This window comes from Paenibacillus anseongensis (assembly GCF_009757995.1).
Taxonomy (GTDB): domain Bacteria; phylum Bacillota; class Bacilli; order Paenibacillales; family NBRC-103111; genus Paenibacillus_E; species Paenibacillus_E chondroitinus.
Map to the genome: position 1 here is coordinate 57,672 of NZ_WSEM01000009.1, position 57,671 is coordinate 115,342.

Sequence of the window (57,671 nt, forward strand, 5' to 3'; positions counted from 1 at the left end):
CGGAAAACGTACTCGTTCCCGAGATCGCCGCAGTTTTCATATACGCCCATGCCTTCGTAGGTGAAACCTGTCTCTTTGTCGGTAATATCGTAAGAGCCGTCTGCGTGAATGCTAACCGCTATATGCGCATTAGCCATGCCGGAATCTGTCGCGTTTAACGGACTGTTTGCTGCCTCAGCTTGCGCTGTAGGTTCGTTAACCCAGGCCCACGTCTTGAGGCCTAACGCCGGAACCTGCTGCGCTTCGAAAGTCAGCGCGATTCTGCGTCCCATATAAGGCTGCCGGAATTTATCCTTCGGCAATTCGTAGCCAAAGTGCACGCCCAGATCCTCCGCATTGGCTGAAATAGCCTGGCCTTGGTCGTCCAGCAGCACGCCATTGTCCAAGTTCAATGGCAGTTGGGCCAGCCTCTCCGCAATGGCCGGCGGGTTCGGGCCTTCCTTGAAGTAGGATTTGGCGACGATCAGTTCAATACGGACAGTGCCCGTACGTTCCCAGCCAGTCATGTTGTAGATCGTAACAGGCAGGCTGTCTTTCGGCCAGGAAGCTACACTGGCTGTATCGATTTGTCCTGCCAACACCTGTAAGCTTTCGTCGATGATGGTCTCTGTCAAGTGCTTGCTCTTGTCGAAGCGCGTGATCATCTCTCGATGAACCTCGTCCACGCTGCATCCGCAGATGCTGTCATGCGGATGGTTCTGCATCAGCGTCTTCCATGCATGGGTGAGCAGCTGATGCGGGTAGGCTTTACCGGCTGCCAGATGAGCTAGCGTCGCCAGAGGCTCAGCGCCCTTCTCTAGCAGCGTCTGTCCAAGCTGGTTCAGCTGCTTGAGATAGACACGGGCCGATGCGGTATTGACCAGCGTGCCCCAGCCGTCGGTATGCTGACTGCGCAGCTCGCCTTGGATGGTTACCATGTCATCGGGCAGCTGCTTTTTGAGCGCATCGATATATTGCTCGAAACTAGAGTGAATGAAATCCACATCAGGGTAGAGTGCTTTGGCGGTGTCGATAGCTTCGCTAAGATCGCGTTGGATCGGCTGATGGTCACAGCCGTTCATGAACAGCAGCTCCGATGTAGACGCGTACTTCTGTGCATCGCCCAGTCGCTTGTCCCAGAACGCCTTAGCTGCTTCGGTTTCGACCGGAACCTCGTTGCCGTTGCTGTACCAGTTAGCGAACAGGATTCCGATAACTTTGGAGCCGTCCGGGGCCGACCAATACATCTCGGAATAGGGAGATTCATAACCGGAGCCGTGCGCGTCGATGACAACATTGTCGAAACCGGTTGGTTTTACACCGCGTCCGAACACAGCCGTATCAATGTCCGCTTGTTTGAGCAATTGTGGCGCTTGGCCCATGTTGCCAAAGGAATCAGGAAAGTATCCCAGTTTGGAGATGACGCCGTATTTGGCCGCATCCTGATGTCCGATCAGCAAATTTCGCACATTCGCTTCCGAACTGGTCAGGAATTCATCCTGCAGGACATACCAAGGGCCAATAATGATGCGGCCAGCTTTGATGTAGGCTTCCAATTGCTCTCTTTTTTCAGGATGAACCTGCAGATAGTCTTCGATAATAATCGTTTGTCCGTCCAGATGGAAATAACGGTACTCAGGGTCACGCTCCAGCGTGTCTAGCAGATCGTTCATCAGTTCGGTCAATAGATAGTGATGGCGCTCGTACGGCATATACCACTCTCGATCCCAGTGACTGTGTGAGATCAGATGAGCTGATTTTTTAGTCATAGAATGAAAACCCTCCTTTTATAAAGTAAAAATGGTGACCAAGTATCCGTGATTTTTATTTTACTTCGTAGACAGATTCACACATATCGTCGGGAATGACAATATGTATGATTTGCTCATGATAATTCCTTGCCTATCAAGGCTTAGAGGGGCTGAAGAATGACAATGCAGATTTCACATATTTACGAAAACCCGCGGTTTTTCTACACTTTAGAAGACGGATGTAAGCGTTAGCAGCAACCAACATACGAAGAAAGGAGAGGATAGAGGTAATGAGTACAATGAGTCAACAGACAGCAAGAAACACGAAGGTGTCAAGCAGCAGTTCACTGCTTTTGAGAATGAAGAAAAACTGGGAACTGTACTTATTTATCGCCCCGGCCTTTTTGTATTTCCTGATCTTCCAATACGGACCGATGTACGGGATTCAAATTGCCTTTAAAAATTTCACGCCATCCAAGGGGATCTTCGGGAGTGACTGGGTAGGATTCGCACATTTTGAGCGGTTTTTTCATTCCTATTACTTCTGGGATTTATTGTGGAATACGTTTAGCCTCAGTCTTTATGAGCTGGCGATCGGATTTCCGCTTCCCATTATATTGGCTCTTGCTTTTAATGAAGTGAAAAATGGTTTTTTCAAGAAAGGTGTCCAAACGATTACGTATGCACCGCATTTTATTTCTGTCGTGGTCATGGCGGGGATGGTGATTACCTTCCTGTCTCCATCAAGCGGAATCATCGTGAAGTTGATAGAGCTGTTCGGTATTCATGCTCCGGCTTTCTTGACGGACCCGGGCTGGTTCAAGACGGTGTATGTCTTCTCGGGGGTGTGGCAGAACACAGGTTGGGGGACGATTATCTACCTGGCGGCGCTGTCCGGCGTAGACCCGCAGCTGCATGAAGCGGCCATTGTGGATGGAGCGAGCCGGTTCAAACGCGTTCTTCATATTAATCTTCCGACAATTGTGCCGACGATTACCATTTTATTGATTTTGAATGTGGGCAATATTCTGGGCGTGGGTTATGAAAAAGTATTGTTGCTGCAAAACCCGCTGAACATAAATTCGTCCGACGTGATATCTACATTTGTCTATCGTACGGGGCTTGTCAGCGCGCAATACAGCTTCTCCACAGCCGTAGGCCTGTTCAACTCGCTGGTTAACGCGATTCTGCTGATTACTGTTAACAAAATTGCCAAGCGCACAAGTCAAACGAGCTTGTGGTAGACAAGAAGAAGGGAGGAGTCATCTATGGCTGTTGCCACTGCAGTTAAGGAGACGAAGGGTGACCGGATTTTTCTCATCATGAACTATGTGTTTTTAAGCTTGGCTTTGATCGTGGTGTTATACCCTGTGTTGTATATTATTAGCGCTTCGATGAGCGATCCCAAGTATGTAAGCACCGGTGAGATGTGGCTGTTTCCAAAGGGGCTTAATTTTAAAGGATATGGGCTTGTGTTCGATAATATAAAAATTTGGAACGGCTATGGCAATACACTTTTGTATACCTTTATCGGTACCTTGCTGAACCTGGTTGTAACGCTGCCTGCCGCCTATGCGCTTAGCCGGACGGACTTTGTCGGTCGCAAGTTTTTCATGGGGATGTTCCTGGTCACCATGTTCTTCAATGGCGGTCTCATTCCGACTTATTTATTGGTGAAAAACCTGGGACTGATGAACTCCATCGGAGCACTCATCTTGCCGGTAGCTGCTTCGGTGTGGAATATCATTGTTGCTCGCACGTTTTTCGAGTCCAGCATTCCCAAGGAGCTTCATGAGGCTGCTTATATGGATGGCTGTACGAACTTTAAGCTATTCGGGCTTATTATCATACCGTTATCTGCGCCAATTATTGCGGTGATGGCCCTGTTTTATGGCGTAAGCCATTGGAACAGTTATTTCCCTGCGTTAATTTACTTGAATGACGAGACGAAATATCCACTGCAAATGGTGCTTCGCCAAATTCTCGTCCTGCAAGAAATGACGGCGGAGACCACTGGCGCTGCGATTAGCGGCGATATGGCTATCGCGATGAATAACAAAGCAGAGATTGCTGCACTTGTAAAATATGTAGTGATCATCGTGTCCACCTTGCCGATTGTTGTGGTGTATCCTTTCTTGCAGCGTTATTTCGTACAAGGTGTCATGATCGGTTCCGTCAAAGGCTAGTTGCAATTTACCCCATATACCTAGGAGGCAATAAGTATGAAAATTACAAGACATCCTAATAACCCGATTGTCGTTCCGGGAGGCTACGAATGGCGCAAAGTGACGGTGTTCAATCCGGCTGTTATCATTGACAATGACAAATTCTACATGGTTGAGCGTACGGCGGGTTCCTTGACTCCGTGCAAAAACTTCCTGGGCCTTTTGGAAAGCGAAGACGGCGTGAATTTCACCCATGTGAAGGATGAACCTGTTCTGACGCCTGATGAGCTCGGATTCCCTTACGGAAGCGTTCAGGACCCGCGTGTTGTCAAAATTGACGGCACGTTCTACATGAACTATGCGCTGCGTCCGTGCGCCATGAATTACTACCCGACGAATCGCGGTGTTCCGGAGAGATCGTTCCCATCGTATCCAGACGGTTGGGGAGAGCAGGAAGTCCACTGGCGGACGCGCTCTTCCATCGCCAAGTCGACCAATTTGATCGACTGGGAATTTGTGGCTGACACGACTCCGCTGGAGATCAATGATCGCGACAACATTTTGTTCCCGGAGAAAATTAATGGCAAGTTCGTTATGCTGCGCCGTCCTGAGGAATATATAGGAGAAGAATACGGCACGGAAAAGGCAGCCATGTGGATTACGTATTCGGAAGACTTGATTCATTGGGAAGAGCCGAAGCTGCTGGCCAAAGGCGAGAATCCCGCATGGGAATCACGGAAAATCGGAGGCTCCACGCCGCCGGTAAGAACGGATAAGGGCTGGCTGGTGCTCTACCATGGTGTCGATGACGAGATTGTCTATCGCATGGGGGCGCTGCTGCTGGATCTGGAAAACCCGGAGAAAGTGATTGCCCGCACGAACAACTTCATCATGGAGCCGGAGACGTATTATGAGAAATTCGGTTACCAAATTCCGAATGTGATCTTCCCTACGGGGAATGTCGTGAAGGATGGACTGCTTTATATTTACTACGGGGTGACGGACACGGCTATTGCTTTGGCCACCGTGCCTCTGGACGAGCTGGTAGAGTATATACTTAACGAGCCTCAATAAATTTTAAAAAAACCAAGGAGCTAAGCGGCCTGTTTTCGCTTAGTTCTTTGGTTTTTTTATTTACTTTCCTAGTAAGATAGGCTGCCCTCGGTCATTTCATGACTTTAGGGCAGCCTTGTGTTGGGAGCAGGTTACTCCTGCTCTTTTTTGGCATATAGTTTTCGATATTGTCCCGGCGTATAGCCCGTTTCTTTCTTGAATTTACGGATAAAATTCGGTGCGTCCAAGTAGCCGACCTGCTCAATGATATCCTTTAGTGGTGCAGTTGTATGGACCAGCAGCCGAATGACCTCTTCCATTCTTCTTTGCCAAATATATTGCGTAAAGTTATGGCCTATTTTCTCTTTGAAGGTGCGGCTCAAATAGGAGATCGAAATGGAATATTTGAGAGCCACATGCTCGAGGCTGAGCGTGTAGTCAGCGAATTTCTGATCCACATATGCGACGATATCTTCAATTAAAGAAGGCTGCTCCGTTTCCGTATTCCGTTCGACCTGTTGGCAGATGCTGACGGCAAGGGAAGTTAATCGGTCTTCAAGCTCCTCCAGCGTTTCGAAAACGGAGAAGTTGTGAATGCCGGCGAACACTTCGCTGACCCCCAGCTCATGGGCTGTTTTCAGCAAGGAGTTCAACAGATCGAAGCAGATGCAGCGCAGTAATGCGGCAGGGACGGCGGCTTCCTTGATCTCAGCGATCAGATCAATAATTACCTGATTGGCTACCGTTTCGTTACCCTGCTTCAAGCTTTGCTCCAGCTTGAGCATCGACTTCTTCGGCAGCCAGTAGGCTTCGGACGAAGTCGAAGCAATCATATCCTGCAGCTGCTCAAAGTAAGTCACTCGTCCGTTAGAGCCCAGGATCCGATTATCGATCGCCGTAGCTGCTTCGATGAATGATTGGTTGATCGAGGCGAGGTCTGGATACGGCATTCCTACGCCGATGTACGGCATAATTTGAATGCTGTTGTTCATCATGATCTTAATCGCCTCGACAACATCCTCGATCCGCTTCTGGGCGGGCTCTTGAGCTTCCGCAGGGACGGAGACGAGCAAGGCCAGCTGGTCTTTTGCTGAAAATTCTACGCCGTAAACACGGGCTTGAAGACTCGGAAATTCCAATTCGTTGAACATTTCCTGCAGATGCTGCCGAATGTTCGAGGATTCCCCGCCCTCAAGATTGTCATCCCACGCGAGGATGAGGGAGACATACAATCCTTGCCCGTGCGGGTATTCCAGTCCGGCGCTCGCCACCATGCGTTCAATTTCCGGATCATCCGGCTTGCCGTGCTTGAACAACATCAGCAGGCACTGGTTGCGGACGAATGGCTCCTGGGTGTCGATGCGTGCGCTGTAATCATGAAGCGTTTGCTTAATCCAGTCCCATTCGTTCCGGGTCATGTCGTAATTGGAGCTCTTCATCTTGGTGAATTCGATCAAATCCCTAATTGGGTGGTACTGCCGCTTCGCTAAGATCACGGCTACGATAATGCCGAATAAAACGGTGATACAAAACACCAGGAGGAATAAGGTCTGGATATGGACCACTTTACTGAAAAATTGATGGCTTGGGATCGCAGTTACATAATTCCAATTGTTTTCCTTGGATCTTACCGAAACTACGGAATGCTCTACGCCATCGAGCTTCATGTTATGTATGCCGGGTTCTAGAGAGGCCAAGGACCCAACGGCCTGTTCCGGGAGTGCGTTTCCATGATTATTGGAAGTAAGCAGCTGTCCGTTCTGGTTGAAAATGTAGCTGCTGCCTGAAAAATTGTTGAGTATCATGTCCATAACGCCGGTCAGCTTCTCCTCACTGACCATATAAACGACTGTGGCCGTGGGATAGAGATCGTTCGGCTTGATCGGGAAAAGCATCGTCAGCATGGAGTCATTCCGCGAGTTAACGGTTACATTCTCGGCCGGGCGAATCATGGGCTGCTTGATTTTATTCAAATCACTATAGATCTGGTCGCTGGTCCAATTGCTATAGTGGTACCAGTCTCCAAATGCTACATGCACATTCGTTAAACCGCGATAGGAGTAAATATTCTCATCGTTATGGAAGTACAGAAACAAATCTTCCAGAATGCTGCTGTTCACTTTGTAATTGCCCAAGGTGTCGATAGCTTCCATCTCATAGTACGGATGATGCACCATGTAGGAGCTGAGCTGCTTGTCATAAGCAATGCGGCTTGTAATTTGCTGCAGTTCACTCATTCGTTCATCAATCGATAATTTGACTTGAATGAGTTGGTTGACGTTCGTCTGTTCAATTTCTCTGCGCAAATCATTGATTGCGTTTTCATAGATGAAAATCGTAACACCGGTCAAGGGAATGAGGAACATCAGTATGTAAGATAAGGCATATTTAAGTAGCAATTTTGATTTAAAGCTGTTCCAAGACATTCGGAAGCTGGACACAACGGATGACTTTAAGGATGATTTCGACATGAATGCGCTTCCTCTCCATACTAGACTAACATAGATCAACTAGAGGGTTTTAATTGTTTGCATCTCCTCATTATGGCTGAAAAATAAGCCGGTGTAAAGGAAGGAGAGACGACCTTTCTAGTAGGATATAAGTTTTTGTGGGACACGACTGACCCAAAAATAAAAAAAACAGCAGCGGCCATGGACGAAAACTAAGTCCTAGACTGCTGCTGTTTTTCTGATGAGAGTGAGAGAACAAGATCACCGTATCGCCTATTGAAGTAGTTGAGCCGCAAAATCCGGGTCTTCTATGAGCGGTCGGCCGATTGCAATCATATCAGCCAATTGATCTTGAATGATATGGTCTGCAAGACTGCGACTATTAATTAATCCGACAGCAATAACCGGTATTTTCAAATGTTGTTTAATAATGGCTGCATGGGGAACCTGATAAGCAGGATATATATGATTCGGTTGCGCAGAGACTAGACCACCCGTTGAAACGTGGACAGCATCAAGCTCTGATTCCAGTGGCTGTAACATTCGGGCTATGTCCTCAGGAAACAATCCACCTTTTACATAATCTGTGGCGGAAACCCGAACGGTAATCGGATAATTCTTGCCGACTTCTCCTCTGATAACCGTAAGTACATCCTTTAAGAACCGTGACCTGTTTTCAGGACTGCCTCCATAGGAGTCGATACGTTGGTTCGACAACGGTGATAGAAATTGATGGATCAAGAAACCGTGAGCAGCATGGATTTCAATTCCATCAAATCCGGCCATAACGCTACGTTTTGCAGCTAAACGATATTGTTCAGCAATTTGTTGGATATCAGCCAGTGAGATAGCTTCTGGTAACCCATAATTTTCATCATAGGCGATTGAACTTGGGGCCATTAGCTTTTTTGTAACCAACGGTGATGATTTTCTTCCCCCATGCGACAATTGTATAAATATGGGTGTTTGCTTAGCATGAACAGCCTCTGTTATTTTTTTTAGTGATTCAATGTGATGATCGGTGAAAATACCGATGTCGTTATTAAAAAGTCGCCCGCTGTCCGATACCGCTGTCGATTCCACGATGACTAATGAAACATGGTTAGCTCTGCGGCTATAAAATTCAATATGATGATTTGTAGCAAAGCCTTCCGGAGTTCCCGCATATTGCTGCAATGGTGCCATAATGAGTCTATTTTTTAAGTTTATTCCGCCAATTTGGATGGGTATATTCATTGTCATTTCTTCATCTCCCACGGTTTATTAATGACATTTTACTTTAGAAAATATATAATTCACATATAATAATCAAGGTATATTCATTATTTTAACTTAAATATTTATTTGTTTGATCATATACTCTTTATAAAATGAGGTGTTTCTTTTCATGGACCATATCGATTCCAAGATTTTGTCATTCATGCATGAAAACGCGAGGATCCCCATATCTGAAATAAGCCGAATGATTACAATGTCACAGCCTGCAGTCACAGAACGACTCCGGAAGCTTGAGGATCAAGGGATCATAACAGGCTACCGCACAGAGCTTTCCCCGCAGAAACTCGGTAAACTTACAACTTCTTTTGTTTTATTCCGAACCAATAGATGTAAGGATTTTCTAGCATTCAGCGAAAATTCTCCGGAAATTATTGATCTTTACAGAATCAGTGGCGAGTATAACTATTTGATGAAAGTATTAACGGAATCAACTTCATCTCTTGCCCAATTCCTGGATACCTGCAATGCTTTTGGATTTAGTATGCCTCTAATTGTTCTCGCTACGGAATTTGAAGACAGAAGTCTAATTGCATCGATACAAACATTGGAGTGAACATGCCGTCACGAAGACTCTATTCCTAAATTTACAAAGGGAATAGAGTCTTTCTTTTTTAAAAAAACAATGCCGATTATGACCGTTCTCATCAATAAGATGCCCGTTCTGACAACAGTGAATAACGAATTGTGTAAACATCGGTAACATCGGCAACAATTTCTTAAAGCATCTATAACTATCAGCAAACAATTGCTGGCTACAATAAGTGAAGTAAGGTGAACAAAAAGGCAGATAAGAGAGGAGATTCCAAGTGATAACGAAAGAAGCCGCTGCTTATGACAACAAGCCTATTCCAAAATCGCGGGAGCGTATCATCGTCAAGTCGCGTTCTCGGAGAAAAACCATAGAAGCGTGGACGGGATTGTGTTATGCCCTTCCGGCGCTGGCACTGTTATTGTTGTTTCGATATTGGCCGCTTCTGTTCGGCATGTGGATGAGTTTGTGGAAGTGGGGTTATGTGCCGGAGCGATTCGTAGGATTCGATAATTATATTCGTATTTTTACAGAAGACCTCGTTGTGCAAGACCCAACCGTCGGTTTACAGCTGGGCCCTGTCGGACAAGGCTTCATGGTTACCGTTTTTTACGCCATAGGCACGATTCCCTTGTCATTGCTGCTTTCATTTTTTGTTGCCTATGTCCTGTTTCATATAACAAAAGGCAGAACCTTGTTGCGCGTCCTTTTCTTCCTTCCGTATATCACTTCACAGGTTGCGGCGGCAATTGTATTTAAATGGATTTTCCATCCAAGCGTGGGCCTCGCGAATTGGGCTGTAAACAAGATGGGTGGAATGCCGCAGCAATGGCTGACAGATCCGGATCCTATTCTAATGAAGCTGATTCAGTCGCTTGGCGGGCACTGGCCATCTTCGATCCCAACGGCATTCGCAGGTCCGACTTGGGCGCTTGGTGTCATCATGTTGTTCACGATATGGGGCAGTCTGGGCTTTCAAATTGTTGTGTTCTTATCAGGGTTGACGCAAATTCCACATGATCTGACGGAGTCGGCCCGAATTGATGGGGCTAGGACGTGGCATACGATCCGTCATATTACGCTGCCACTGCTGTCGCCGACTTGGTTTTTACTCATCATTGTCTCTGTGATTGGCGCTTTCGAATCGTTTAACGCGTTTTATGTGTTCTCTGGTGGAGAAGGTGGGCCATTAGGTTCCACGATGTCACTGCCCTTGTATATTTTCAGAAGCTTCTATGTGTACGGTCAAGTTGGTTACGCATCGGCCGTCTCGATGGTATTATTCGTACTCTTGCTTGGATTAACTTGGCTGCAGCTGCGTTACGGCGAGAAAAAGGTTCATTATATGCATTAATGCAGGATGGAGGATGAAAAGAATGTTTGGCTCAGTAGGATCAAGCCGCTCTTCCCGAATAACATGGTTAATCGTGTGGATTTGCACGGTATTGTTAGCCTGCTGTGTGGTGTTCCCATTCGTATGGATGATTCTGACTTCGCTAAAAAGTGCGGAGGAAATTAATCGCATGCCGCCAACGTGGCTGCCGGATGTCTGGCACCTCAAGAACTATGCGGAAGCATGGTTAAAACCGGAATCCACCTTTCAGCGCTATTTTGTCAATACGGTGATCATCGCTGGTGTGGGCACGGCACTTCAATTACTCGTGTGTGTGCCGATTGCTTTTGCCATTACCCACTTTACATTTCGCGGTCGCAATCTCATCTTTATGCTCGTGGTGATCACCATGCTCATTCCCTTTGATGTGACCTTGGTTCCTAACTTCGTAACGATGCGGCATATACCTTTTGCCGGCGGTAACGATTGGGCGGGGAACGGGGGGCAAGGCTTCTATGACAGTTATATGGGCATGATGCTGCCGTTTTTGGCGGAGGCTTTTACCATATTTTTGTTAAGACAAGCTTTTCTATCTGTGCAAAAAGAGTACTGGGAAGCTGCTCAAGTGGACGGCATGTCGAGCGCTCGATATCTGTGGTCCGTACTGCTGCCACTCGTGCTGCCCTCCTTAATTACGACGGCATTACTTGCCTTTATTGGAAAATGGAACGGTGTCCTATGGCCATTGTTGATTACATCTAGTGAAGCGCTCAGGCCACTGCAAGTAGGTTTATTGTATTTCGTTAGTGAAGAAGGGCCAAATTATCATCATTTAATGGCGGCGGCTACTTTTACAATCGCTCCTATTGTCGTGCTGTACTTGGTCGCGCAGCATTGGTTTCATCAAGGGATTACTTCAGCTGGGCTCAAAGGATAAGCCAAAGCCCCAACACTTTAGAATTTTAAAAAACAACAAAGAAACACACTGGAGGAACATCAGATGGATTGGCTGCATGAGATTGAAGTCATCTTATTCGACTTGGATGGCACGCTTTATCAGGATGGCACGTTTTACAAACGGTATTTGGAATTGTTGTTTCAAGAGGGAGATTATGCGGCAAGTTTGGATGAGATTCTGGAAGAAATGGAGCGTTTGCTTGCAGGCCGGGATACAAGCCGTATAGGGGACTGGTATCATCCGAGCACGGATACTTGGACACGGGTAACTCCTGGGGATGTATCGGAATTATCACAGCAAAATTGGAACACGCCAGCTATTTATGCCGGCGACGCATGGAGCTTGGTTAGCATGTTTACCGTCAAGCACGGGATCGGCGAAGCCAAACGTCAGGAAGCTTTTCAGCAGGTGCGCAAGGAAATGCTTCAGGGCTCGTCGAGTTTCGAACGCCATGCAGGGTTATATGAGGCTATACGTCAGTTGAGTGGAGTTCGCTCGAAGCTGCTGCTCACGAATTCGCCGGAAAATACAGGTCGTGAATTTATTGCTGCACTCGGCGCAGGCGAATTGTTTACAGATATTAAGTACGGAGCGGGGAAACCGGCTGGCTTGGAACATTTCATGAGTGAGCTGATGGAACGAGAGGGGCTGCGGCCTGAACAAATTCTCTCGATCGGTGATCATGCTTGGAACGATTTGTACCCGGTGCGTAAGTTAGGTGGTCGCACAGCGTGGATATCCGCGTACTCATCGTCGGACCCGTCGCCGTGGGATGTACGACTGACAACGCTGGATGAGCTAGCATCCCTTTTAATGGATATTCAAGATAGCAAACTTAAACACGATTAAAGGAGGTAATGTGTATGAATCAGCAGCATCAGTTGGAGGAACGCATAACGTTTTATGGTGGGTTGACCACAATTGGCGGAGTTCATATCTTGTACAGCTGCGGAGACACGGGGATTGTATTTGATCTTGGTATGGCTCGCGCCTTCTTCAAAGGCGAAGTCAGCGTCCGTTCCGACTTTGGGATCCGAAGCAGCCTGCTGACACGGATGGCGCCGCCTGTATTGGGATTATACGATCCTGCTTTCCTGGGCGATGTTGGGGAAGCTGAACTTGCGCAAGTGTGGGGCAAAGACCACTTTCCTCAGGTAAATAACCTGCATGGTTTTGTAAGTCACATCCATCAAGATCATATGGCTTTGCTTCCTTCCTTGCGCGAAGGACTTCCTGTCTGGATGCATCGTGACGCTTATGCGGTGTATGAAGGTGTTGTAGCTGCAGGTGAGTATGAAGGCACGAAAGCAGATATTCGTCTCATTGAGGACGGACAGATCGTCGACTTTGGCTCTTTCCGCATGGAGTTCATCGAAGTGGATCATGATAGTCCAGGGGTTACGGGCTTCATTATTCACGGACCGCAGCACAAAATCGCATTCACGGCTGATTGGCGCCGCCATGGTCGGAATTCGCATCGCTTGGATCGGTTCATTGAACGCTGCCAAAGCGCTGGAGTTGATCTGCTCATTACCGAAGGCACAAGGATGCGTCCGGACACGTTGTTCCGCAAGCCGAAGGATCGGCTTGAAGTTGAAGTGGCTGTCGAGTGCCGCCGTGCGATGGAAGACACGGAGGGGTTGGTGTATGTTAACATTCTCGCTCGCAACGTGGAGCGTGTCGCTGATTTAATTATCCGCACCAAAGAAGCGGGCCGTCAGCTTGTGATGGACGAAAGTACAGCCGTTCTTTGGAAGGAGGCGTCCACGAGACTATCGGTGCTAGCCGGGCATCCAGCGCTTGATGTCGATCAGGATGTCATTCGACTTATGAGCACGCCGCAATGGTCCAAGGGGCCGCACCCATCCAAGGAGGTTGATCTTCCTTATGCGCCTATAACGTTGAATGAAATTACGGCCAATAAATCGTCGTATGCCGTCTATCTTACTTATCCGAACACACCACTTATAGCGGAAATGGAAACCTTCGGCTCACGCGCTTCGGCATCGATTTATGTTCATGCTGACGGTAATCCGTTGACCCCATCGGACGAAACGCTGCTGAAGTGGCTCACGGAATTTGGCGTTCAGTATCGCTATTGTGCAACAGGAGGCCATGCCTCCCCGCAGGAGATATCCGAATTAACTACGCGGATTTCCCCGAAATTAGTTGTTCCTTTGCACAGCTTACACCCGACATTGTTTAACAGCGGTGGCATAAGGAAGTATTGTCCGGCTCCTGGAGAAAGCTTTGAGCTTTCGGAACTCGTTGGTAAATAGATGCTTCATGCAACATACAAATCGAGGGAGTGATAACCATGAATTTGACGAAACGTTTTCCCGCTTGGAAAGCTTCGATGGCGAGCCTTTTGCTTCTCGCAACCATCGGTTGCGGAACACCGCAGCAAGCAGCGCCGGCCAGCACGCAAACGGATAAAAAAGAGGAATCTAAAGTAGCGCAAGGGATTGAGCTTGGGAAGAACGGGCCGATTACGATCGATTTCTGGCATATTCAAGCAACAATCTATGGCGATGCAATTAAAGAGATGGTCGCAGCTTTTAATAAAGAGTATGAAGGTAAAATTATTGTCAAAGAAGTGTTCCAGGGTTCGTATGACGATTTGAATAAAAAAGTGCGCGCTGCCCTGCAAGGCGGGGGCCTTCCGGCCGTAGCCATGTCCTATGAGAGCGATACGCTGGAATATATGAAAGCAGACAAAATTGTAGCGCTCGACGACTACATCAACGATCCGGTTAACGGATTGAAAAAGGCAGAGCTTGATGACATCATGCCAGGCGTATTGGCTCGTCAGCGAATCCCGGAATACAATGGGAAAACGATGAGCTGGCCGCACGGCAACTCCTCCATGGGCGTGTATTACAACATAGATCTGCTTAAGAAAGCAGGTTATGAGAAGCCGGCAGCCACCTGGCAGGAATTTGAAAAGATGGCGCTGGACATTACGGAGAAAACAGGTGTTCCTGCGCTGGTTATGGGGAACGCCAATAATGGTGGAACGTTCCGCACTTGGCTGCGCACATACGGCATTGATCCGATTAATCTCGATCAAAGCGGTGTGAACTACGATAATCCACAGGCATTGGAATTGGCTGGAATCATCAAAAATTTGGTGGATAAGAAAGCGATTCTGTTCGCACAGGACACGGAGCAGGAGTTTACGAACGGAAGAGCTGTGATGGAAATCGGTACGACAGCTCGTACAAGCTCCAAACTTGATTTGGTGAAAGATAAGTTCAAATGGGGCATTACGCTAATCCCGCAGGGGAAAAGTGGAAGCAAAGTGACGGAATTATACGGCGGCAATCAAGTCCTGTTCAAAACAACGCCAGAGAAACAGCTCGCAGGTTGGTTATTTATGAAGTATTTCGCTGAATCTAAAGCGCAATCGATTTATGCTGCCAAAACAGGTTATTTCCCAGCAACGCTATCCGCACAGAATACGGATTTATTGAAGAAAAATTACACAGATAACCCGCAGAAGAAGCAGGCTTTCGATGAAGTGTTCCCTTTTGCGCGAATCGATGTATCCAGTGCTGCGCGTAACAAGATGGATACGGCGGTTGGAGAAGCTTTGCAAGCGATGACTGCCGGTAAATTATCTCCGGCCGATGCGCTGAAGAAGGCGCAAGCTGATTCCACGAAAGCGCTCAAAGAATTCAAATAAGCTCAAAAACAATAGGTAATAGGCTTCCTGCGTAAGCGCCATTAGGGCTTATGGGGAAGCCTTGTTTTACTAACGTCAGGGGAGGTTACAGGTGTGAACTCAGTCCGTCGAAGAAATGAAATTATTATGGATGTGCGGCGTACCGGCAGCGTTTCTGTCGATGAATTAATGTTGGCCTATGGAGTCTCGGTGGAAACAATTCGCCGGGATTTACGTATTTTGGACGAAAAAGGCATTGTTCGCAGAACGTACGGCGGTGCGGTGAAAAGAGAGCAGACAACGTGGGACATGCCGTATTATGATCGCATGCAGCTGAATCTGGAACGTAAGGAGGCCATTGCTCGCGAAGCGGTACTCTTATTGGAGGATGGCGATAGTGTTTTCGTAGATGGCAATACGACCGGGCTTGTGCTATCGCGCTTGATTCCCGCTGATAAAAACCTGACGATCGTGACGAACTCGGCGATGGTTGCCTTGAATCTTGTTCAGAAGAAAGGAAAGCTGAGTGTCTATCTGGTCGGTGGCGAGGTGGGCGAAGATGGGATGACATTTGGCTATAAGCTGCACTGCGAGCTTCGTCAATATCGCTTCGACAAAGCGCTGTTTTCCTGCATGGGGTTTGGTACACAAGGCATTTATTATTCCAAATGGGAGCCTCTGCAAATTGCGCAGATGATGGTCGAGCAGAGTAATCACCTTATTCTCATGGCGGATTCTTCCAAAGCCAACCGCAGCGGATTTCTGTTTGGGATGGAGCTTAATCGGATTCAGACGTTAGTGACAGATGAAGGGACGCCGCACGATATGCGCGAGAGTCTGCGGGAAACGGTCCGTAACTTGATCGTTACCAGCGGTGATGATCAGAGTGAAAGGTAGAGGACTCCAGTTCACATTGAGTGGGCACGAATACAAAAGTTTCGTAAATACGTCCAACTCAAAAAGGACCGCCAGGCAATTAAGCCTGACGGTCCTTTCTTATTATTCGTATACTTCTAGCTCAAATAAGGAGTAGCCGTATTGCGTATTGCGTTGTGTGCCAGCAACTTTCACGTAACGTGCGTCAACAGGGGAGAAGAGAATGTTGTCTTTACCGCCGTCTCCGTACGTTGTCGAGGATACTGTTGTCCAGTTCTCGCCGTTCGTGGACACTTCAATGGTGTAAGCCTTCGCTGAAGCATTCTCCCAGTTCAGAAGAACGCGACCGATCTTGTAGGATTGCCCAAGATCAACGCAGATCCATTGCGAATCGCTGAATGGCGATTCCCAACGTGTGCTTTTGTTTCCATCCACAGCGAACTGCGCACTTTGAAGCGGCGTTTCGGAAGTGGTGACTTGTTTGTTAAGCGCAAGATTAGCTGCAGGAATAATAGCTTGCACAACTGTATCGTCGTCATAGCCAGTTGACCGCACCTTCACTTCGTAAGGGCGAGCTTCTGTGAACAAAGCAGCGTTAAGCGTAATTTTGCCTGCGGAGACTTTGTATTGATCAGCGCGAAGGGTAACGCCGCTCAGTTCAACTGCATTGATTGCGTTTCTCCAAGCGCTATTGTCCTCAAACGTGATGTCGATGGTTTGACCAAGAATGTTATCAGTCGTATCCGCCGATAATGCAGGTCCTGCAAGTGGAGCTTGATTCCCGGCATACACTTCGAATTCCCATAACGAGAAGCCGTATGGTGTTCCACGTTTGATTCCGTTCATCTTCACATATCTTGCACTCACTGGAGCAAATGTAAGATCGTCAACGTCCCCGTTGCCATTTTCTGTAGCGTATACCGTTGTCCATGTTTGTCCATCCAGGGAGACATCGATGGTGTAAGCTTTACCGTAAGCATTTTCCCAAGTTAGGACAACGTGATTAATCGTTTTTGGAGCTCCTAGATCAACGCTCATCCATTGGTTGTCTTCAAAAGCAGACTCCCAGCGGCGATCGAATCGGCCGTCGACGGCATCTGCGCTGGAACGGTGGTAGTCCGGCGATGAAGCGGTCGGTCTGTCGTAAGCGAGATTTAACGGATTAGGATTCGTCGGATTCGTTGGATTTGTAGGATTTGTTCCATGGCCTTGATCTGGGTCCGGATCTGTATTCGGATTCCCCGGAATGTCTTTCGCTGCGACGGTTTGCTGTACGGATGCTTCCGTGTACCCTTTCGCTTGAACCGAAATTCGATACGTTTTTGCATCTTTGAAAAGCGAAGCGTCTAAAGTGATTTTGCCTGCAGACAATGTGATTTGGCCGGAGCCAACCACTGTATCGTCAACTTTGACAGATTCAATCGTGCCTCTCCATGTAGCATCATCGTCGAAAGTGATGTCGATCGGCTGACCGACTTTCGCATCCGTTGTATCAGCTGACAATTCCGGCGCGCTTGGCAAGCTGGAAGCATTGCCGTACACTTCGAATTCCAAAAGCGAGAACCCGTAGGCTGTCGTCCGCTCGGTTCCATTCACTTTCACGTATCTTGCCTGTGTCGGCAAGAATCCGATATCGTTGATGCCTGGTTTGCCTGTTGTTGTCGCATAAACCGTTTTCCAGTCCTTACCGTCTGAAGAGACTTCAACCGTGTAGCTCTTGCCGGCCGCATTCTCCCAGTTCAGAAGCACACGGGAAATAGTGTTATCTGCGCCGAGGTCAACCGTTAGGTACTGCGGATCGCTGAAATCGGACTCCCATCTCGTAGCGGTGTTTCCGTCAACGGCATTTTTGCCGGGTTGTTTTGGATTCGCCGAGGTGAGTGTCGGTTTGCGCAAAGCAAGGTTGACGTTTGAGTTCGTCACAATCGTTTGCTGAACCGCTGTATTGGCAAAACCTTTAGCCTCAACGGAAATGTCGTAGCTGCCGGCTTCAGGGAACAAGGCGCCGTTCAGCGTGATTTTACCTGGTGAAACAACGTATTGTGTCGCAGATGCCGCCACGCCATTCACTTTCACGCCAAGGACTGCGTTTCTCCAATCTGCAAAGTCATCAAAGCCGATGTCGATCGACTGGCCTGCACGGTTCATGGTCGTATCCGCCGTCAGCTTCGGAGCGTCAAGATCGCCTGCCGGCGTACCGAACACTTCCATCTCCCATAGGGAGTAACCGTAGTTTGTTGTCCGCTCTGTGCCTTCTACTTTGACATATCGAGCATTCACGGCTGGGAATTTAATGTCGTCGATGCCTTCATGACCACGTGTGGTCGTGTATACCGTTTGCCAAGTTTGGCCGTCTACAGAAGTTTGAACGGTATAGCTTTTACCAGCTGCATTCTCCCAGTTCAAGCGGATATGACTGATTTTATACTCCGAGTTCAGGTTGACACCGATAAACTGCGGATCGCTGAAATCGGATTCCCAACGCGTGTCCGTCTTGCCGTCAACCGCGTAGGAGCCAGGGTTTTTCGCTTTATCCGACGTAAAGGTCGGTTTGTTCAGCGCTAGATTGACCGTTGAGTTCGTGATGACGACTTGCTGTGCGCTCGTATCCGGGTAGCCAGCAGATTGAACGGTAATCGTGTAGCTGCCTTCCACTGGGAACGTGTCGCTGTTCAAGGTGATTTTGCCGCCTTGCACACTATATTGCTTGGCATCAAGGGCTGCTCCATTGACAAGAACGGAGGAGATGGACTCGCGCCATTTCAGATGGTCGGCAAACGTAATGTCGATCGGTTGTCCAATCGTGTTTTGCGTTGTATCTGCCGCAAGCTGTGGAGGTGTGTTGCCATCCAAATCCGTCACTTTCGTCGGATCTACTTTCACAAGTGATTTCGGTCCAACTTTTGCGGAGCCAGTTACGCCGGCTGCATTGTGGAATGTCACCGTAACCGCTTCGTTCTTCGGATTCCAGATCAGTGCGGAGTATACCGAATCTTTCTTATAGATGGAAGCTCCTGTCCAGCCGCTTGCCCAAATGTCATTGGTGCGTGTTCCGAGAGTCGCCATGTTGTGAACGAACCAGTACGTGTTGAAAATTTCATTCTTTTGCGTATTCTCGGTCGTAAATTTATTAAGTACCGTTTGCGGCTCGCTTAAGGATTCGATTGGCCAAACGATGTGCTGCCATGCGTTTTCCGGGCCTTTGTTATCCTTGACAAGACCGTTATACAGGTCTGCAGCTTTCGCAGGATCGAATCCGTAGCTTGTCAGGTACTCGCCAGTCGGCAACCAGTGAATGCCGTAAATGTTGACAGGGTCGCCGCTGAAAAACGTTCCGAAGTTGTACGCGCTGCCGTACACTTGGCCAACGGATTTGTGAGCAAATCCAGGCAGCCAGTTGTCGTTGTCATAGTTGAACCAATATTGTTCAACAGCTTTCAATTCAGTCGTGAAACCGTAGACGGAGATATCACGGAACTCCTTGTTGCCGGACATCAGGCTCCACATGTATTCGCCAACCCAGCCGAACAATGACTCGCCGGCAGCTTCCTGATTGTTCCCGTTGTTGTTATCCCCGTAACCGCCGGCCCATGAATGGCCCTCGTACGGATCGAAGTTGCGCAGGAACGGATACATCGGATCGCTTTTCGACGGATTTGCATAGTCACGGATAAGGTGCTCGACCATCTCGCCGTAATTGTTTTTGAAGTCCTGATCGTAAGTGGCAAGTACAGCCGAAGCGAAGACGTAATAACCATAAGTAAAATGATGATCCGTCAGGCCAGTGTTAGCGCCGAATTCGCTGTTTTTGTAATACATCGTACCCCAAGTCGGGTCGTAGTACATGAAGTAATCCGGCTCTCCCTTGGTGTAGGTGTACCAGTCCGTCAAGATCGTTCTGAGACGCTCCAAGAACACGTTTTTGTACGCTTGGTCTCCGATTTGATCGGCGATCAGGACGCCCATTGCCAGTGGATGAAGCACTTTACCTTGCCAATAAGCATCACCTGACATGATGTTCTTGGAGGTTGCTTCGTCCAAATAGCTCAGCTGCTTAAGCAGTGTTTCACGTGAGTAAGTCGGATCTCCAGGCTCTGTAAATTGAGGAACCATACCGTTAAAACGGTCAACTGTGGTAAATGAATTCCCCTCATGAAGCTTCAATGTGCCACGAATGGACTCATAAGACAGTGAAGTCAGCGGAGAAGACGTTTGCTTCCATTGATGCGGGAGCAGGGCCATCAGCGTCGTTGGCTCCATGTCCGCACGCTTCTGATCAATTTCGACGTCGAAGCGGGTTGTGACTTCGGAGGTGTTTTCATCGAAGCCCGGAGTTACCGTTGTATTTTTAATGAAGGCATAGCCGTGTTTATAAAAATAGTTCAAGTCACTTGCAGCCGGCATAGAGGCTAGAGACAGGTAGTTCTGTCCGCTGCCGAGTCGAACTTTGATCTTGTTGCCGACTTTCATGAAGACGGAGCCTTGCGGTGCGAACAAGCCGTAGTGACGAGTCACGGGTTTGGATTGCGGTGAGCCATCCACGTTGTTAACGGTAAAACCGATGTGGTCTGCCGTCAACGTAGTGCCTTCACCTAAGAGAACCGGATTGCCGTTGTCGTCATAGAAGGTTGTGGAAACAGGGAAGTTCAATTCCGGTGTCGTTGGATCGCTGAATTCCGAGTACAGGTACGGCGAGCCTTTGACGAACGTCGTTTTCATTTTCTCCGTGTCGTTGTCGCTTAGCTGAACGGTTGCAGACCAGTCGCCATAGCCGGCTACTTTGTTCTTGATGTGCGATGGCGAGATGTTGCCTGCGTTCAAGTAGAAGTCAGGTGCGCCATCGGCTGCCTGCGAGTTGCCTGTGTCATTCACCCAACCCGCACCCGGGTTCAGGATACCGAGACCCATCGTCGTATATTTGGATTTGAGCGGAAGCGTGATAAGGCTGTCACTCAAGTTTTTAATAAGAACGGACTGCCACCAATCATTAGAAGGAATCGGACCTTTCACGTCATCTGTTTTATTAACAGGAGGACGGGGCTGCGGCATGTTGATATCGCTGCTCAAATAACTGCCTTTGCCTACTTCAACGGTCGATGCGGTAGGAAGGGAAGGAATGCTATAAGCCGGCTTTGGATCGCCTTCCACATAATCATACACGCTGAAATTGAACAGGGAGTAGCCGTAGCTCGTCGTGCGGGAGATCCCTTTCATACGAACGTAACGTCCACTGGCATAAACCTGCGTATCCATCCAGCCGTCTTGACCATTAATTTCACGGTAAATCGTTGTCCAGTTCTGGGCATTGTCGGAAACTTGCAGATCGTAGATACGACCGGCGGCATTTTCCCAGTTCAAGCGGATGCGGCCGATGTCATGTTTGCTGCCAAGGTCAACATAAATCCACTCATCGCTCGTGCTCGCAGAAGACCATCTTGTTGTCGCGTTGCCATCCACCGCATATTCAGGCAATAAAAGAGGCTTATCTTTGTCAGGCGCAGCGGTTGAAGAAGCCGTAACCGGTTTATTCAAAGCGACATCTTCGCCAAGTACGACAGGGAGCGGGTTGCTGCCGCCTGTGCCGTATACTTCAAACTCGTAGAGGGAAACGCCGTAGCCTCCGCTGCGCTCAAGTGACAGCATGCGGACGTAACGTCCTTCACCGGATAGGGCGATGGTGTCAACGCCGCCGTCTCCTTTGGTATCCGTGTAGATGTCTTTCCAGTTCGTTTCGTCGTCAGACACTTGGATCTTGTACGACTTCGAGTAGGCATTTTCCCAGCGGAGGACAGCTTTGTCGATCTTGGCTTTGGAACCAAGGTCAACATAGATCCACTGCTCGCCGGCGCTGAACGCACTTCCCCAACGGGAGTCGGTATTGCCGTCAAACGCTTTGTCCGCCGTTAAGCCACCTTCGGTTGACGAGGCGTAGGCTGCACCTTCATAAGTCAGAAGGTGGGACGTTTCGCCATTCGCAGCCGATGCTGGGGCGGGCATACCGCTCCAGGACCCAAGAAGCACAGAAAGAGCGAGCGCTGATGATGCGGTTTGGGTCAATTTCTTGCGTATTCTTTTCTTGGGTGAACTCATTCCTTCATATTCCTCCTTTTTTCGACCGATAGGGCTTACTAGCTTGAATGTTGTGAACTGACAAAAAGAAACAACATTCTTCATTATTTTGGAAATTTAATTTCCAACGCGATTATATCTTCTGTCGAATCCTGTTTACAATAAGCGGAAATTCCTAGTCAATTTTTGGGATTAGGCCTGTATGCCTATGTGAAAAAAATGAATCTAGGTCATTTTTTGTCCGCCGGTCGAATAAAAAAGGGTTCGTCTATCATGATGTCAGGTTTAGACTCAATCAGGAAGCGCTCCTGTATGTTCATTCATTTAAAAAATTAATTGGTCATAGGGACCTAAGCTTATATGACCAACGTAATAGGTCTCAAAATGTTTTCTTAATAAAATATTTACAATTGATTCGGATTTAAAACAAATACTGTTTTATTCACTAGAATTAGTGAGCAGGCAGAGGACATATTTACATATTATTCAAAGTGAGATAACACTTACTTGATTATGTCTTGTTACGATGACCATATAAATAAGTCAAATTATTTTACTAATTACTGGCTTTCGCTAATAAATGAGAGGAGGAACCACCACATTGTCACTGAAATCATGGAAAACGAATATTGCCGGTTATTTGCTGCTGGCGCCGTCCCTGCTGGTTATTGCTATTTTCGTCCTTATCCCTGTCCTCTATAGCGCAGGTTTGAGTTTGTACTCATGGGACATGCTGCGCCCGACGCCAACCTTTGTAGGCGTGGATAATTACCAGAGGTTGTTTACCAACGAAGAGTTTTATCATTCATTGAAGATCACCTTTCTTTTTGCAGCTATGACGGTGCCGTTATCGATGTTGATCGCATTGATTTTTGCTTTGCTACTTGATCAGGGTTCCAAAAAGCTGATGATCACGTACCGATCGATGTTTTTCGCTCCTATGGTTACTTCCACCGTCGCAATCTCGGTCGTTTGGATGTTCATATTCCATCCGGATTATGGCCTGGCGAACGCGATAATAGAAAGTTTTGGTTTCAAACCGCTCCGTTGGCTTAATGATACGAACACATCTCTGATGTCGCTAGCGATCATGTCGATTTGGAAGACGCTGGGCTACAATGTCATTATTTTGTTAGCCGGTTTACAGAATACGGATTCCAGCGTGCTGGAGGCAGCGAAAGTTGATGGTGCAAATAAGTGGCAAATAGTTACGAGAATCCGCATACCGCTGTTGACTCCATCGCTCTTTCTATTATTAATTCTGCTAACGATTGAGCAATTCCAGACATTTACTCAAGTCAACGTTATGACAAAAGGCGGTCCTGCAAAGAGTACGGAGTTAGTGGTGGTGCAGCTTTATCACTATGCCTTTGAGCTGTTCCAAATGGGATACGCTTCGGCGATTTCGATGGTCATTTTTGCGATTGTTTTGCTGCTTGTTGTTCTGCAAATGATCGTGGTCGGCCGAAAGGTACACTATCAATAAAATCCGTTATTTTAGAAAGGTATGAGGCAAGATGCGTATATCCAAGCCAGTTACAGTCGGACAAAAAGCAACACTGAAACCCGTGGGTGGGAAAACGACGACAGCAAGACGCGCTGAAAGATTCCGTTCGCTAAGCAAACTGCCGATGGATCTATGGTTGAAGCATGTGGTACTGCTGGCAGGTGGGTTATTTATGATGCTGCCCTTCATTTGGATGTTTCTATCTTCTGTCAAATCAACGGAAGAAATTTTCTCAGGAAGCTTATTCGCTTTGCCAAAGATATGGCACTGGGAGCATTATGGGCAAGCCTGGAAAAAGGCTCCTTTCGACCGCTTTTTTATAAACAGTTTGGTGATGTCTGCCGGTATTGTAGCGGGTCAACTGATGACCAGCTCGATGGCTGCGTATGTCTTCTCCTGGGTTCCAATCCGTGGAAGAAAACTGTTGTTTCTTCTGGTTGTCTCTTCAACGATCGTCCCGTTCGAATCTACGATGATTCCATCCTATTTGGTCATTAAGGAACTGGGGTGGATCAACAGCTATGCTGGACTTATCGTGCCAAGCACAGCGAGTGTGTTCGGGATATTTTTACTGAGGCAGTTTTTTCTAACCATTCCCAAAGACTTGATGGATGCTTCACGGATCGACGGGTGCGGGCACTTTCGAACCTTGATACAGATCGTTCTTCCGATGTCCAAAACGGTGCTGGCAACACTCAGTCTCTTTGCCTTCTTGCATGCCTGGAACAGCTACCTGTGGCCTTTACTCATCACGAATACGGCGAATATGCGAACCGTGCAAGTTGGGCTGCGCTATATGATTGATGCGGAACAGGGAACGGATTGGCCAAGTTTGATGGCGGCATCGACGTTTATCATCCTGCCGGTTCTGCTGTTCTTCCTGGTCAGCCAAAAATATTTTGTCAGGGGGGTGATGAACGCCGGTGTGAAATAAGATTTGCAAGAGGATGACGATAAACCAAATTCAAATAAAAAAACAAGATAGGTGGAGGAACCATTTTATGAAAAAAACCATGATTGTCTTGCTCTCGTTATCCGTGTTGGGATTGACGGCGTGTGGAGCAGCTAACCAACCGGCTGGGAATACTGACGCAGGGAAAACGGCGGAAAAGCCGAGTCAAACGACTCAAGCTGAACAAAAACCGGTTACACTGAGTGTATGGACAACCAATAAAGACTTACTCGCCGACCAAGTCAAAGCTTTTGAAGCGAAATATCCTACGATTAAAATTAAAGCTGAATTCATGGGTGGCTATGATGAAATGGCTCAAAAAGTCATGGCTGCTGTTGTATCCAACACTTTGCCCAATGTGGTTCAGCTAGGCCAACGGCATGGCATTCCGCAAATGGCTGACAGCGGGAAGCTGATTCCGATTGAACAGTTCATGAGTGAGCAGGAGAAAACGGACGTATATCCCGCCTTTTGGGATCGATTCCGATATAAGGACAAGCTTTGGACTATCCCGTACAACAGCAGTACGCCTATGCTCTATTACAACAAAACACTGTTCGACCAAGCGGGTCTGAAGGCGCCAAACACATGGGATGAGCTTGTAAAAGCAGCGCAAACGTTGACCAAAGATACAAATGGCGACGGTAAAGTGGATGTATGGGGCTTTAATACAGCGGCTGATTCTCCTTGGTATGTTCAACCGATGACGTGGAATCGCGGAGGAAGTATCGTGGATAAGGCGGGGAAAGTTACGGTAAACAGCAAGGAAGCGGTAGAGGTGTTGAAATCGTTCCAGGACTTGGTTCATGTGCAAAAAGCCATGGCGCCAAATCAGCATAACACGGCGGAACAGGATTTCAGTGCCGGTAAATTGGCGATGATTTATAAATCCGGTTCTGCTTTGGCGGGCACTCAAAAAGAAGTGGGTCAAAAGTTTGAAATCGGTGTAGCTTACCTTCCGATGATCAAGGACCGCAACGTGCCGATTGGCGGAAACAGCTTGGGGATTTTTAAGTCCGATCCAGATGTGGAAAAAGCGTCCTGGACATTCGTCTCCTTTTTGACGAATACGGAAAATGCGGCAGCGACCAGCATCTCGACGGGGTATGCGCCAATTAAAAAATCGGCAACAGAAACAGAAGCTTTCAAGAAGAAAATGAGCGAAGATCCGAACTTTAAAATTATTATGGATCAAAATCAATTCTTGCGCGGTCAAGGCATCCATCCGGCGGATTCGCTGATTTGGTCGGGGCTCGTTACAGCGCTTGAAACCGTGGAAGGCGACGCCAAGGCTGATCCGCAAAAAGTGCTCGACAAGCTGCAAGCCGACGTAGACAGCTTTATGAAAAGCTACAAATAACAGAGAGTGAGGAGTGTTCACAATGTTCATGAATTTAGCCCACCGAGGTGCTTCGGAATATGCGCCTGAAAATACATTAGCTGCTTTCTACAAGGGGCTTGAGCAAGGCGCGAACGGGATTGAAACAGACTTGAAACAATCGAAAGACGGCGTCATTATTTTATTTCACGATAATGAGTTAGACCGTACGACGGACGGTCATGGTCTTCCGTCATCCTATACGTGGAAAGAGCTTCAGGAGTTGGATGCCGGCTCATGGTTCTCCCCCGCCTACGCGGGAGAGAGACTCGTCTCCTTTGAGCAATTTCTTCATTATTTTGGTAGAAAAAAGGCTTTGTTTGCCTTAGAATTAAAGGATCCTAACATCGAGCAGCCTGTTTTGGAGCTGATTAGAAAGTATGATGTACAGCATCAATCGACGATAACTTCCTTTCGATATGAGAATTTGCAAGCTGCACGAGCTGTCGACCCCTCGATCCGACTCGGACATTTAATCCGTAAGATTGATGAGGAAGCAATTGCCCGTTTGAAAGAAATTGGCGCTGTGCAAATTTGCCCTTGCGCGGATGGGCTTGAGCAAGAGGATGTACGGCTTGCGAAGGCACATGGTTTTGAAGTCAGAGCGTGGGGCGCTTTTACCCCTGAATTGATGAATCATGCTCTGCAATGCGGCGTTGACGGTATGACCATCAACTTCCCGGATCAGTTAACAGCAGCAATCAGCAGCGCATCGGCGAACAATTAGAGAAGCATGGAGGAATCGGCTTGAAAGAAGATTACAACAGTTTTCGTTGGATGAAACTTCAGAATAAAAAGAAGGTGCTTGAGCTCCTCCATCAGGAAAAGCTGATTTCACGCATCGACATTGCGCGAAGGGCTAACCTGCAGAAGATGACCGTTACGAATATTGTGAATGAGCTGCTGGCCGAAGAACTTGTCATAGAAGAAGATGTTTTAGCTATTTCCGGGGTCGGGCGCAAGCCCGTCCTTCTTCGTTTAAATCGAGAAAAGCTGTATGCCGTCGGTATTGAGGTAACCAAAAGTTATATCATTGGTTTAGTGATGAGCTATAACCGGGAGATCGTTTATCAAGAGAAGGTGTATCTCGTGGGCACATCGGCTAGTGATGTTACGCCTTGCCAAGGGGATGCCTTAACGAAACGTCTTGAAAAGCTGATTGATGCATTGCTGGAGCGGGTTCCAGCTTTCGCTCGCAATCTGGGGATTTGTGTGGGTATCCAGGGCATTATTGATTCGCAAAAAGGGGAGGTCGTTCATTCACCGTATCTGGGTTGGTTTCAGTTCGGGATTAAAGAGCATCTCACGCGGCGATATGCGATTCCTGTGTATATTGACAATAATGTGCGCGCTTTTGCCCGGGGAGAAGTATGGATGAGGACCGAAGAGCAGCTGCGGCATGCCCTGTGTATTTACTTGGATGAAGGCATCGGCTCTGCACTGGTGATGAATGGCGAGATTTATACAGGTGATGGTTATTATGCAGGCGAAATTGGACATATGAAGATTGGTTGGGGCGGTCCCTTATGTTTTTGCGGGCAGCGGGGATGTCTGGAAGCCTATGTTTCCGTCCAAAAGATCAGGGAGGAGCTCGGCAGGCCCGTAGGAACTTTCACCGATATCATGCAGCTGCTGGAAGAAGGTCATCCGCAAGCGAAGATGTTATTCGAGCAGGTGGGACGACACCTCGGGTTCATGCTTGGCAATACGCTTAATTTGCTTAATCCTACGGTGATCATTCTTGGTGGAGAGCTCGTTACGGCAGCCGGTTGGTTTAAAGAATCCATGGTCCAAGCCATTGAAGAAATAACGATTCGTCCAACTCGCGATACGCCAATTATTTATAGTGATTATAATCAAAATAATTGCAGCATGGGAGCTGCTGCGCTCGTTTTTCACCATTGGATATTTCATAGTGGGTGAAGTAATGATATAGCAATTGTTCGAATAAGTTTCTACTAGGCTTCAAATTTCAAAGGAGTGATAGAATGGAAACTTTCGACATTGTTATGATCGGCAGCGGGCACAATGCTTTAATAACGGCTGCCTACTTAACTCGTGCTGGTCGCAGCGTACTAGTTTTAGAGAAAAACGATCGCCCGGGCGGCTTCGTGCGGACCGAGGAACTCACCCTGCCAGGATTCAAGCATGATGTGTATGCGGCGGCGCATCCTCTTTTTACAACAGGGCCGGCTTATGCTGAGCTGAGGGAGGATTTGGAAGCTCGCGGGTTACGATATGTGAATACGGACTTGCCGACTGGAGTTTCTATGGAGGATGGGCGCACGGCCGTATTGTCACGCTCCTTCGAGGAGCTTATCGCAGAGGTGGAGCGTTTGGCTCCTGGAGACGGCGCTGCTCTGGGCGGCATCTTCGAACAGTTAAACCCGCACGTCAACGACGTGTTCGGTTTATTCAGCATGGATCTTTCCAGCCAGGAGGCTGCGCCTATCCTGAAACGGCTGCTCCATGATGAGAATAGTTCAGGCTATTCAGCGTTTGCCGGGCAGTTGTTCGGGACAGCCCGACAGGCGGTGAATTCGCTGAAATCTCCAGTGACGCGGGCCATGCTGGCCTCATGGGTCACCCATCTGGGCCGCACGCCGGATGAAGTCGGAAGCGGCATTTGGGTTCCACTCACGGCCATGGCCTTGATGGGCGGCGGTATGCCAACCCCGGCAGGGGGCAGCGAGCAATTGGTTCAGGCGTTGGTACAGTTGATCAAGGATCAAGGCGGAGAGATTGTAACGGACACGCTGGCCGAGCGTATCATAGTAGAGAATGGCCGAGCTGTCGGCGTGCGAACCGCGGAAGGCAGGACATACATAGCGAAGCAAGCGATTGTGGCATCGACTACGCCGGATCAACTCTATCTCTCGCTGCTGGCTGAGAGTGATGCACCTCCGGCGCTGCGCAGCCAAGCGAAGCAATTTCGGTACGGCCGCGGATGCGTACAGATTCATCTGGCCCTTAGCGAGCCGCCGCGTTGGCCGGATGCCCGCTTTGATCGTGTAGGACAGCCTCATCTGACAGATGGGCTGGATGGATTTACGTTAGCGATTGCCCAGGGGATGGCTGATCTGCTTCCGGCGAAACCAACCTTTACCGTCGATTGTTCCACGAATCTTGATCCAACGCGCGCGCCTGCTGGCAAAGCGATCATGCGGATTCAAGTGCTTGAAGTGCCGACTCGTCCACGAGGGGATGCCGCCGGCCTGATCGATGTTGGAGATGGCAGCTGGACACAGGACCTCACGGAGCGTTTTACAGAACGTGTATTGCAGGTTGTTAGCAAGCACATTCCGAATATACCGAGCGCGATCATTGGCAAATATGTTGTAACACCAGACGTTATCGCCCGATTCAATCCGAACGCCGGCCCGGGAGATCCATACGGCGGCGCGCACGATCTGGCGCAAAGCTATCTGCTCCGTCCTTTGCCGGGACAGCCAAGCCACCAGACGGTGATTCCGAATGTGTATATGCTTGGTGCTGCGACTTGGCCAGGCCATGGGGTGAATGGAGGCTCGGGTTATATCGTAGCTCAGCAGCTATTAGCTCGGTTATAATTTTACATAGAAAGGAGCTGCCTGTTGGCAGCTCCTTTGTGTTTTTGGGGAACTCAAGCCCCCTTATTTGCTTTTACGTTCCGTCAAGAAATACAGGAAAGCAATGAAAGTCAGTGCCACCCCGATGCATGCACTCGATACCCAGCCGCCATGCGCATAGGCTAAACCGCCTAAAAATGAGCCCACCGCTCCGCCGATGAAGAAAATGGCCATGAATAATCCATTGAATCTTCCTCTGGCTTCATTCCCCAGTGAAAAAATAATTCGCTGGCTGGCCACCAGATTGCCGGAAACCGCCATATCAAGGGTAACTGCGACGACGAAAAGCAGGATGAGCGAAAAAAGTGAACCGTTGTGAAACACGACAATAAGCAGAAAGGACAAGATCGCAGTTACAATTGCGCCTATGGTAATCACTTTGGTAAGGCCTTTGTCCGCCAATCTTCCGGCAATAGGAGCAGCGATAGCTCCCGCCACACCAACAAGGGCGAATAAAGCGATGCCTTGTTGGGACATACCATATTCATCCGCCAATCGGAGAGGTACGGTCGTCCAAAAGAGGCTGAACGATCCGAAGAGGCAGGCTTGGTAAAAAGCGCGTCGTCTCAAAATCGGGTTCTTTTTGAACAGTTCAATTAATGAAGCCACGAGCTGCGTGTACGTTAAGGTGCTTTCGGGGCTCCTTTTTGGCAGCACTCTAGCCAGTGAAAGAGCTAGAAGAGCCATGACGACGGCGGATAACACGAAAATGGTGCGCCAGCCCCAAATGCCGGCGATCAGGCTGGAAATCGGCCTTGCGAGCATGATGCCGAGTAAAAGGCCGCTCATGACGTTGCCGACGACTCGGCCGCGCTGCTGGTCGCTAGATAAATATGCGGCAAGTGGGACAAGGATTTGCGCAACCACGGATCCGGATCCGATCAGCAAGGCGGCTGTCAGGAACAGGACGGATTCCGAGGAAACCGCGGCCAGGATCAAGGCAAGAACTACGATGGCAAGAGATGTCACGATCAATCGGCGATTCTCTATTTTGTCACTCAGCGGAACGATGAACAACAAGCCGGCTACGTAGCCGATTTGCGTTAAAGTTACGATCAACCCGGCTGCTCCTGAAGGCAGACCAAGTGCTGCGCTGATGGGACCCACAAGGGTTTGGGAATAATAAAGGTTGGCTACAATAAGGCCGCATGCGGCTGCCAGAACAACCATCATTGTTGTGGAGATCTCGTTTTGCGGTTTTGAAATGGACTTGCTCATAGGAAAATGTTCCCCCTCTACAACAATGAATTTGCATTAAGTGAACGTTTCGTCTACTTAATAGGTATCACTATATACTGAACGAAGCGTTTTGTAAATACGCTAAATTTCATATATACTGATGGCAAAGGATAGAAAGGGGTCAGTTGAATGGCTCAAAAAGGTCGACCGAGAGATGTAAAGCTTCAACATGTGATATTGACTGTAGCTTATGAGCTGCTATTGGAAGGTGGATTTGAAGAAGTAACCATCGATAAAATTGCTGAAAAAGCAGGCGTGAGCAAGGCAACCATCTATAAATGGTGGCCAAATAAAGCCGCTGTCGTGGCTGAAGGTTTTTTTGAAGCTGCGGCCAGCCGCCTGCCTGTCCCGGATACAGGCTCTGTTCTGAAAGACATTACGCAACATGCCGTAAATTTATCTTTGTTCATGGAAAGCAAAGAAGGTAGAGTGATCTCGGAGTTAATCGGCCAAGGACAGATGGACTCTGCATTAATTCAGGTTTTCCGAGAATACTATGTAAAGCCTCGACGTTCAGAGTCCGCTATGATTCTGAGAAGAGGGATTGACCGTGATGAGTTAGGAGAAGAACTGGATGTAGAGTCCAGCATCGATTTGATCTATGGACCCTTGTTTTACCGCTTGTTAGTTAGCGGGGAGCCATTAACAGAGGATAAAGTGAAGCAAATGATTTATACCGTTTTCAATGGATTGATTTCCACGGGCAAGGCAAAGATAAATGTATTGGATTTATAGATTATGGATAATTCCAAAGTCTGAACAAAACGAAAGACGCCGGGGAAGGTGCCCGGCGTCTTATCTTGTTAATTCAAGTATGAGTGCGCTCTCCGTTATCCTTAACCTTGAGCTGCATCCGTGTTCATGTAGTTGATTGCCCACATATGGCCGTCCAAGTCCTCGAAGGCCCAATGATACATGAATCCATAATCCTCAGGTTCTTCGTACGATTTCCCACCCAAGGAAACCGCAATATTCACGATTTCATCCACCTTTTCTCGGCTCTCGAAGGCCAATGCGATCGTCATTTGCGCATACTTTTCCGTATCAACGGTTTCCTTCTGCGTGAGCGACTTTAAAATTTCTTTGGTGAGCAGCATGACCTGCAGGTTCTCGCCGATCACGATGGCTACCGAATTCTCATTCTCGGGGAATTGCGGGTTGAGCTCGAATCCGAGTCCTGTGAAGAAAGCCTTCGATTGTTCTACGTTGTTTACGGGCAGATTGAAGCTCGTGAATGTGGACACTAATGCCATTTTTAAACACCTCATCGTCAAATTGGATTGTTGTCATGAGAGCCTTCGTTTATTTAGTAAACCCAGTATATCAATGAACTTCTCAACATACCAGAGTTACACATAAGCTAGATTCTGTTTGTCGATCTTAATGAACTTCCTATCGACTTCACTCCGTCGCCCGAGGATGAAGCTGTAGCCTAGTCTGACTGCTAATGCGATCCTCCCCTAATTGACGGGAACTACGGTCCGTTATTTTGCCGTAAAAGCACACTTTCCACGAGGAAGTGGAACTGTGGGGCGCTATTTTGCTGATTTCTGCTGTGTAACGTGGTATCGCGGACAATTAAGACCCTGTAGTTCCGCTCGGACAGGATACAGCCCGTTTTTCTCGAAATAGGGGACTCCAGTTCCCTTTAGAGTGGTGATGGGGGCAAAACTGCCGATGTGCATGCAAGCTAACTGGAGTGTCGTGGAAAAACTTTCCTGAAAGTTTTTATATGGAGCTTTATGTGGTTCGTGCCTTTCTGCGAACAGTGGCGCGCGATGTGACATTTTCTGCACTTAAAAAAAGACTGAAAAAATGTATACGCTTTAATTTTAAAGTGTGATAGTTTACATAACATAGGAGAAATAAAATTTCAGAAAAGTATTTACAAATTGAAATAAAACTCATTATAATGAGGATTATAAGTCAGCTTTATTAACATAAAATTGAGATATCGAAAAAACTGTTGAGGATGTTGCCTATGTTAAAAGGTGGATTAGTGAGCATAGAAGCTGCTATGGCAAGCTTGACGCCGAGTGAGCGCAAAGTTGCACAGTATATTTTGGAACATCCGCAAGAGGTTGTTAGCCTTTCGGTACAGAAATTGGCGGAGTTCGCCGGTGTTAGTGAAGCGACAATTATACGGCTTTCCCGCTCGCTTCATTTTAAAGGGTTTCAGGAACTTAAGATGCGAGTCGCCGGGGATTTGTCGCAGACGTCATTACCGACAGAAGCTTATCAGGAAATTAATGCGAACAGTTCAGTAGGGGAACTCATTAAATCAGTCACAACAAACAATATTGTTTCAATTCAAGATACACTAACCGTTCTTTCGCCAGAAAGTGTAGAGAAAGCTATACAAACGCTAAGCGCTGCGAGGAAAATTGGTGTGTTTGGTGTAGGCGCCTCAGGGGTCATTGCGGAGGATTTCAAGCAAAAGCTTTCACGGATTAACCGGTGGTGCGAGATTGGTACGGGGTTCGATGCCCAAGCTACGATTGCGGCCAACTTGCTTCCGGGTGATGTGGTTTTTGGTATTTCCTACACGGGTCAAACGGAAGATATGATTCGTTCACTCGCTGTAGCCAAGAAAAATGGCGCAGTTGTCATTACATTGACTAGATTCGGAGCTAATCCGGTGGCGGAGCTCGCTGATATCCAGCTGTTTATTAGTACCTTGGAGAAAAGTATTCGCAGCGGAGCGATGGCATCAAGAATTGCTCAGCTGAATGTCATAGATATTTTGTATGTAGGAATCGCGGGTTGTCACTACGAGGAAAGTGTGAAATCGCTGGATATGACTCGGCAAGCAGTTAGTGTGGGGAAACGTATCGGATAACGGTTTGGTCCTCTTGTGGTTTTGGAGGTTAAACATAGATATGAAAAATTAAAGGGAGGCTTTTTTATGAAACGTTTATTCAGTGGGGCAGTTTTAACGATGGTCGCAGCATCCTCCATGCTTGTAGCATGCAGCAGTAACACCGCAACGCCAAGTGCAACTTCCGGTACAGCAAGTACTGCACCAACAACAACAACAGCAGCGCCACAGGATAAAGTAAAGCTGACAATGGGTAGCTGGCGTACAGAAGATACAGAAGCTTACGCAAAGATCATTGCAGAGTTCAAAAAGAAAAACCCGAACATTGATATCGAGTTTAAACCGACCAAGAATACAGAGTATAACACAGCTCTGAATACAGCTCTACAAAGTGGGAATGGTCCTGATATTATTCATCTTCGTCCTTATGCGGCAGGTGCAGCTTTGGCGGATGCGGGCTACTTGGAGCCGTTGACGAATGTTAAAGGCATGGATGTTTTCTCGAAAGACACCTTGCTCGCTGCTACGGGATCCGACGGGAAAGTATACGGGGTTCCAACTGTTTTCAGCTCAACGCAAGTGTTCTACAACAAGAAAATCTTCCAAAAATATAATCTTCAAGAACCTAAGACATGGGATGAGCTTGTAAAAACAGCAGATACATTGAAGAAAAATAAAGTAACGCCATTCGCGTTTGGTTCTAAAGAAGGCTGGATTCTTTCGCTGACGGAAGGAACGCTTGGACCTTCTGTTTACGGCACGGATTTCATGAAGAAAATTCTTAGCGGTGCTGCGAACTTCAAAAGTCCGGAATATGTGGCTTCCATTAAAATGATGAAAGATTTAACGCCTTATTTCCCGGATAACTATGTAGGAATCGGCATGGACGACATGAGAAATATGTTTGTTACGGAGCAAGCAGCCATGATGGTAATGGGAGATTGGGAATATGCCGTTATGAAAAAAACGAATCCTGATCTACAAATGGATGTATTCCCGGTTCCGCCAGTGAAGGCAGATGGCAAGCAAACGGTAACGACTTGGGTGGACGGTTCATTCTCCGTTAATGCCAAATCCGCTCATAAACAGGAAGCTCTGAAGTTCATGGAGTTTTTGACGTCCAAAGAGTTTGGAGCACTTGCTGTGAATGAATTGCAGAAACCAAGCACGATTCCAGGTGTGCCGGCAAATGATCCATTGGTAGCTAAAATTGCCAAAAATGCCGATTCGATCTCCACACCATATGCTGCAGTCGTTTACTTTAATGCAGGTAACCCGACAACGAAAGCGACATTGGAAAACTCCATCCAAGGAATGTATTTGAACAAATTAACACCGGAGCAAGTGACAGAGGAAGTTCAAAAGAGTGCAGATTCCTGGTTTAAACCAAAGAAATAAGTAAAGTAAAGGTGTGGGGGACATGAATAACTTGGCCAAAACGTCCGGGTGGAAAAAGGGAGCAGTTCATCTGTTCCCGGTCCCTGCCCTTGCAGTGTATATCCTGTTCGTTATTTACCCGATTCTATCCGCGTTTGGTTACAGCTTTTTTGATTGGAAAGGCCTCGTTCGCGGAGAATTCATTGGTCTAGGCAATTTCGTAAGTTTGTTTACGAAGGAGCCGTTTAATCATCTGTTTTGGAACGCCTTTGGCCATAATCTTTATTATTTTGCTGTAGAGATGGCTGTACAGAACGTACTTGCCTTTGTACTTGCTTATCTGGTTTATAGTAAAGTTAAAGGTTCTAATTTCTTGAAAATGGCCTACTTCTTACCGAGATTGCTGTCTGTCATCGTGGTGGGTTTCTTGTGGAAGCTCATGTTGAACCCGAATAATGGTGTCGTGAATGTTATGCTCAAAAAGATCGGCCTTGTTTCATGGGCAAAGCCTTGGCTTGGGGATCCGGCTACGGCGCTTACCTCGATTACAATCGTCAATAGTTGGTTTGGCGTTGGTTTCTCGATGTTAATCTTCCTTGCCGGTTTACATGCAATTTCTACGGAAGTTATTGAAGCGGCTAGGATGGATGGCGTTAAGGGGTTTCGTTTAATCCGCTCGATGATCCTTCCTATGATGAGTCAGTCGCTAATCATTATTACGGTTTTCACGTTTATCCATGCTTTCGAAGCCTTCGAGTTAATTTATGCGATGGAAGGCTCACAAGGTGAACCCTACAACTCGACGGACACGTTGGCTGTATTCTTTTATCGCATTGCATTTGGCGGCTCGTCCGGCGGAGATTCGGTGGCGCTTGGTCTTGGTTCCGCATTGGCTGTTGTGTTATTTTTCATTATTGCAACGATTTCCGCTTTGTTCCTGTACTTCACCAGGAACCAGTCGGCTCAGCATTAAGACAGGAGGCGGACCATGAAAACCAACAAATCAGTTCGGGGACTCCAATATGCTGCGGCGTATTTGGGGGCACTGGTCAGTTTGTATCCGATTTTTCTGATGCTGACCTCCTCGTTAAAAACGAATATTCAAATTTTGAAAAATCCGATGTCACTGCCAACGTCCATCTCGTTTGCGGCCTACAGTAAATTAGTGCATCAAATACCGTTTTTCAGCTATTTTTGGAATAGTCTTGTAGTTAGTGTTGTGTCAGTGGTTCTCATTTTGTTATTTGGGGTTATGGTTTCCTTCTATATTGCCAGATATCCGTTCCGCTGGAATGGAGCCTTGTTTTTTTTCTTTCTCTTGGGCATGATGATACCCATCAAACTCGGGATTGTACCTTTGTTTCTTCTAATGAAGAAACTCTCGATGCTGAACAGCATTTGGTCGTTGGTTAGCGTGTATACGGCGATCGGATTGCCGCTAGCCATTCTGATCTTAACGGGCTTCTTCAGAACGCTGCCGAAGGAGTTGGAAGAGGCGGCACGCATCGATGGTTCGTCTGATTTTGGTGTGATGTGGCATGTTTTACTGCCTTTAATTCGGCCAGCGCTCGGGACGGTCATGATTATGAATTTCATCATGGCATGGAATGATTTCTTTTTCCCGCTAATTTTCATACAGGATGATGCGAAGAAGACAATTCCGGTCGGTATGCTCTCCTTGTTCGGGCAGTACTCGACAGACTTAAGTATGCTGTTCGCTGGACTAACCCTGGCGTCTGTGCCAATGATGGTTATTTTCTTCTTGGCTTCCAAACAGTTTATGGAAGGCATGACGGCTGGAGCAGTTAAGTAATTTCATGTTGAGAAAATCACAAAAAGAACCTCCATATCCACGATACTAGTGGATATGGAGGTTTTTTTACTTGCAATAATTAGTTATTCACTACGGGGCCTGCCGTAACGATTTCCTGCAAACGCGCCTGCAGATTGTCGGTGCAAACACCACCATGGAAAGCGATGATTGCGTTAAGGTCCAACTCTTGGAGCTTTGCAATGGATGCGAGCGCTGTTTCCTGATCCGGTGTATAGGTCGGGTTATAGGATTGCAGAACGCCATCCTTCGCTGTTAGAGCATCACCAGCGATCAGGGTTTTGCTCGGGATATGATAATAGGAGGTATGATCCGGCGTGTGACCTGGCGTATAGACGACACGAATGCCGCCAACAAACGGTAAAATATCGCCGTCTTTAAGGGCTACGTCGACTTTGACGGGTGGAGCGAGCTTTTTGCTCTTTACGAGCGGGATCTCCCCGGCTAGATAAGGCACGGCGGTTTCGTGAGCCAGCACTTGAACCTGGTCTCCGAAAGCTTCCACCAGCGCCGGCAGGCTGCCGATATGATCCATGTCTTGGTGGGTAATGATAATTTTGGTCAACTTCTCGAAAGGAATGGACAATTCCTGGAACGCGGCACGAATCAGCTCTAGTTGGCCGGGAATGCCTGTATCAAAGAGAATGACGTCTTGATCGTCCCATAGGATAGTAGGGATGAAGGAGTTGCTGTTGTTTGCTACACTTAGCTGAATAGTTGTAATGCCTGAGCCCAATTGAACCAATTCGAACACCGCCTAATTAAGATTGTATACTCTCTTATTATTCCTCTATTGCTGTAGAAAAACAAGTTCTGCGTAGAGGGATAAAAGAGAGCAGGCGAAGGAGGGGACTAGGCGTCCCCTCCCTGTTCGTTTTGTTTATTTCGATAACAAACGGTACAATACCTGCGCTGCTTCAGCTCGCGTTGCAAAGCCTTGAGGCTCGAATTGGCCTTCGGAGCGGCCTTGTATCAAACCTAGAGCTGCTGCTGCTTTTACATCGGCTAGGACCCATTGTCCGATGGCGGCTTCGTCCGAGAAAGAGGGCGCTGCTGCCGGATCGGTTTTACCGTGCAGAAGGCTGTAAGACCGCATTAGTATGGCCGTCATTTCTTCGCGCGAGACCAAAGCATTCGGCTCGAACTTATCGATTTCTCTGCCATTCACAATGCCGGCTTGTACGGCAGCGGCAACCTCAGGGGCGAACCAGTCGGATGATTGCACATCCTGGAATGAGGTGGTTGAATTGGTCATCTTCAATTTCAAGGCTCTTGCCATAAGTGCCGTAAATTGTGCGCGTGTGACCTTGCTCTCGGGTTCGAAGTTTTGTTCACTTGTACCGCTAATAATAAGTTTAGAGGCTAATTCTTGAATGACATCCGCCGCCCAGTGGGATTGTGGAACATCAGCGAAAGATTTAGATACTTCCAGAACGGTGTATTTGCTGAAATGAGAGATGTCGGAGCTTAAATCACCACTAAAGTAAGTTCCTCCTACGCGCTCCAGCCCTCCATTATCAGAGATGTAATACACGCTGCTCAGTTTCGGATTTACAGCAGAATCGAGTTTGAATTGAATTTGAACAGGTTGTTCGAAACTGGTAACGCTCAAGGTTTGGCCTGCTTTAGTCGTCACATACAGCTTAATGTTGTAGATCAAACTGCCTAGTTTCACGCTCGCGCCTAGTTGATTCGTAGCCTGACTAAGTACCCCTTCGCCAACCGTTGGCTCGTTATCCGGTTCGATGGCTAACGTGATTTTACTGTCGGAGCGTTCCAGCTCATTGACAAGATTGATCAGTTGGGTGAACACTTCCGCTGGCAATTCCAGTTTGAGCTTCTCCGCTTGAATCTCAAGCTTTTTATCGCCTAGCAACTCGGCGGTGTTAGAAGGTAAAAGGATCTGCTGAGCACCCGTTGGCAGGGAGATGGCAATCTTCTCTGTTCCGCTGGTCTGTAGTTGTTCCGGTTTCACGGAAACAACATTTGGTTCTGCTGGGGTTGAGACCGTCGGTGCCGGATAGCTTCCTAATGTCGGCCTTTCTCGGCTATCTACCAGGATAGTTGCTTTGGCATTCGGCGTAAGCAGCTTCTCTTCCTTGAGAGAGCTGGTGCTGATCTTAACTTGTTTTAGCGTTAGATCTACAGTGCCGGTACCTACTGCCCTGAAAGTTAAGGTACCGAGTTTGACAGAGCCGCTCAGACCGGTTAATGATCCTGTTTTCGTATAAACGAGCTGCACGTGTGTGCCGCCTTCCCGCACAATCTTGATTGGAAGTGCAAAGCCGTTCAGATCGGTAAATTTTTGCGTAGTATCCGGTTGAAGGATGGACCCGTCATAATACAGGTTAAGCTCATAAGCGAATAGATCGTTTAAGGAATCGCCTTGGATGTCTACCTTTACTGTTTGATTTTGCAGTAAGGAGTTTGTTGAAGTTGTTACAGAAAATACAGGGTCGACGGAGGCTGCCGCAACCTGCGGAAGCCAAAGTCCAACAGCTAAACATAAAGATAAAGTAAGCCCGAGCAGCATGCGTGCCATATCTATGTCCCGACCTTTCATCGAAAATTGCTTACGGTGTTAATACGAGCTTGGACTCCTCCTCGTTTGTTAGGGCAGGGGTGGATGCCGGCATCGTACGAACGTGGGTTGCTTGTTCAAAGGAGTATGCCAGTTTAATCAAAGTTCCTTCGTCGTATTCTCTCCCCAGGAGTTCAATTCCGAATGGAACTTGGTTGTTGTAGCCTGCCGGGAAGCTGATAGCGGGGAACCCGGAATAAGGGCTTAACCGGTTCGCATTCCCTGATGTTGTTGCATACATGATGGCATCTAATGAATTTTCACCTAATACTTGAGTTAGCGATTGTTGTGTGAGTTTTGTGCGTTCCCAAAGATCTTTATAGTAGTTGAGTGTTTCCAATGTCGTCACGTTATCGCGCTGAATCATTGAACTTTTTTGGCTTTGTAAAATGTCGTTGGATGCAATGATTTCTGTCAGTGTCTTGTAGGGAGCGTTCGCGCCGAGAGTAGCCAAGTAATCATTTAGATCAAACTTAAATTCCGTACCGCTCAAGCTGGCGTAGCCGAGGATTTTGGATTGGTTCGGTATGATTACGTTGTCGATGACGGTTGCGCCAAGCTCTTTCATTTTGTCAATGGCCGCATTGAAAGCAGCGTCGTTCCCGGTTGACAGTGAGCGTATGACGCCGATTCTCGCTCCTTTTAAACCGTCCTTATCCAAATAATCGGTGTAGCTCTTCGGAATATTACCGGTTGATAGAGCGGTGACAAGGTCGTTCGGATCATATCCGCTTACAACATCAAGTGCAATCGCAGCATCGGCTACGGACCGAGCCATTGGACCACCGACATCCTGAGAGTGGGCGAGAGGAATAATGCCTTCACGGCTCGTCAACCCGATTGTAGGACGAATACCTACGAGTGCGTTGCGCGAGGAGGGAATTCGAATAGAGCCGCCTGTATCTGTTCCGAGGCCGATCGTGCCGAAGTTTGCCGCAAGAGCCGCACCGGTACCGCCGCTTGATCCGCCGGGGTTCGTGGTCAGATCATACGGGTTTTTGGTCTGTCCGCCAAGCGAACTGAGTGTTGTCGTTCCAAAGGCGAATTCATGGAGATTAGATTTTGCGAGTATAATTGCGCCTGCATTCTTCAGCTTTTTAATCATATACGCATCGGTCGAGGTGTTGTTTGCTTTTAGACAAATACATCCGGCTGTTGTTGGCATGCCAATTGTATTGAAGTTGTCCTTCACAATAACGGGGATTCCATGAAGCGGGCCTCTAGGTCCTTTTTCGCTGCGCTCTTTGTCTAAAGCTGCTGCTTCTTCGAGTGCCTTCGGATTAACGTTAAGAATGGCTTTGATTTCAGGCCCTTTTTGATCATAGGCATCGATACGTGCCAAATATTTCGTAACAAGCTGGACGGCTGTCAGTTTACCGGCATTCATCGCATTTTGAATATCCATCACCGATGCTTCCATCAGCTCGAATTGCTTTGTATCATACAATACCTTTTTGCCTAATAAGCCTAGATCCGTCAGATCAATCGATCCGTTTTGGTTGAAATCGGCGCCAGCCGCCTTGGACCATGAAGCGTGAGTAGATGTAATACCGTAATAAGGAGCGAGTAAAGCTAAATCACCGATATCAAGCGCACCATTACCATTTAGGTCTCCGGTAACTTGGTTCGTTTGCAAGCTGAGGCTGCCAAAACGTGTTGCTTGGATTATGCCTGTATCTGCAAGGCCAAGCTCAGCGCTCACCTTAATATCCTGTACGCCGCCATTTGCTTTTGCTTTGAATTTAAGGCGGATCAGTGTTTTATTATTGACGGCTGACTCGCTAATGCTGGCAGTGACGACTGTTGCCTTACCTAGCTCTGCATTTTGTCCAACGATAGTAGTTGAACTGTCTACGGCTTGTACATCGATGAAATCAACTCGGGCAGGATTAAACTCGATGATAAACTTCTGGGCAGTCACTTTACCGCTAACTCCGGTTAACGCTACATCAACATCGAATAACGCTCCGCTGATTGTCGTTGAAGGGCCTGTCAGAAGGACGGATTCCGACCCTGGTGGCAAAACGACAACATTGGGTGCTGTTTGATATACAGTTTCTGTTACTGTAGACGAACTGTTCGGCGAATCGACGCTGGAGATCGAGGTTTCTGCGGCAGCGTTCATTGCTCCTATAGGCAACGTAGCTGCAATAAGGGCTGTGGAAAGTACCTTCGAAATAGAGCTTCTGGATAATAAGGATTTCATGAAGACGCCTCCAATAACGATTACGAATTTATTGAACGTGGGTAATTCTGAGCTAATGAGGAACTTAATCTTTTTGTCGTAGGGGAAATCATGCTGTTGTTCAGTTGCTAGTTTGATAGAAATGATAAATTAACCTGAGACCAATAACTTGAAGGGGATAATAAAGTGAATTTTATGTTAGATAATATCACCTCTACTTGGTTATTTTCACTTATGGACATCATTCTATTACATCATTTGTTAATGAACAAGGTAGATTTTACCAAGAAAGCGCATGCAAACATTCTAAAATTTTTAAAAATGTAAATTACGGTGCGATTCTTAAGTTTATAAGTTAACTTTTATGACATATGTCTAAATATGTAATTTTATCGTTGGACTTATTTTGAAGTGCTTGCTATTAATATTGTTGGGCGTTGCAAAAGGCAATTGAAGGTTATTTTGTGTAATGTCTGTGTTATGTATTTGATATAGGCTTAGAAGAATAGTGTTTAATTTCTCTGTTATTCTATCAAAGTCTATTCTTAAAAACATAGATAAACGAGTGAAAAATCTCGTAAAACAATGATATTTTAATATGTATGCGTTTTTATGGTTATGTAATGTATTTGATAAATAATATAACATTAAATACGATTGGGGTGTGTTTAAGCGTTTAAATCAAAAAATACCTAACATGGAGGTTTTCTTACGTGACATTTATTCATGAAAGTAAACTCAGCAAAAAGGTCCTCATCCCGTTCCTTGTCTTGGCTCTCTTTAGTATGATGTTGGTATTTATGAATCCGACCTCTGCGAGTGCGGCTGCGGCGATCCCTCCGCTATCAGACAGCAGAAATCCCCAGCTGCCTAACGTTATCGTAATCGCAACCGGCGGTACGCTTGCAGGTAAAGCAACGGATGCAACGAGTTTTCAAACTTATCAAGCAGGAACGTATCTGATGTCGGACTTGGTAAACCAATTGCCGAATAAAGATAAAATCGCTAATGTGAACACCTATCAATTTGGAAATAAAGGGTCAGGCAGCTATTCCATAGGTGACTTGTACGATCTGTCGCTTGCTGTGGATCAAGCGTTAGAAGTTTATGATGGCGTGGTTGTCACTTCCGGGACGGACACGATGGAAGAAATCGCGTATTTTCTTGACCTCACGGTTAGAAGTGAAAAGCCGGTTGTCGTTACTGGGGCTATGAGACCTTGGGATGTTATCGGAACGGACGGTCCAGCGAACCTGTACAACGCCATTAAGCTTGCAGGCAGTGGAAAAACGAAATCATTTGGTACTGTCCTTATGCTGAATGACACCATTCAAGCAGCGAGAGAAGTGACCAAAACGAACGCTCACCGTATGGATACCTTTGAAACGCCTATCCTCGGCGCACTTGGTTATATCGATGAGACGAATATTAGTATTTATCGTGCTACGGCTAGAGCGCTTAAAGCAGGAGAAACGGATTGGGCGACCCCTTTTGACTTGAAGACAATTACGAAGGACAAGCTCCCTGCCGTAGAGATTGCTTATGCTTATCAGGATGCTGGAGGCGGCGCGATTAACGGTCTGGTGGCCGATGGCGTCAAAGGGATTGTGACGGCAGGAACAGGTGCGGGCGGCATTTCATCGAAGATGAGCGCAGCGCGCAGCAATGCCATCAAACAAGGTGTTATTTTCGTCACGACAACACGGACAGGTTCAGGTACTATGTATCCTAGCTCGAGTAACGGCATCATCGCTGGGGATAGCTTGAACGCACAGCATGCTCGAATTATGCTTCTGCTTTCTATGGCTTTTTCCAGTGATTTTAACGTGATTAAAGGTTGGTTTGGCACTTATGGTACGCAAGATGTGGAAGAGGCATCCTAATTCACCTGGAGGTAAGGTTTAATGAATGATATGGATCATCCGAATCTCAAAAGAAGCCTAATCCCGCTCTATTTCATGTCTCTGATGCTCCTGTTGGCTGTATTGTTCAACCATCCGTCACATGCAGGTGCGGCGGAACCTTCGGGGACGGCTTTCCCGATCCCTCCGCTATCCGACAACAGAGACACTGGGCTGCCTAACGTTGTTGTGATCGCAACCGGTGGAACGTTGGCGGGTAAAGCAAGAGATGCAACGAGTTTTCAAACCTATCAAGCAGGTACTTACTTGATGTCCGATCTTGTAAACCAACTGCCGAATAAAAACAAAATTGCCAATGTGAACACGTATCAATTTGGCAATAAAGGTTCAGGCAGTTATTCGATGGGGGATTTGTACGACCTCTCACTTGCGGTAGATCAAGCATTGGAAGTTTATGATGGTGTGGTCGTTACTACTGGCACGGATACCATGGAGGAAATCGCGTATTTTCTTGACCTCACGGTAAGAAGCGAAAAACCGGTCGTTGTTACTGGCGCAATGAGACCCTGGGACGTCATCGGAACAGATGGTCCAGCGAATTTGTACAATGCCATTAAACTTGCAGGCAGCGGTAAAACGAAATCGTTCGGCACCGTGGTTATGCTGAACGACATCATCCAAGCAGCAAGAGATGTAACCAAGACGAACGCACAACGCATGGATACGTTTGAAACACCGATTCTAGGTGCACTTGGATATATTGATGAGACCAACATTCGTATTTATCGCACCACTGCGAAGCGGTTTAAAGCAGGTCGGGCGGACTGGGCGACCCCATTCGACTTGAAGAAAATCACGAAGGATAAACTCCCGGCAGTCGAAATCGTTTATGGCTACCAAGACAGCTCGGCCGGTGCGATTAAGGGATTTGTCGCGGAGGGGGCGAAGGGAATCGTGACCGCCGGTACAGGCGCGGGCGGCATTTCGTCGAAGATGAGCACGGCGCGCAGTAATGCCATCAAGCAAGGTGTTATTTTCGTCACCACAACAAGAACGGGCTCGGGCACAATGTACCCAGGCGGCGGTAACGGTATTATCGCTGGAGACAGTTTGAATCCGCAGCATGCCAGAATCATGCTTTTGTTGTCCTTGGCTTTTTCCAATGATTTTAATACGATCAAGAACTGGTTTGGAACTGTCGGAACGCAGGCCATTCAACTCAAGACACAAGCGCCTGATATTGAGGCTCCGGTATGGCCGCAGGGCAGCGCCCTTCAGGTTACGAATATTGGACAAAATAGCCTGACTCTCAGTTGGCCGGAAGCTTCGGATGATATTGGCGTGAAGCAATACCGAATTTATGAGACGGGAAGCGGCACCGTGGTCGGAAACGTCTACGCTTCAGTGACGAATGGCGTGTATGCTTCGGTTACTGATACTGTCTACTCCTCAGTTACAGGAAGTGTCTATTATTCTTTCAACCTCAGTACTTTAACAGCAGGTACGACCTATACATTTAGTGTTACAGCGATAGATGCTGCGGGTAATGAGAGTATTGGGCTTAGCAAGACGATTCAGACTAACTCACCAAGAAGTTCGTCAGATTCAACAGGTTCGTCAAACTCGGGTTCAGTTTCTCCTGTTGTGCCTGTCAAGCTAGATGTGACGGTTCCAGCAGGCGGTACGCGCAGTGTAAGTTGGAAGGATGCCATTTGGATAACCATACCTGAGGGAGCGACGGGTCAAGAGCTTCATCTAACAGCTGAAGCATTGCAAAATGTAGATGGGTTAGTCAGCGATAGTCGTAAGCTGCTTAGTTCTGTTTTTGAGATTTTGAAAAACTTCACGAAGAACTTCGATAAGCCGATAAGTATTTCGCTCCTGTTTGATCCGGCCAAGTTAGGTCAAGATCAGCGACCATCTGTTTTTTATTACGATGAAACGAAAAAGTGGTGGATTGAAATCGGCGGAACTGTCGTGGATAACAAAATAACAGTGGAAGTAGATCACTTTACGAAGTTTGCAGTGTTCGCAGTGGACAAACCGAAGAGCCCGGGAAGTGCGGAAGTTTCCTTCTCGGATATAGCTGGACACTGGGCGGAACTGGACATCAAGCAAGCTGTAACGCAGAAAATCATCAGTGGCTATGCAGACGGGACGTTCAAACCGGACAATTCGGTTACGAGGGCCGAGTTTACAGTCATGCTGATGAACGCGCTGAAGGTTGACAAAAAGGGCACGGCGCCTGCGTTCACAGATCAGCAGCAGATCCCTGCGTGGGCTGAAATGGCGGTTGCTCAAGCGGTAGATTTGGGAATCATTCACGGCTATGAGGATCAGACTTTCCGGCCGGATGGCTTAATTTCCCGCGTGGAAATGGCGGCGATGATTTCGGCAGCTTTGGGTACGACGCCGGCAGCGCAAGCGGCAACCAGCTTTGCCGATGACGAAGAGATCCCGGCATGGGCGAAAGGTCATGTAGAGAGTATTCGCCTACTAGGCATTATCGACGGACGCAGCGGTAATCTGTTTGAGCCGGCGGATACAGCTACGCGGGCGGAAGCGGTTAAGGTGCTCATGAAAATGATGCAGCGGAAATAAGGGGAAGGCCACCTTCGGGTGGTCTTTTTTTTGGCGATGGGAACAGTGATCCTCTATTTTGCTGAAAAGGTACACTTTCGGCCTGGGAGGGGAACTACGGTCCGCTAATGTGACGATTTCACCTGAAAAACGGGTGATGGAGGCGAAATAAGACCCTGCAGTTCCTCACAGAGAGCGAAATGCTCGATATCTTCCAATTAGCGAACTCCAGTTCCCTTGAGCAAAGCTTAAGCGGTGTTCATGTCATTCTACAACAACGGCACGTTGAGCTGCCTTTGACCGCGGTTTGCGGGTTCTCTCAATCCATATCGTGAAAACGAGGAGAGCAAGAAGACCCAAGACAATGAAGAGAGGAAGCCAGCTTTTTGCAAATCGACCTGCCTCCATCATCACCAGCATCGCAATTGTTGGCAGCAGAGGCTCGCCGTAGGCTTTCCACCAGTTAAGCGTAAACTTTTCATAATAATAAAATCCGATCATTGTCAGAGCAGACACGGCCCAACCTCCGGTATAAATCCAAACGGCAAGCACAGGGCTGCTGGCGGCAACCATAGGGACTAAAATGACAACGAAAATTCCGGCGGCAATCATCACCCAGAAGGTGGATTTCGTTTTGCCGATACCTGCCATAATACTGCCTCCTAAACGGCCGACAGAAGAGAAGAGGACGCCTAGCGCCATTAGACGAATGTATGTAGCGGAATCCCCTGTCGAATAGTCCGAACCAAATAAAAATCCATTGATTTGACTCGGATATAAACAAATGATTGCGGTCAACGGATAAAGCAAAATGTTATTATAGCGGATACAATTCGTACCGCGATTCTTGCTCTCCTGGGCATCCTGTGCGTTCTCTGCGACAAAGGGGAGGGTGACGATCATGAACGCCCATGTGATGATTCCAATGAAGCCGGTAATTCGGAAACCATTTGCTAAATAACCTACGGCTAATACAGAGCTTGATCCTACCATCATGACGAGAAAAGGCTGTTGGAAAGCTTTTGCGATATTCCCAGCCCAGGTTGGTAGTCCGTACGAAAGCATGGTTTTGACCTCCTGAATCGGAAGCGGACCGAACCATAGGGGTTTATGCACACGTTCAACTTTGATGCAAATAATAAAGGCCGTCAGGAATGCTCCTACGCCCATCCAAAGTGAAATGTTTTCCAGCAAGCTCATACTGCCGCGCGGCAAAAGTACGCCTAGCACTGTGCCGGTGGTGGATAGTGCCGTCGTAATCACCATAAAGAAGGCTTGCGTTCCGAAATCGCGGTTCCCGGAGAAGGATGCAACGCCGATGTTTAGAATGGAGTTGAAAATAAACATGATCGAACTCAGCAGCAATGCGCCTCGAAGCTCTGGTAAATGATAGTAGTTCGCCAAAAGTGGAGCTAGAGCTAAGAGTAGCAATCCGATAATCAAGCTAAAAAGGAAGCTCCCTGTCAAAGCGACGCGCAAATTGGTTTGAACCGCTTCCAGTGGTTTGCGCGAAAACGCATAGATTAAGGAAGAGTTGAAGCCGAAATTGAGAAATAGTGCGATCATTCCGAAAATTTGCAGCAACAGATTGACCTCGCCAAACCGATCTGGGTCACCTAACTCCCGGGCGAGTACGATACTTCCCACGGTTTGCAGCATTTGATTGATAAAAAGTCCGAGACCGATGATAGACACGTTTCGAAGTAAAAAACGTTGTGTATCAGATAAATTGAATCGCTGTGTTCGCATGGGGACTTCCCCTTTTCCGTGGATTAGGTCGGACGCTTATGATATCCAAAGCGTATCAAACACCTTCGTGTATGACAAACCAAGGATTTGAAGGAAAACGGAGAAAAATAAAGATAATCATTGCTTATGTGGGGTTGTTAATTCCTGTGAGAGAAATATGTGGGAAAATCCAATTATTCATCTTGACACACCTATATCCATGAAATACTATGTAATAAACATTAATAAACATTATTTTAATATTAATGAACATTATCATTCATTAACGAGCAAAAAATGAGGGGGGGACGTCTATTGTTATCACATGATTCGATTTGGCACATTTCCGATATGTCGCTTACTTTTCGCATGATTTTATCTGTGGTACTCGGAGGGCTTATTGGTCTGGAGAGGGAATGGAGCAATCATGCAGCTGGACTGCGAACTCATATTCTTGTATGTGTCGGTTCAACAACTATCATGCTGTTGTCTATTTACGGGTTTAATGATTTCATCATTGAACCGAATGTCAGGGTTGATCCTGCTCGTTTGGCTGCACAAGTGATAAGCGGAATCGGCTTTCTTGGTGCGGGAGCCATTATGCGCACGGGCGCGACCGTTTCCGGCTTGACTACGGCGGCCTCGATTTGGGTAGTAGCCGCAATCGGGCTATCGGTAGGGGCAGGATTTTATTATGTATCTATTTTGGCAGCCATTCTTGTCTTGTTTTGTCTATTTGTTTTGAATCATTGGGAGAAGTACCTCCTACGGAAACGCCGACACAAAGAATTTATTCTCTGTGTATCGAGTAATCCTGAAAGTTTAAATCTTGTTTTCAATAAGCTGACCGAACTCAAAATACACATTAGGACTATGCAGATGGTTCCGCGCATGGAAATAGCGGAAGCTAATGCTTACAACGGTGAGGTTTCATTAGGCATTTCAATTAAAGTGCAAAACGATAAGTCGTTGACGGATATTTTGAAAACGCTTATCTCCCTTCCGGACGTTCTGGGTGTAGAGCCAAGTGCTCAGCATGAACATTCTGGTGGAAGCGGTAGCGAACATGTAGTTAAATCCTTGCACTCTTAGGGGAGTAAAGTCATTCATATCGTAGTAAAGAAAGCGTAGAAGCAGTGGCTCTTCCTATTTGGAAGGTAGCGGCCAGGCGGCTATGCTTATTTGTTTTGTTTAACAGTAATTAAACATAATCAAGCAAATTATCTGCTAATATTTATGAAAAATTCGTATTGACGAAAGTGAAATTCGGATAGTATACTCAAAACAATCAATAATGAGCAGTAATAAACATTTTATTGCATTAAAATATGAGCAGGAAGGAGAAGAAGGGATTTATGCTGTAATTCGGCATAGAACGGAAGCAGCATATGCGGGTCTGATTGGATTTATTTAAATGTAGTTTACAACCGCAGAAGTCATTAGATAGAAATGGGAGGAATCATAGATGGAACAAGCAAAACTCGTACAGAATCGTATTCAATCGCGTGCATATCGATTAGTAAAGCCTCATGAGGTAATTGAGACGGTTCTTGAAAAACAAGTGCAAGATTGGGATGTTGTCGTAGAGCCGACCCTGGGCAGCGTGTGTCATGCGGATTTACGCTATTTTAGTGGGCAACGGCGAGCAGAAGCGTTGGAAAAAAAGCTTCCTATGGCACTTATTCATGAAGGAATTGGCATCGTAAAGTCAAGTGGTACACCGGCAGTCAAAACGGGCCAACGAGTTGTTATTGTACCGAACATTCAAGGTTATATGCTGGATGGAACAGATCCGATGAACTGTTGTGAGTCATGCAGAAGCGGCAAGGGCGTAAATTATTGCACACGGGGGCGTTTTCTGGGAAGTGGAACCGACGGCATTGCTCAGAGCAGATTGGTATTTCCAGCAGCAAGTGCAATCCCGATTCCAGATGAAGTGCCGGATGAAATTGCCGTACTGACAGAGCTAAGCTCCGTTTCCTATCAAGCACTCCATCATGTTGCTGATGCACTTAAGAGTGCACAGGTAGTTGTATTCGGAGACGGTCCGGTCGGATATTTGGCAGCTGCCATGCTTCATCATGTTTATGGTGTAAGTCAAGACCGCCTCACTGTATTCGGTGCTGTCCCGGAGAAGCTGGCACAATTTGAATTTGCCACCCGCAGACTGGTGCAGGACTATGATTTTTCCAAAGGTGAAAAGTATGATGTCGCTTTGGAATGCACGGGTGGTAAGTTCTCAGAAAGTGCGATAAATCAAGCTATTGAGGTGTTAAATCCAGGCGGACATCTCATTCTGATGGGAGTAACGGAAGATCGGGTGCCCATTAATACGAGGGACGTTCTTGAGAAAGGAATCACAATGAGAGGAAGCAGTCGTAGTTCTATTGATGATTTCATTCCTGTGTTGGAAGCTATGAAAGATTTGCAATGCCAGGAAACCTTAAGGAAGCTGCTTCCGGATGAACGGACACAGATTCAATCCGCAGCAGATTTCGCACATGTTATGGAATTTGCTGAATCCAACAGAGGGTGGAAGAAGATTCTGCTAAATTTCAAATGGTGATGTTTCAGTAATGACAAAAATAATGAATTGAAGTAAACTTATCTAAGCAAAAAGAAAGCGTTTACCAAAAGAAATAAACATTAATAAGCATCAATATCTTTTATATTAACGGAAGGAGGATCCATTTGAACAAACAGAGACTTTGGGGCAAGTTTCGCCCGTATGTCATGATTGCGCCTGCCATGGCCGGTATCCTTGTTTTTGTCATTTACCCTATTCTGTACCTGATTTATTTAAGCTTCTTTAAATATAACATGCTGAATAAGGCAAAGAGCAGGTTCATTGGTCTGGATAATTTTATTGAAATCTTCACGAGAGAAGACTTTTACAAATCACTATGGAATACGTGCTTGTACACGATTGGAGTTGTCGTTCTGACCTTGGCATTATCCTTGATCATAGCCGTTTGGCTAAGCAACAACAGCAAATTCAATTCCTTGATTCAAGTCGGTATCTTTACACCTCATATTATTTCAATCGTATCGATTGCGCTCGTATGGCTTTGGATGATGGAGCCAAGTGTCGGTTATCTCAATTACATGTTGAAAGCGCTCGGTTTACCACCGTCCCAATGGTTGCAAAGCTCTAGAACGGCTTTGGTTTCTGTCATTCTCGTTTCGGTATGGCACAGCATCGGCTATTACACGCTAATTATCATCGCAGCCATCCGAGGAATTTCTAAAGAGATTCTTGAAGCAGCGGCTATTGATAATGCCAGTAAGTTTAGGGTGCTGTTTTCAATAACGATTCCCATGATTTCGCCACAGCTATTTTTTATCCTTATCATTATGACCATCGGTTCGTTCAAAGTTTTTGATACGGTGAGAATCATGACGGGAGGCGGTCCCAATAAAGCAACCAATACGCTTGTTTACTACATTTATGAATTCCGTACGACGAATATCGGTTATGCTTCAGCGACGGGCGTAGTACTGATGGCGGCAATCGGGCTGTTGACCGTGCTGTACTTCCGATTACTGTCCAAAAAAGTCCATTATTCTTAATGGCAAACTAGAGGATGAAAAAGGAGAGTACAATTGGCCATGAAGCGAACCGTCAGCTTTATTTTCAAAATCGCGCTTCTACTTGTTTTTATATTCCCGTTTCTGTGGATGATATCGACGTCATTGCAGTCTTATGATGAGATTATGACGTTCCCGCCAACGATGGTTCCAGCTATGCCGCAGTGGAAAAATTTCACGGATGCTATGGGTACGGGGCCATTTTTAACCTATACAAGGAATTCCGTCATCGTGACGCTTTCCGTTATCGTTCTGCAAGTGATTGTGATGATCCCAGCTGCTTACGCTTTTGCCAAGTACAATTTTTATGGAAAAGGAATCCTGTTCGGCATGGTGCTGTTGGCGTTTATGATTCCCGGCCAGGTTACCTTCATTCCTGTTTATTTGATGCTGGCGGATTGGGGCTTAATCAAGTCGCTGCTGCCGCAAATTATTCCGTTTATGTCCAATGCATTCGGCATCTTCCTGCTGCGCCAATATTTTATGCAAACTCCGGAAGAAATCATAGAGGCTGCCAGAATAGATAACGCGAGCGAGTTCAGAATCATGTGGAATATCCTGACTCCAATGGCTATGCCTGCCTTGGCAACGGTTGTCCTCTTCAGCTTTGTCAGCCATTGGAACGATTATTTCTGGCCTTTAGTGATGACCGATTCGACACCTGTTCGGCCTCTTACCATAGGTATTTCGATGCTGAAGGAAACGGAAGGCGTGAACAATTGGAATATTCTTATGGCGGCCAATGTGGTGTTGGTTATTCCCATTTTGATTGTGTATGCATTCTGCTCGAAATACATTGTTAAAGCTTTTGTATACTCAGGAATTAAATAAACTAAAACAATCTAATCCTATTAATGGAGGGGTAAATACATGAAGAAAAAAGTTGGCAATATGATGGTCGCTGCAGTCGTATTAACGGGTTTGCTAGCAGGCTGTTCATCAAATGGAAGCGGCGTTGAAGGAACAACGGCTCCAGCATCGACTTCGGCTGCGACGGCCAAGGCCTCTGGCGAGCCGGCAAAAGGCAAGGCTACGGTTCAATTTTGGCACTCTCTCGGGGGAAAAACCGGTGAGTATATGACAGCAATGATTGACCGATTCAATGCTTCCCATCCTAATATTGAAGTGGTTGGAACGTTTCAAGGCAATTATGATGAAACCGCTACCAAATTGCAGCAGTCGATTGCAGCCAATACCGCACCCGACGTAACGATGCTTGAACGCGCATATGTTGAGCAGTTCGCAGACGCTGAGGTATTGCAAGATCTTAACGCTTATATGAAAAGTTCGAAGCTGAGCGCAGATGATTTCGTTCCTGGTTTGATGGGGCATTCTACGTTTAATAACAAATTGGTATCCTTGCCTTTAAACCGTTCCACGCCGATTTTCTATATCAATAAGGATATGCTGGATGAAAAAGGACTTGCGGTTCCGACAACTTGGGACGAACTGAACAAAGTTGCCAACGCGTTGGTGATTAAGGAAGGAAGCGAATACAAGCGTTATGGACTTACCATGGTTCACGATTCGTGGTACCCGATTGCCTTGATTGCGCAAGCAGGCGGTAAGTTTTTCAATGAAAAAGCAACTTCAGTTGATTTTATTGATAACGGAATTGGGGACAAAGTGTTTAGCTACTTGAAGGATATGCAAAAGTCTGGCGCTTTGTACTACCCACCTTCACAAAACTCCGGCAGCATTGTCAATCAGATGTTCACAGACGGTAAAGTCGGGATGATGTTCCAATCGACAGGTGTCATGGGATCGCTTTCCAACCTTAAGTTTAAAATGGTAACCGCTTTCATGCCGAAAGATAAAGTGAATGCTGAGCCTACAGGCGGCGCTAATATTGCCATGACTACCGGATCCAAGCAAAAGGACGCAGCATGGGAGTTCATTAATTGGGTGGAGACTGATCCGCAAGGCGGCTTACAGTTCATAATCGATACGGGTTACCTGCCTTTCACCAAGAAAATGGTCGAAACGAAGCAAATTCAGGATCTATGGACGAAAGAGCCGAATCGCAAGGTCGCTTACGATCAGCTTCAATTTGCCGTTGATACCAATAAAAGCGTCGTTTGGCCGGAAGTTATGAAGGAGTTTCATTCCGTTATGCAGGCAATCATGTATGACAGCAAAGATATCAAATCGTCATTGGATGGATTTAAAAAGGAAACGGAACGAATTTTGAAGTCCAAATAAAATAATGTGGAGGAATGGCGACAATGTCCTTAACTGACAAGAACTTAGGGAGCAAGGCTATTCAATGGCAAGCGCACCAAAACTCGAATTCGGAAGTACCCGAGAATACGATGGCAGCGATGAATTACGCATGGAATCTCGGGGGAATACCCGAGATTGATATCCGGCAAACGGCAGATGGCATCATTATCGGTATACATGACGCAACGCCGAAACGAACACTGTCCGTACCCGAAGCGGATCAAGACAAGCTGATCTCTGAACTTACTTTTGATCAGATTCAGCAATGGGATGCAGGTGTGAAATTCGGCGAGCAGTTCCGTAATGAGAAGGTTCCTTCACTTAAGCAGATATTGGCTGTTTTGTCCGAGCATTCCGACCGTCAGCTCTATCTGGACTTTAAACAGGTAGATTTGGAAGCATTGGCTGCGCTGATTCAAGAATATGGCGTAGCCCGGCAGATTATTTTTGCCCACAATAATCATGAGAATTGTAAAACCGTTAAACGGTTAGTTCCCGAGGTTAGAACCATGCTGTGGATTCCTGCGCGTTTCCCAGAAACAGCGGTGGAAACATTCACACATATTCGTCAAACAGGGTTTGACTCCCTCAATATGGTTCAGCTTCACCTGCCAGATGCCGAGGAAAAGCAGTCGTGGCGTTACAAACTGCAGAAGACTTTTATTCAAGAGGCTCTGCAGTATCTAGGAGAAGCGGGGATGGAATTGGAAGTGCTGCCGTATAAATTTGATCAGGAAGACTTATTCGAATTGCTGAACATGGGAATTCGGCGATATGCAGTTGACGAGCCAAGTATATTTGTTGAGCTATTGAATCGCTATTTTGATTAGGGAAGAGAGGTCAAATTCGATGAGAGCTAAAAGGTGTATGGTGTTGATTGCAGGAGTCGTGCTCACCTGTGTGCTTGGGTCATCCATGCCTACGGCGAGTGCAAAGCAGCCTTCATGGCATTCAAAAGTGTTTGATTTGTCCGCACAGCCGACGGAGCTGGTTCGTGATAAAGCGTTGCAAAATGGCACCGTTCTGCAATCATTTGCTTTTGATAACGTAAATAAGCATATCTATACCGTGCAGTTGATGGCAGGCGGGCTTATGCTTCCGGGAGAACCGACTGCCGTCAGCGGGGCCAATCGCAGTTTGAACGGAGATTTGGCTTTGACTGAACTGGATCTTGAGGGAAACAAGTTAGGTTACATGTACTTGAAAGGTTTCGGTCATGGTGTTCAAATCGGAGTTGAAACGGAAGACGGAAATCCTTATATTTGGTCGGAAACAGACTCCGTTGCAGAGGGGAAAGATGGTTGGGGAACCGTCATCACAAGATTCAAGTTTGAGAATGGAAAGATTTTAACTCACGAGTCGCCGGAGCTTCAGAAACATAAGCTCATCGAAGGGGCGGATCGCACAACGGTAAATATTGATGCGGCTAACGACTTGTTAACAATGCGTTATCGGAAAGATGGTGTTTTCCACTTCGGTGTGTATGAATTGGAAAGTGTTAAGCAGCACCAGTATGACGCTATTGCGGATGTTGTGCAGCCAAGTGTAGGAACATTTCAAGGCTTCGCCTCTTACGGGCAATATCTCTATTTGCTGGAGGGGAGTTCTTACGGCACAAGCGGTTCGGTTGAACCGACAGGCAATACGTACATTACTACTGTGAATTTTGATACAGGAGAAATAGTCGACAAGCAGCTGATTACGGCAGGGAGTTCTTTATCTTTTAGAGAACCGGAAGGCTTAGCTGTACGAATTCCCGATGTTAAACACCCTCAAAAAGCGGAGCTTGGTGTAGGGTTTGCCTCCGACTTCACCCCTTTGCGCTTGGCAAATGTGTACACGTACAATCGGATGCTACCTGAGGTGGCTATTAAAAATCGCAATAAATAGATTTTACTTGACCGAATAAACAGCATATACTAATCTAAAAGCAAAAATAAGCGAATATACTCTTATCTGAGCATAATATTAGCAAAGTTTGCACATAAGAGGGGTGCCTCGTGTTAGCGGCAGAACGAAAATTTAGGATAGTCGAATATGTAAAAATACATCGTGTTGCAACAATCGCTGAATTAGCCCAAGAATTCAACGTTCATGAAGCTACCATTCGAAGGGACCTGGAGGAAATTGAACAAAAGGGACTTGCAAAGAGGACACACGGTGGGGTGACAATCGATCAATGGACGCATAATGAACCTTCGTTTAATGAAAGAGTTGTCCAACAGTTCGATCAAAAAGACAGGATTGGCAAGATGGCCGCAAGCATGGTGGAAGACGGAGAGCACATCATTATTGACTCCGGAACTACAACGCTGCATATTGCCAAAAACCTGGTTCAACGATCAAACATTACAGTGGTCACCAATGACATGAATATTGCTACAGAGCTGCGTGATGCACCGGGCATCAAGGTCATTGTAACCGGCGGCGATCTTTATCCTTCCAGCTATATGTTAAACGGTATGTTCACGGATCATGTTCTGGGTTCCCTCCATGTTCAGAAGGCATTTATCGGGATTCCTGTCATTCATCCCAAGTACGGTCTCATGCATCCGGAGGCCCAGCTGGTTCCGACCAAAAAAGGCATGATAAATGCGGCTGAAAAGATAATTGTTGTAGCGGATGACAGTAAAATAGGTAAGGTATCACTACATACCGTAGCTCCTTGCACATCCATTAATACACTGATTACAGGCAGCAACGTATCGGAAAATGTGGTACGGCAATTCCGCGACAGTGGAATGGATGTTATCATGGTGTGATCGATGAGTGCGGAGAACGGCAAAGTTTAAGAGAGTTCAACGAGGATACCCGTGGGGTGTCCTTTTTGTAATTACTCTTTTATATGAAAGGGAACTGTGTTCCGCTAATATGCTGAAAAGCTGGCATATGGCTAGTTAGAGGGAACTATGATCCGCTATTCAGCCATTTTGGCAGAGATAGGCCAATTTGAAGGGCAATAGGACCCTGTAGTTCCGTTTGGAACGTAACTGGAGTCTATTTAGCACAAATAGCGCCTTATAGTTCCCCTATCGGTGACGGTGACTGGTCTAGCTTCGACAACGGCGTTTGCCGTGTGCATCTTTCCTGTTACAATAATACAAGAGGGTAGAGGGGAGCAAGTTCATGAAACTGGTCTGTTTCGGAGACAGTATAACTTCAAGGACAGAAGGTTACGATCGTCCGCTATTGACCATAAAGCTTGCCTCTAAACTCGGCGAAGAATGGGAAGTCATTAACGCTGGCGTGCCTGGCAATAATACATTTGATGCGATCGAGAGAATTCAAAGTGATGTCTTATCTCATAGCCCGGATCTCGTGACGGTACTATTTGGCGCAAATGATGCTGCACATCATAAGAGGGTTCAATTGCTAGATTATAAAAGGAATCTCACTGATATTGTTACTATTCTTTCACCAGCCAAAGTCATTCTAATTAGCCCGGCACCCGTAGATGAGAAGTTACAGCATGCTCGAACAAATCTTGTGCTTAAGGAATATGCAGAGGCCGTTAAAGAAGTGAGTGAAGCAACGGGAAGTCAGTTTATCGATTTTTTCGCAAAAATGATATGGGTTCGCCATTTATCCGAACTATTAAAAGGGCAAAGAAATGACGGCCTACATTTCGGCGAACTAGGATATGAGTATTTATCCGATGAAATAAAAAAGGAAGTGTTGATCTATGAACGTAGAAACGGTCATGCGAGAACTTGAACTTCTGGGTAAGGAACGAACCAAGAAAATTTACGTCTCCAACGGTGCGCACGAGCCACTATTTGGCGTAGCTACCGGTGAAATGAAGCCCATTGCCAAGAAAATTAAGCTCAATCAACCTTTGGCTGAGGAGCTTTACAATACTGGAAACTACGATGCGATGTATTTTGCCGGCGTTATTGCTGACCCAAAGGCAATGACGGAAGCGGATTTTGACCGTTGGATAGATGCAGCATATTTTTATATGGTGTCTGATTATGTGGTTGCTGTAACTTTGGCAGAAACAGATATCGCTGAGCAAGTTGCCGATAAATGGATCCATAGCGGTGAAGAGTTGAAAATGTCGGCAGGCTGGAGTTGTTACTGCTGGCTCTTGGGTAACCGACGGGACAGCG

General features: G+C 46.9%; 43 protein-coding genes (2 of these 43 cut by a window edge). 33 read left to right on the forward strand and 10 right to left on the reverse strand.

Features of this window, described 5'->3' with window-relative positions; translation table 11 throughout:
* Positions 1-1,748: the 5' portion of an alpha-mannosidase gene (locus GON05_RS11950; RefSeq protein WP_157319373.1), read on the reverse strand. 1,009 nt of this gene lie to the left of the window's left edge; the window shows 1,748 of its 2,757 coding nt (coding positions 1-1,748); the start codon lies at positions 1,746-1,748; its stop codon lies beyond the left edge, outside the window.
* A gap of 281 nt (positions 1,749-2,029) precedes the next feature.
* Between GON05_RS11950 and GON05_RS11955 the strand changes: the two genes are divergently transcribed.
* Genes GON05_RS11955 through GON05_RS11965 form a run of 3 tightly spaced genes read left to right on the forward strand, consistent with a single transcriptional unit; the run spans position 2,030 to position 4,969 of the window.
* The gene (locus tag GON05_RS11955) at positions 2,030-2,974 is read left to right on the forward strand and encodes an ABC transporter permease (protein ID WP_246239062.1); all 945 of its coding nucleotides are present in this window, start codon (positions 2,030-2,032) and stop codon (positions 2,972-2,974) included.
* 24 nt (positions 2,975-2,998) lie between these two features.
* The gene (locus tag GON05_RS11960) at positions 2,999-3,916 is read left to right on the forward strand and encodes a carbohydrate ABC transporter permease (RefSeq protein ID WP_127455918.1); all 918 of its coding nucleotides are present in this window, start codon (positions 2,999-3,001) and stop codon (positions 3,914-3,916) included.
* Between the two features lie 36 nt (positions 3,917-3,952).
* Positions 3,953-4,969 (forward strand): glycoside hydrolase family 130 protein, encoded by a 1,017-nt coding sequence (locus GON05_RS11965; protein ID WP_157319375.1) that lies wholly within the window; start codon positions 3,953-3,955, stop codon positions 4,967-4,969.
* Positions 4,970-5,100: 131 nt separating this feature from the next.
* Here the strand turns inward: GON05_RS11965 and GON05_RS11970 are convergent, their stop codons facing one another.
* Positions 5,101-7,419, reverse strand: a complete 2,319-nt coding sequence (locus tag GON05_RS11970; RefSeq protein ID WP_157319376.1) for a helix-turn-helix domain-containing protein — start codon at positions 7,417-7,419, stop codon at positions 5,101-5,103.
* Between the two features lie 252 nt (positions 7,420-7,671).
* On the reverse strand, positions 7,672-8,640 hold the full coding sequence (locus tag GON05_RS11975; protein WP_157319377.1) for an oxidoreductase: 969 nt from the start codon (positions 8,638-8,640) through the stop codon (positions 7,672-7,674).
* 145 nt (positions 8,641-8,785) lie between these two features.
* On the opposite strand from GON05_RS11975, the gene GON05_RS11980 reads away from it, so the two are divergent.
* From GON05_RS11980 to GON05_RS12010, 7 genes are all read left to right on the forward strand, one after another.
* Entirely contained in the window at positions 8,786-9,229 is a 444-nt protein-coding gene (locus GON05_RS11980) for an Lrp/AsnC family transcriptional regulator (RefSeq protein WP_157319378.1), read from the forward strand.
* A 253-nt stretch (positions 9,230-9,482) separates the two neighbouring features.
* The gene (locus tag GON05_RS11985; RefSeq protein ID WP_157319379.1) at positions 9,483-10,559 is read left to right on the forward strand and encodes a carbohydrate ABC transporter permease; all 1,077 of its coding nucleotides are present in this window, start codon (positions 9,483-9,485) and stop codon (positions 10,557-10,559) included.
* A 22-nt stretch (positions 10,560-10,581) separates the two neighbouring features.
* Positions 10,582-11,475, forward strand: a complete 894-nt coding sequence (locus GON05_RS11990; RefSeq protein ID WP_157319380.1) for a carbohydrate ABC transporter permease — start codon at positions 10,582-10,584, stop codon at positions 11,473-11,475.
* Between the two features lie 63 nt (positions 11,476-11,538).
* The gene (locus GON05_RS11995) at positions 11,539-12,345 is read left to right on the forward strand and encodes an HAD family hydrolase (protein ID WP_157319381.1); all 807 of its coding nucleotides are present in this window, start codon (positions 11,539-11,541) and stop codon (positions 12,343-12,345) included.
* A gap of 14 nt (positions 12,346-12,359) precedes the next feature.
* Complete coding sequence (locus GON05_RS12000) at positions 12,360-13,775, forward strand: MBL fold metallo-hydrolase (protein ID WP_157319382.1); 1,416 nt, start codon at positions 12,360-12,362, stop codon at positions 13,773-13,775.
* A gap of 38 nt (positions 13,776-13,813) precedes the next feature.
* Complete coding sequence (locus GON05_RS12005) at positions 13,814-15,181, forward strand: ABC transporter substrate-binding protein (protein ID WP_157319383.1); 1,368 nt, start codon at positions 13,814-13,816, stop codon at positions 15,179-15,181.
* Positions 15,182-15,274: 93 nt separating this feature from the next.
* Positions 15,275-16,057, forward strand: a complete 783-nt coding sequence (locus tag GON05_RS12010) for a DeoR/GlpR family DNA-binding transcription regulator (protein ID WP_157319384.1) — start codon at positions 15,275-15,277, stop codon at positions 16,055-16,057.
* 102 nt (positions 16,058-16,159) lie between these two features.
* On the opposite strand, the gene GON05_RS39040 is transcribed toward GON05_RS12010, so the two are convergent.
* A complete protein-coding gene (locus GON05_RS39040) occupies positions 16,160-22,126 on the reverse strand; it encodes a discoidin domain-containing protein (RefSeq protein WP_220138882.1) in 5,967 nt (1,988 codons plus the stop codon).
* A 580-nt stretch (positions 22,127-22,706) separates the two neighbouring features.
* Here GON05_RS39040 and GON05_RS12040 point away from each other — a divergent pair.
* The 6 genes from GON05_RS12040 (at position 22,707) to GON05_RS12065 (ending at position 29,511) form a co-directional block, all read left to right on the forward strand.
* Positions 22,707-23,591 carry a carbohydrate ABC transporter permease gene (locus GON05_RS12040; RefSeq protein WP_157319385.1) on the forward strand — a complete coding sequence of 295 codons (885 nt, stop codon included), beginning with the start codon at positions 22,707-22,709 and terminating at the stop codon, positions 23,589-23,591.
* Between the two features lie 31 nt (positions 23,592-23,622).
* A complete protein-coding gene (locus GON05_RS12045; protein WP_157319386.1) occupies positions 23,623-24,546 on the forward strand; it encodes a carbohydrate ABC transporter permease in 924 nt (307 codons plus the stop codon).
* 67 nt (positions 24,547-24,613) lie between these two features.
* Positions 24,614-25,924 (forward strand): ABC transporter substrate-binding protein, encoded by a 1,311-nt coding sequence (locus GON05_RS12050; protein WP_157319387.1) that lies wholly within the window; start codon positions 24,614-24,616, stop codon positions 25,922-25,924.
* 22 nt (positions 25,925-25,946) lie between these two features.
* A complete protein-coding gene (locus GON05_RS12055; protein WP_157319388.1) occupies positions 25,947-26,669 on the forward strand; it encodes a glycerophosphodiester phosphodiesterase in 723 nt (240 codons plus the stop codon).
* 20 nt (positions 26,670-26,689) lie between these two features.
* Complete coding sequence (locus tag GON05_RS12060; RefSeq protein ID WP_157319389.1) at positions 26,690-27,865, forward strand: ROK family transcriptional regulator; 1,176 nt, start codon at positions 26,690-26,692, stop codon at positions 27,863-27,865.
* Between the two features lie 65 nt (positions 27,866-27,930).
* Positions 27,931-29,511: a phytoene desaturase family protein gene (locus GON05_RS12065; protein WP_157319390.1), complete on the forward strand. Its 1,581-nt coding sequence runs from the start codon at positions 27,931-27,933 to the stop codon at positions 29,509-29,511.
* A gap of 63 nt (positions 29,512-29,574) precedes the next feature.
* On the opposite strand, the gene GON05_RS12070 is transcribed toward GON05_RS12065, so the two are convergent.
* Entirely contained in the window at positions 29,575-30,768 is a 1,194-nt protein-coding gene (locus GON05_RS12070; protein WP_157319391.1) for an MFS transporter, read from the reverse strand.
* Between the two features lie 150 nt (positions 30,769-30,918).
* Here GON05_RS12070 and GON05_RS12075 point away from each other — a divergent pair, with 150 nt between their 5' ends.
* On the forward strand, positions 30,919-31,524 hold the full coding sequence (locus GON05_RS12075; protein ID WP_157319392.1) for a TetR/AcrR family transcriptional regulator: 606 nt from the start codon (positions 30,919-30,921) through the stop codon (positions 31,522-31,524).
* 101 nt (positions 31,525-31,625) lie between these two features.
* Here GON05_RS12075 and GON05_RS12080 read toward each other — a convergent pair whose 3' ends face one another.
* Positions 31,626-32,042 carry a VOC family protein gene (locus GON05_RS12080; protein ID WP_157319393.1) on the reverse strand — a complete coding sequence of 139 codons (417 nt, stop codon included), beginning with the start codon at positions 32,040-32,042 and terminating at the stop codon, positions 31,626-31,628.
* Between the two features lie 728 nt (positions 32,043-32,770).
* Between GON05_RS12080 and GON05_RS12085 the strand changes: the two genes are divergently transcribed.
* The 4 genes from GON05_RS12085 (at position 32,771) to GON05_RS12100 (ending at position 36,797) form a co-directional block, all read left to right on the forward strand.
* Positions 32,771-33,628 (forward strand): MurR/RpiR family transcriptional regulator, encoded by an 858-nt coding sequence (locus GON05_RS12085; protein ID WP_458351857.1) that lies wholly within the window; start codon positions 32,771-32,773, stop codon positions 33,626-33,628.
* Positions 33,629-33,694: 66 nt separating this feature from the next.
* Positions 33,695-35,005, forward strand: coding sequence for an ABC transporter substrate-binding protein (locus tag GON05_RS12090; RefSeq protein WP_157319395.1), 1,311 nt, complete (start codon positions 33,695-33,697; stop codon positions 35,003-35,005).
* Between the two features lie 22 nt (positions 35,006-35,027).
* Positions 35,028-35,957, forward strand: a complete 930-nt coding sequence (locus GON05_RS12095) for a carbohydrate ABC transporter permease (RefSeq protein WP_127455939.1) — start codon at positions 35,028-35,030, stop codon at positions 35,955-35,957.
* Between the two features lie 15 nt (positions 35,958-35,972).
* Entirely contained in the window at positions 35,973-36,797 is an 825-nt protein-coding gene (locus tag GON05_RS12100; protein ID WP_157319396.1) for a carbohydrate ABC transporter permease, read from the forward strand.
* 79 nt (positions 36,798-36,876) lie between these two features.
* Here GON05_RS12100 and GON05_RS12105 read toward each other — a convergent pair whose 3' ends face one another.
* From GON05_RS12105 to GON05_RS12115, 3 genes are all read right to left on the reverse strand, one after another.
* Positions 36,877-37,560 carry an MBL fold metallo-hydrolase gene (locus tag GON05_RS12105; RefSeq protein WP_157319397.1) on the reverse strand — a complete coding sequence of 228 codons (684 nt, stop codon included), beginning with the start codon at positions 37,558-37,560 and terminating at the stop codon, positions 36,877-36,879.
* A gap of 135 nt (positions 37,561-37,695) precedes the next feature.
* Positions 37,696-39,357 (reverse strand): S-layer homology domain-containing protein, encoded by a 1,662-nt coding sequence (locus GON05_RS12110; RefSeq protein WP_181646585.1) that lies wholly within the window; start codon positions 39,355-39,357, stop codon positions 37,696-37,698.
* Positions 39,358-39,388: 31 nt separating this feature from the next.
* Positions 39,389-41,602: an amidase family protein gene (locus GON05_RS12115; RefSeq protein WP_157319399.1), complete on the reverse strand. Its 2,214-nt coding sequence runs from the start codon at positions 41,600-41,602 to the stop codon at positions 39,389-39,391.
* 692 nt (positions 41,603-42,294) lie between these two features.
* Here GON05_RS12115 and GON05_RS12120 point away from each other — a divergent pair.
* Both GON05_RS12120 and GON05_RS12125 read left to right on the forward strand, forming a co-directional pair.
* Positions 42,295-43,464 (forward strand): asparaginase, encoded by a 1,170-nt coding sequence (locus tag GON05_RS12120; protein WP_309492398.1) that lies wholly within the window; start codon positions 42,295-42,297, stop codon positions 43,462-43,464.
* Between the two features lie 21 nt (positions 43,465-43,485).
* A complete protein-coding gene (locus GON05_RS12125; protein WP_157319400.1) occupies positions 43,486-46,044 on the forward strand; it encodes an asparaginase domain-containing protein in 2,559 nt (852 codons plus the stop codon).
* Positions 46,045-46,287: 243 nt separating this feature from the next.
* Here GON05_RS12125 and GON05_RS12130 read toward each other — a convergent pair whose 3' ends face one another.
* Positions 46,288-47,772 (reverse strand): oligosaccharide flippase family protein, encoded by a 1,485-nt coding sequence (locus GON05_RS12130; protein WP_157319401.1) that lies wholly within the window; start codon positions 47,770-47,772, stop codon positions 46,288-46,290.
* 330 nt (positions 47,773-48,102) lie between these two features.
* On the opposite strand from GON05_RS12130, the gene GON05_RS12135 reads away from it, so the two are divergent.
* From GON05_RS12135 to GON05_RS12180, 10 genes are all read left to right on the forward strand, one after another.
* Positions 48,103-48,843: an MgtC/SapB family protein gene (locus tag GON05_RS12135; RefSeq protein WP_157319440.1), complete on the forward strand. Its 741-nt coding sequence runs from the start codon at positions 48,103-48,105 to the stop codon at positions 48,841-48,843.
* 373 nt (positions 48,844-49,216) lie between these two features.
* The gene (locus tag GON05_RS12140) at positions 49,217-50,317 is read left to right on the forward strand and encodes an alcohol dehydrogenase catalytic domain-containing protein (protein ID WP_157319402.1); all 1,101 of its coding nucleotides are present in this window, start codon (positions 49,217-49,219) and stop codon (positions 50,315-50,317) included.
* A 167-nt stretch (positions 50,318-50,484) separates the two neighbouring features.
* The gene (locus GON05_RS12145) at positions 50,485-51,321 is read left to right on the forward strand and encodes a carbohydrate ABC transporter permease (RefSeq protein ID WP_174806808.1); all 837 of its coding nucleotides are present in this window, start codon (positions 50,485-50,487) and stop codon (positions 51,319-51,321) included.
* 39 nt (positions 51,322-51,360) lie between these two features.
* The gene (locus tag GON05_RS12150; RefSeq protein WP_127455984.1) at positions 51,361-52,170 is read left to right on the forward strand and encodes a carbohydrate ABC transporter permease; all 810 of its coding nucleotides are present in this window, start codon (positions 51,361-51,363) and stop codon (positions 52,168-52,170) included.
* 39 nt (positions 52,171-52,209) lie between these two features.
* Entirely contained in the window at positions 52,210-53,541 is a 1,332-nt protein-coding gene (locus tag GON05_RS12155) for an ABC transporter substrate-binding protein (protein WP_157319403.1), read from the forward strand.
* Positions 53,542-53,564: 23 nt separating this feature from the next.
* A complete protein-coding gene (locus tag GON05_RS12160) occupies positions 53,565-54,392 on the forward strand; it encodes a glycerophosphodiester phosphodiesterase (RefSeq protein ID WP_157319404.1) in 828 nt (275 codons plus the stop codon).
* Positions 54,393-54,429: 37 nt separating this feature from the next.
* Positions 54,430-55,452 (forward strand): phage baseplate protein, encoded by a 1,023-nt coding sequence (locus tag GON05_RS12165; RefSeq protein WP_221435225.1) that lies wholly within the window; start codon positions 54,430-54,432, stop codon positions 55,450-55,452.
* A 110-nt stretch (positions 55,453-55,562) separates the two neighbouring features.
* Positions 55,563-56,324: a DeoR/GlpR family DNA-binding transcription regulator gene (locus tag GON05_RS12170; protein WP_181646587.1), complete on the forward strand. Its 762-nt coding sequence runs from the start codon at positions 55,563-55,565 to the stop codon at positions 56,322-56,324.
* Between the two features lie 364 nt (positions 56,325-56,688).
* Positions 56,689-57,276, forward strand: a complete 588-nt coding sequence (locus GON05_RS12175; RefSeq protein WP_157319406.1) for a GDSL-type esterase/lipase family protein — start codon at positions 56,689-56,691, stop codon at positions 57,274-57,276.
* On the forward strand, positions 57,245-57,671 hold the 5' portion of the coding sequence (locus GON05_RS12180) for a DNA alkylation repair protein (RefSeq protein WP_157319407.1). 269 nt of this gene lie beyond the right edge of the window; only the first 427 of its 696 coding nucleotides appear in the window; the start codon lies at positions 57,245-57,247; its stop codon lies off the right edge, out of view. Before GON05_RS12175 ends, GON05_RS12180 begins: the two co-directional genes overlap by 32 nt.

Excerpts from the sequence above, each read along its gene's own strand:
- GON05_RS11955 (WP_246239062.1), top strand. The coding sequence starts at position 2,030 with ATGAGTCAACAGACAGCAAGAAACACGAAGGTGTCAAGCAGCAGTTCA.
- GON05_RS11960 (WP_127455918.1), top strand. The coding sequence starts at position 2,999 with ATGGCTGTTGCCACTGCAGTTAAGGAGACGAAGGGTGACCGGATTTTT.
- GON05_RS11965 (WP_157319375.1), top strand. The coding sequence starts at position 3,953 with ATGAAAATTACAAGACATCCTAATAACCCGATTGTCGTTCCGGGAGGC.
- GON05_RS11970 (WP_157319376.1), bottom strand. The coding sequence starts at position 7,419 with ATGTCGAAATCATCCTTAAAGTCATCCGTTGTGTCCAGCTTCCGAATG.
- GON05_RS11975 (WP_157319377.1), bottom strand. The coding sequence starts at position 8,640 with ATGACAATGAATATACCCATCCAAATTGGCGGAATAAACTTAAAAAAT.
- GON05_RS11980 (WP_157319378.1), top strand. The coding sequence starts at position 8,786 with ATGGACCATATCGATTCCAAGATTTTGTCATTCATGCATGAAAACGCG.
- GON05_RS11990 (WP_157319380.1), top strand. The coding sequence starts at position 10,582 with ATGTTTGGCTCAGTAGGATCAAGCCGCTCTTCCCGAATAACATGGTTA.
- GON05_RS11995 (WP_157319381.1), top strand. The coding sequence starts at position 11,539 with ATGGATTGGCTGCATGAGATTGAAGTCATCTTATTCGACTTGGATGGC.
- GON05_RS12000 (WP_157319382.1), top strand. The coding sequence starts at position 12,360 with ATGAATCAGCAGCATCAGTTGGAGGAACGCATAACGTTTTATGGTGGG.
- GON05_RS12005 (WP_157319383.1), top strand. The coding sequence starts at position 13,814 with ATGAATTTGACGAAACGTTTTCCCGCTTGGAAAGCTTCGATGGCGAGC.
- GON05_RS39040 (WP_220138882.1), bottom strand. The coding sequence starts at position 22,126 with ATGAGTTCACCCAAGAAAAGAATACGCAAGAAATTGACCCAAACCGCA.
- GON05_RS12045 (WP_157319386.1), top strand. The coding sequence starts at position 23,623 with ATGCGTATATCCAAGCCAGTTACAGTCGGACAAAAAGCAACACTGAAA.
- GON05_RS12050 (WP_157319387.1), top strand. The coding sequence starts at position 24,614 with ATGAAAAAAACCATGATTGTCTTGCTCTCGTTATCCGTGTTGGGATTG.
- GON05_RS12055 (WP_157319388.1), top strand. The coding sequence starts at position 25,947 with ATGTTCATGAATTTAGCCCACCGAGGTGCTTCGGAATATGCGCCTGAA.
- GON05_RS12065 (WP_157319390.1), top strand. The coding sequence starts at position 27,931 with ATGGAAACTTTCGACATTGTTATGATCGGCAGCGGGCACAATGCTTTA.
- GON05_RS12070 (WP_157319391.1), bottom strand. The coding sequence starts at position 30,768 with ATGAGCAAGTCCATTTCAAAACCGCAAAACGAGATCTCCACAACAATG.
- GON05_RS12075 (WP_157319392.1), top strand. The coding sequence starts at position 30,919 with ATGGCTCAAAAAGGTCGACCGAGAGATGTAAAGCTTCAACATGTGATA.
- GON05_RS12080 (WP_157319393.1), bottom strand. The coding sequence starts at position 32,042 with ATGGCATTAGTGTCCACATTCACGAGCTTCAATCTGCCCGTAAACAAC.
- GON05_RS12085 (WP_458351857.1), top strand. The coding sequence starts at position 32,771 with ATGTTAAAAGGTGGATTAGTGAGCATAGAAGCTGCTATGGCAAGCTTG.
- GON05_RS12090 (WP_157319395.1), top strand. The coding sequence starts at position 33,695 with ATGAAACGTTTATTCAGTGGGGCAGTTTTAACGATGGTCGCAGCATCC.
- GON05_RS12095 (WP_127455939.1), top strand. The coding sequence starts at position 35,028 with ATGAATAACTTGGCCAAAACGTCCGGGTGGAAAAAGGGAGCAGTTCAT.
- GON05_RS12100 (WP_157319396.1), top strand. The coding sequence starts at position 35,973 with ATGAAAACCAACAAATCAGTTCGGGGACTCCAATATGCTGCGGCGTAT.
- GON05_RS12110 (WP_181646585.1), bottom strand. The coding sequence starts at position 39,357 with ATGGCACGCATGCTGCTCGGGCTTACTTTATCTTTATGTTTAGCTGTT.
- GON05_RS12115 (WP_157319399.1), bottom strand. The coding sequence starts at position 41,602 with ATGAAATCCTTATTATCCAGAAGCTCTATTTCGAAGGTACTTTCCACA.
- GON05_RS12125 (WP_157319400.1), top strand. The coding sequence starts at position 43,486 with ATGAATGATATGGATCATCCGAATCTCAAAAGAAGCCTAATCCCGCTC.
- GON05_RS12130 (WP_157319401.1), bottom strand. The coding sequence starts at position 47,772 with ATGCGAACACAGCGATTCAATTTATCTGATACACAACGTTTTTTACTT.
- GON05_RS12135 (WP_157319440.1), top strand. The coding sequence starts at position 48,103 with ATGTCGCTTACTTTTCGCATGATTTTATCTGTGGTACTCGGAGGGCTT.
- GON05_RS12140 (WP_157319402.1), top strand. The coding sequence starts at position 49,217 with ATGGAACAAGCAAAACTCGTACAGAATCGTATTCAATCGCGTGCATAT.
- GON05_RS12145 (WP_174806808.1), top strand. The coding sequence starts at position 50,485 with ATGATTGCGCCTGCCATGGCCGGTATCCTTGTTTTTGTCATTTACCCT.
- GON05_RS12150 (WP_127455984.1), top strand. The coding sequence starts at position 51,361 with ATGAAGCGAACCGTCAGCTTTATTTTCAAAATCGCGCTTCTACTTGTT.
- GON05_RS12155 (WP_157319403.1), top strand. The coding sequence starts at position 52,210 with ATGAAGAAAAAAGTTGGCAATATGATGGTCGCTGCAGTCGTATTAACG.
- GON05_RS12160 (WP_157319404.1), top strand. The coding sequence starts at position 53,565 with ATGTCCTTAACTGACAAGAACTTAGGGAGCAAGGCTATTCAATGGCAA.
- GON05_RS12165 (WP_221435225.1), top strand. The coding sequence starts at position 54,430 with ATGGTGTTGATTGCAGGAGTCGTGCTCACCTGTGTGCTTGGGTCATCC.
- GON05_RS12175 (WP_157319406.1), top strand. The coding sequence starts at position 56,689 with ATGAAACTGGTCTGTTTCGGAGACAGTATAACTTCAAGGACAGAAGGT.